Source organism: Pedobacter nototheniae (assembly GCF_004335085.1).
GTDB classification, from domain to species: Bacteria; Bacteroidota; Bacteroidia; order Sphingobacteriales; family Sphingobacteriaceae; genus Pedobacter; species Pedobacter nototheniae.
Map to the genome: position 1 here is coordinate 115,344 of NZ_RQRS01000011.1, position 57,671 is coordinate 173,014.

The 57,671-nt window shown below is 36.7% G+C and carries 51 protein-coding genes (2 of these 51 cut by a window edge); 30 read left to right on the plus strand and 21 right to left on the minus strand.

The features are described 5' to 3' along the window. Positions 1 to 582: the 5' portion of a 3-hydroxybutyryl-CoA dehydrogenase gene (locus tag EHC72_RS11500; protein ID WP_131537842.1), read on the minus strand. 306 nt of this gene lie to the left of the window's left edge; the window shows 582 of its 888 coding nt (coding positions 1–582); its start codon is at positions 580 to 582; its stop codon lies off the left edge, out of view. Between the two features lie 415 nt (positions 583 to 997). On the opposite strand from EHC72_RS11500, the gene EHC72_RS11505 reads away from it, so the two are divergent. The 3 genes from EHC72_RS11505 to EHC72_RS11515 are packed head-to-tail and all read left to right on the plus strand — an operon-like array spanning position 998 to position 6,077. Then, the gene (locus EHC72_RS11505; protein ID WP_131537843.1) at positions 998 to 4,039 is read left to right on the plus strand and encodes a SusC/RagA family TonB-linked outer membrane protein; all 3,042 of its coding nucleotides are present in this window, start codon (positions 998 to 1,000) and stop codon (positions 4,037 to 4,039) included. 11 nt (positions 4,040 to 4,050) lie between these two features. After that, positions 4,051 to 5,556, plus strand: coding sequence for a RagB/SusD family nutrient uptake outer membrane protein (locus tag EHC72_RS11510; RefSeq protein WP_131537844.1), 1,506 nt, complete (start codon positions 4,051 to 4,053; stop codon positions 5,554 to 5,556). Positions 5,557 to 5,564: 8 nt separating this feature from the next. Continuing rightward, on the plus strand, positions 5,565 to 6,077 hold the full coding sequence (locus tag EHC72_RS11515; RefSeq protein ID WP_131537845.1) for a DUF4843 domain-containing protein: 513 nt from the start codon (positions 5,565 to 5,567) through the stop codon (positions 6,075 to 6,077). Positions 6,078 to 6,481: 404 nt separating this feature from the next. Here the strand turns inward: EHC72_RS11515 and pdxH are convergent, their stop codons facing one another. Further along, on the minus strand, positions 6,482 to 7,132 hold the full coding sequence (gene pdxH, locus EHC72_RS11520) for a pyridoxamine 5'-phosphate oxidase (RefSeq protein ID WP_131537846.1): 651 nt from the start codon (positions 7,130 to 7,132) through the stop codon (positions 6,482 to 6,484). Between the two features lie 46 nt (positions 7,133 to 7,178). On the opposite strand from pdxH, the gene EHC72_RS11525 reads away from it, so the two are divergent. Next, positions 7,179 to 7,742, plus strand: coding sequence for a YqgE/AlgH family protein (locus tag EHC72_RS11525; protein ID WP_233166792.1), 564 nt, complete (start codon positions 7,179 to 7,181; stop codon positions 7,740 to 7,742). Between the two features lie 56 nt (positions 7,743 to 7,798). Here the strand turns inward: EHC72_RS11525 and EHC72_RS11530 are convergent, their stop codons facing one another. From EHC72_RS11530 to EHC72_RS11545, 4 genes are all read right to left on the minus strand, one after another. Beyond that, the gene (locus tag EHC72_RS11530) at positions 7,799 to 8,740 is read right to left on the minus strand and encodes a nitrilase family protein (RefSeq protein WP_131537848.1); all 942 of its coding nucleotides are present in this window, start codon (positions 8,738 to 8,740) and stop codon (positions 7,799 to 7,801) included. A 70-nt stretch (positions 8,741 to 8,810) separates the two neighbouring features. Next, positions 8,811 to 9,617 carry a helix-turn-helix domain-containing protein gene (locus EHC72_RS11535; RefSeq protein ID WP_131537849.1) on the minus strand — a complete coding sequence of 269 codons (807 nt, stop codon included), beginning with the start codon at positions 9,615 to 9,617 and terminating at the stop codon, positions 8,811 to 8,813. A gap of 336 nt (positions 9,618 to 9,953) precedes the next feature. Next, the gene (gene purE, locus EHC72_RS11540; RefSeq protein ID WP_131537850.1) at positions 9,954 to 10,460 is read right to left on the minus strand and encodes a 5-(carboxyamino)imidazole ribonucleotide mutase; all 507 of its coding nucleotides are present in this window, start codon (positions 10,458 to 10,460) and stop codon (positions 9,954 to 9,956) included. A gap of 40 nt (positions 10,461 to 10,500) precedes the next feature. Further along, the gene (locus tag EHC72_RS11545) at positions 10,501 to 11,640 is read right to left on the minus strand and encodes a 5-(carboxyamino)imidazole ribonucleotide synthase (RefSeq protein ID WP_131537851.1); all 1,140 of its coding nucleotides are present in this window, start codon (positions 11,638 to 11,640) and stop codon (positions 10,501 to 10,503) included. Positions 11,641 to 11,697: 57 nt separating this feature from the next. On the opposite strand from EHC72_RS11545, the gene EHC72_RS11550 reads away from it, so the two are divergent. Beyond that, the gene (locus EHC72_RS11550; RefSeq protein WP_131537852.1) at positions 11,698 to 12,888 is read left to right on the plus strand and encodes a BaiN/RdsA family NAD(P)/FAD-dependent oxidoreductase; all 1,191 of its coding nucleotides are present in this window, start codon (positions 11,698 to 11,700) and stop codon (positions 12,886 to 12,888) included. 805 nt (positions 12,889 to 13,693) lie between these two features. Here the strand turns inward: EHC72_RS11550 and EHC72_RS11555 are convergent. Next, positions 13,694 to 14,410 (minus strand): hypothetical protein, encoded by a 717-nt coding sequence (locus EHC72_RS11555; RefSeq protein WP_131537853.1) that lies wholly within the window; start codon positions 14,408 to 14,410, stop codon positions 13,694 to 13,696. Between the two features lie 170 nt (positions 14,411 to 14,580). Here EHC72_RS11555 and EHC72_RS11560 point away from each other — a divergent pair, with 170 nt between their 5' ends. Continuing rightward, positions 14,581 to 16,794: a B12-binding domain-containing radical SAM protein gene (locus tag EHC72_RS11560; RefSeq protein WP_131537854.1), complete on the plus strand. Its 2,214-nt coding sequence runs from the start codon at positions 14,581 to 14,583 to the stop codon at positions 16,792 to 16,794. 549 nt (positions 16,795 to 17,343) lie between these two features. Here the strand turns inward: EHC72_RS11560 and EHC72_RS11565 are convergent. Further along, positions 17,344 to 17,607 (minus strand): hypothetical protein, encoded by a 264-nt coding sequence (locus EHC72_RS11565; protein ID WP_131537855.1) that lies wholly within the window; start codon positions 17,605 to 17,607, stop codon positions 17,344 to 17,346. A 573-nt stretch (positions 17,608 to 18,180) separates the two neighbouring features. Next, positions 18,181 to 21,408, minus strand: coding sequence for an amidohydrolase family protein (locus EHC72_RS11570; RefSeq protein WP_131537856.1), 3,228 nt, complete (start codon positions 21,406 to 21,408; stop codon positions 18,181 to 18,183). Between the two features lie 74 nt (positions 21,409 to 21,482). On the opposite strand from EHC72_RS11570, the gene EHC72_RS11575 reads away from it, so the two are divergent. From EHC72_RS11575 to rplT, 9 genes are all read left to right on the plus strand, one after another. Then, complete coding sequence (locus tag EHC72_RS11575; protein WP_131537857.1) at positions 21,483 to 23,375, plus strand: RecQ family ATP-dependent DNA helicase; 1,893 nt, start codon at positions 21,483 to 21,485, stop codon at positions 23,373 to 23,375. 72 nt (positions 23,376 to 23,447) lie between these two features. Continuing rightward, positions 23,448 to 24,755, plus strand: a complete 1,308-nt coding sequence (locus tag EHC72_RS11580; RefSeq protein ID WP_131537858.1) for an MFS transporter — start codon at positions 23,448 to 23,450, stop codon at positions 24,753 to 24,755. Positions 24,756 to 24,781: 26 nt separating this feature from the next. After that, positions 24,782 to 25,519: a (Fe-S)-binding protein gene (locus EHC72_RS11585; protein ID WP_131537859.1), complete on the plus strand. Its 738-nt coding sequence runs from the start codon at positions 24,782 to 24,784 to the stop codon at positions 25,517 to 25,519. Positions 25,520 to 25,720: 201 nt separating this feature from the next. Then, the gene (locus EHC72_RS11590) at positions 25,721 to 26,617 is read left to right on the plus strand and encodes a hypothetical protein (RefSeq protein ID WP_131537860.1); all 897 of its coding nucleotides are present in this window, start codon (positions 25,721 to 25,723) and stop codon (positions 26,615 to 26,617) included. 158 nt (positions 26,618 to 26,775) lie between these two features. Further along, complete coding sequence (locus EHC72_RS11595) at positions 26,776 to 27,864, plus strand: acyltransferase family protein (protein ID WP_131537861.1); 1,089 nt, start codon at positions 26,776 to 26,778, stop codon at positions 27,862 to 27,864. Between the two features lie 604 nt (positions 27,865 to 28,468). Further along, the gene (thrS, locus tag EHC72_RS11600) at positions 28,469 to 30,394 is read left to right on the plus strand and encodes a threonine--tRNA ligase (protein WP_131537862.1); all 1,926 of its coding nucleotides are present in this window, start codon (positions 28,469 to 28,471) and stop codon (positions 30,392 to 30,394) included. 16 nt (positions 30,395 to 30,410) lie between these two features. Beyond that, entirely contained in the window at positions 30,411 to 30,980 is a 570-nt protein-coding gene (gene infC, locus EHC72_RS11605) for a translation initiation factor IF-3 (RefSeq protein ID WP_131537863.1), read from the plus strand. A gap of 29 nt (positions 30,981 to 31,009) precedes the next feature. Next, entirely contained in the window at positions 31,010 to 31,210 is a 201-nt protein-coding gene (gene rpmI / locus EHC72_RS11610) for a 50S ribosomal protein L35 (RefSeq protein ID WP_131537864.1), read from the plus strand. Between the two features lie 74 nt (positions 31,211 to 31,284). Further along, positions 31,285 to 31,629, plus strand: coding sequence for a 50S ribosomal protein L20 (gene rplT, locus EHC72_RS11615; protein WP_123206121.1), 345 nt, complete (start codon positions 31,285 to 31,287; stop codon positions 31,627 to 31,629). 76 nt (positions 31,630 to 31,705) lie between these two features. On the opposite strand, the gene EHC72_RS11620 is transcribed toward rplT, so the two are convergent. The 4 genes from EHC72_RS11620 to EHC72_RS11635 form a co-directional block, all read right to left on the minus strand. Beyond that, entirely contained in the window at positions 31,706 to 32,035 is a 330-nt protein-coding gene (locus tag EHC72_RS11620) for a YegP family protein (RefSeq protein ID WP_131537865.1), read from the minus strand. Between the two features lie 188 nt (positions 32,036 to 32,223). After that, positions 32,224 to 32,958 carry an MIP/aquaporin family protein gene (locus EHC72_RS11625; protein ID WP_131537866.1) on the minus strand — a complete coding sequence of 245 codons (735 nt, stop codon included), beginning with the start codon at positions 32,956 to 32,958 and terminating at the stop codon, positions 32,224 to 32,226. Positions 32,959 to 33,016: 58 nt separating this feature from the next. Continuing rightward, entirely contained in the window at positions 33,017 to 34,507 is a 1,491-nt protein-coding gene (gene glpK, locus EHC72_RS11630; RefSeq protein ID WP_131537867.1) for a glycerol kinase GlpK, read from the minus strand. Between the two features lie 34 nt (positions 34,508 to 34,541). After that, entirely contained in the window at positions 34,542 to 36,107 is a 1,566-nt protein-coding gene (locus EHC72_RS11635; protein ID WP_131537868.1) for a glycerol-3-phosphate dehydrogenase/oxidase, read from the minus strand. A 152-nt stretch (positions 36,108 to 36,259) separates the two neighbouring features. On the opposite strand from EHC72_RS11635, the gene EHC72_RS11640 reads away from it, so the two are divergent. Both EHC72_RS11640 and EHC72_RS11645 read left to right on the plus strand, forming a co-directional pair. Then, on the plus strand, positions 36,260 to 37,024 hold the full coding sequence (locus tag EHC72_RS11640) for a DeoR/GlpR family DNA-binding transcription regulator (protein ID WP_131537869.1): 765 nt from the start codon (positions 36,260 to 36,262) through the stop codon (positions 37,022 to 37,024). A gap of 40 nt (positions 37,025 to 37,064) precedes the next feature. After that, a complete protein-coding gene (locus EHC72_RS11645; protein WP_131537870.1) occupies positions 37,065 to 37,457 on the plus strand; it encodes a response regulator transcription factor in 393 nt (130 codons plus the stop codon). 158 nt (positions 37,458 to 37,615) lie between these two features. Here the strand turns inward: EHC72_RS11645 and EHC72_RS11650 are convergent, their stop codons facing one another. Further along, positions 37,616 to 38,137, minus strand: coding sequence for an RNA polymerase sigma factor (locus EHC72_RS11650; RefSeq protein WP_131537871.1), 522 nt, complete (start codon positions 38,135 to 38,137; stop codon positions 37,616 to 37,618). A gap of 291 nt (positions 38,138 to 38,428) precedes the next feature. Next, positions 38,429 to 39,007, minus strand: a complete 579-nt coding sequence (locus EHC72_RS11655; protein WP_131537872.1) for a YciE/YciF ferroxidase family protein — start codon at positions 39,005 to 39,007, stop codon at positions 38,429 to 38,431. Positions 39,008 to 39,293: 286 nt separating this feature from the next. Between EHC72_RS11655 and EHC72_RS11660 the strand changes: the two genes are divergently transcribed. Together EHC72_RS11660 and EHC72_RS11665 are read left to right on the plus strand one after the other, a co-directional pair. Then, positions 39,294 to 40,142 (plus strand): sialate O-acetylesterase, encoded by an 849-nt coding sequence (locus EHC72_RS11660; RefSeq protein ID WP_131537873.1) that lies wholly within the window; start codon positions 39,294 to 39,296, stop codon positions 40,140 to 40,142. 707 nt (positions 40,143 to 40,849) lie between these two features. Then, complete coding sequence (locus tag EHC72_RS11665) at positions 40,850 to 42,376, plus strand: caspase family protein (RefSeq protein ID WP_131537874.1); 1,527 nt, start codon at positions 40,850 to 40,852, stop codon at positions 42,374 to 42,376. Between the two features lie 36 nt (positions 42,377 to 42,412). Here the strand turns inward: EHC72_RS11665 and EHC72_RS11670 are convergent, their stop codons facing one another. Then, entirely contained in the window at positions 42,413 to 42,826 is a 414-nt protein-coding gene (locus EHC72_RS11670; protein WP_131537875.1) for a hypothetical protein, read from the minus strand. Positions 42,827 to 42,945: 119 nt separating this feature from the next. On the opposite strand from EHC72_RS11670, the gene EHC72_RS11675 reads away from it, so the two are divergent. Next, positions 42,946 to 43,509 carry a hypothetical protein gene (locus tag EHC72_RS11675; protein WP_131537876.1) on the plus strand — a complete coding sequence of 188 codons (564 nt, stop codon included), beginning with the start codon at positions 42,946 to 42,948 and terminating at the stop codon, positions 43,507 to 43,509. Positions 43,510 to 43,548: 39 nt separating this feature from the next. On the opposite strand, the gene EHC72_RS11680 is transcribed toward EHC72_RS11675, so the two are convergent. Further along, positions 43,549 to 44,211 (minus strand): hypothetical protein, encoded by a 663-nt coding sequence (locus tag EHC72_RS11680; protein WP_131537877.1) that lies wholly within the window; start codon positions 44,209 to 44,211, stop codon positions 43,549 to 43,551. Between the two features lie 70 nt (positions 44,212 to 44,281). On the opposite strand from EHC72_RS11680, the gene EHC72_RS11685 reads away from it, so the two are divergent. The 7 genes from EHC72_RS11685 (at position 44,282) to EHC72_RS11715 (ending at position 50,585) form a co-directional block, all read left to right on the plus strand. Further along, positions 44,282 to 44,572, plus strand: coding sequence for a DUF6671 family protein (locus tag EHC72_RS11685; protein WP_131537878.1), 291 nt, complete (start codon positions 44,282 to 44,284; stop codon positions 44,570 to 44,572). Between the two features lie 12 nt (positions 44,573 to 44,584). After that, positions 44,585 to 45,253, plus strand: a complete 669-nt coding sequence (locus EHC72_RS11690; protein ID WP_131537879.1) for an AbiV family abortive infection protein — start codon at positions 44,585 to 44,587, stop codon at positions 45,251 to 45,253. Between the two features lie 134 nt (positions 45,254 to 45,387). Continuing rightward, positions 45,388 to 46,629: an ABC-three component system protein gene (locus EHC72_RS11695; protein ID WP_131537880.1), complete on the plus strand. Its 1,242-nt coding sequence runs from the start codon at positions 45,388 to 45,390 to the stop codon at positions 46,627 to 46,629. Further along, on the plus strand, positions 46,622 to 47,098 hold the full coding sequence (locus EHC72_RS11700; protein WP_131537881.1) for a three component ABC system middle component: 477 nt from the start codon (positions 46,622 to 46,624) through the stop codon (positions 47,096 to 47,098). Before EHC72_RS11695 ends, EHC72_RS11700 begins: the two co-directional genes overlap by 8 nt. Next, entirely contained in the window at positions 47,095 to 49,041 is a 1,947-nt protein-coding gene (locus EHC72_RS11705) for a DUF3732 domain-containing protein (RefSeq protein WP_131537882.1), read from the plus strand. Before EHC72_RS11700 ends, EHC72_RS11705 begins: the two co-directional genes overlap by 4 nt. Before the next feature lie 29 nt (positions 49,042 to 49,070). After that, positions 49,071 to 49,628 (plus strand): hypothetical protein, encoded by a 558-nt coding sequence (locus EHC72_RS11710; RefSeq protein ID WP_131537883.1) that lies wholly within the window; start codon positions 49,071 to 49,073, stop codon positions 49,626 to 49,628. Positions 49,629 to 49,904: 276 nt separating this feature from the next. Then, positions 49,905 to 50,585 (plus strand): hypothetical protein, encoded by a 681-nt coding sequence (locus tag EHC72_RS11715; RefSeq protein ID WP_131537884.1) that lies wholly within the window; start codon positions 49,905 to 49,907, stop codon positions 50,583 to 50,585. Between the two features lie 33 nt (positions 50,586 to 50,618). On the opposite strand, the gene EHC72_RS11720 is transcribed toward EHC72_RS11715, so the two are convergent. Together EHC72_RS11720 and EHC72_RS11725 are read right to left on the minus strand one after the other, a co-directional pair. Further along, complete coding sequence (locus EHC72_RS11720; RefSeq protein WP_131537885.1) at positions 50,619 to 51,380, minus strand: hypothetical protein; 762 nt, start codon at positions 51,378 to 51,380, stop codon at positions 50,619 to 50,621. A gap of 52 nt (positions 51,381 to 51,432) precedes the next feature. Further along, entirely contained in the window at positions 51,433 to 52,149 is a 717-nt protein-coding gene (locus tag EHC72_RS11725; protein WP_131537886.1) for a peptide arginase family protein, read from the minus strand. A gap of 1,063 nt (positions 52,150 to 53,212) precedes the next feature. Here EHC72_RS11725 and EHC72_RS11730 point away from each other — a divergent pair. Next, positions 53,213 to 54,133: a hypothetical protein gene (locus EHC72_RS11730; protein WP_131537887.1), complete on the plus strand. Its 921-nt coding sequence runs from the start codon at positions 53,213 to 53,215 to the stop codon at positions 54,131 to 54,133. Between the two features lie 3 nt (positions 54,134 to 54,136). Further along, complete coding sequence (locus EHC72_RS11735; RefSeq protein ID WP_131537888.1) at positions 54,137 to 55,225, plus strand: hypothetical protein; 1,089 nt, start codon at positions 54,137 to 54,139, stop codon at positions 55,223 to 55,225. Between the two features lie 132 nt (positions 55,226 to 55,357). Here EHC72_RS11735 and EHC72_RS11740 read toward each other — a convergent pair whose 3' ends face one another. Then, positions 55,358 to 55,738, minus strand: a complete 381-nt coding sequence (locus EHC72_RS11740; RefSeq protein WP_131537889.1) for a hypothetical protein — start codon at positions 55,736 to 55,738, stop codon at positions 55,358 to 55,360. A gap of 88 nt (positions 55,739 to 55,826) precedes the next feature. Next, entirely contained in the window at positions 55,827 to 57,218 is a 1,392-nt protein-coding gene (locus EHC72_RS11745) for a hypothetical protein (RefSeq protein WP_131537890.1), read from the minus strand. 231 nt (positions 57,219 to 57,449) lie between these two features. On the opposite strand from EHC72_RS11745, the gene EHC72_RS11750 reads away from it, so the two are divergent. After that, positions 57,450 to 57,671, plus strand: the start of a protein-coding gene (locus EHC72_RS11750) for a restriction endonuclease (RefSeq protein WP_131537891.1). The gene runs 636 nt beyond the window's last position; the window shows 222 of its 858 coding nt (coding positions 1–222); the start codon lies at positions 57,450 to 57,452; the stop codon falls past the right edge of the window.

The window sequence follows — 57,671 nt, forward strand, 5'->3', positions numbered from 1 at the left end:
TGGCATTAAGATACGGTTGGCCACAAAACCTGGATAATCATTTACCTCCACGGGTACTTTTTGTAACTGTACAGAAAGTTCCATAACCGTTTTGGTGGTTTCATCGCTAGTAGCATAACCTCTAATTACCTCAACTAATTTCATTACCGGTACCGGATTCATAAAGTGCATGCCAATTACTTTATCACCTCTGTTGGTTACAGCAGCAATTTGAGTAATGGAAATAGATGAAGTATTGGATGCTAAAATTGCATTTTGTGGTGCATGTGTATCAAGATCCTTAAATATTTTAAGTTTCAGATCAATATTTTCTGTGGCTGCCTCAACAATTAAATCGGCGTTTTTTACACCTTCCTCAATAGATGTAAAAGTGTTTATGTTTTTTAACGTAGCCAATTTTTGGTCTTCGGTTAATGTTCCTTTAGCAACTTGCCTATCTAAATTTTTACTAATCGTTTCAATGGCTTTATTTAAGGCAGGTTGGCTTATGTCAATCAAGTTTACGTTATAATTAAATTGCGCAAATGTATGTGCAATTCCATTTCCCATTGTTCCTGATCCTATTACTGATATATTTTTCATGTATTTGGCTTTTTGCTCGTTTATTATTTGGTTTTATAAGAAAATTAATATTGTTTTTGTTGTTTGTGATGATTTTTGGTTTCCTTTAAAAGATATAGAGTTGTTTTATTCGCTTGTTAAGTAAAATTTTTCAAATTTTTAGTTAAAAAATAGATTTTAACATTGTTAAAGTTGTTTGTCGATACAAAATTCGGTTTCATCGTTACCTAAAAATATAGTTTTTTTTAATCTCTTTTATTAGAGGCTGAATTATTGATCACAACCATTATTCGCAATTATCGGAATTCTGTCTAAGTTTTCCATTTTAAATTCTAATCATTTATAAGGTTTATTCAAAAACAGGGCTTCTCCGGTTCCTTGCGACCTTGGCGTGATTAATTCTTCAAATATATTATTTAACTAAAACTAAAAGTAAATGAAAAGAAAACTACTAAAGAGTTTGTTGTTCTTTATTGTGCTGCTGGTAACCAAAGTTTCGGCACAAGATAGGACTGTTACAGGAGTGGTAAGGGCAAGCGAGGACGGCTTGCCGATACCTGGGGTTAGCATTAGAGTGGCTAACTCAAAAACAGGAACAACAACGGGTGCAGATGGAAAGTATGCCATCAAGGTTGGTGAAAATGCTATTATCCAATTCAGTTCCGTTGGCTATTTGTCAAAATCGGTTAAGGTAACCGGAAGTAATGAGATTAATGTTTCGCTAACATTGGATGCTAAAGCATTAACAGATGTTGTAATTACGGGTTATGGTACACAATCGAAAAAAGAAATTGGTGGTGCGGTATCAAAAATTACAGGTTCACAATTTGAAAACCAGCCAATGGCATCGCCACAAAGTGCATTACAAGGTCGTGTATCTGGCGTTGTGGTGCAGGCAAATAACGGTATACCTGGTGGCGGTATAAATGTTAGAATAAGGGGTGTTGGCTCTTTTAGTGCCAGTACACAGCCGCTTTATGTTGTAGATGGGATTCAATTAAGTGGTGAAACATTTTCTGGCTACACACAAACTAATACGCTTGCAGGTATAAATTCTGATGATATTGAATCTATAGAGGTATTAAAAGATGCAGCTTCTGCTTCAATCTATGGTTCTCAGGCAGCAAATGGTGTAGTTATTATTACCACTAAAAAAGGTAAGGCTGGCAAAACCAAACTTAACTTTAACTACTATAATGGTGTTCAAAATGCAATTAAAAAATTTGATGTTTTAAATACGCAAGATTATTTCCAGTTGAGAACTGAGGCCTATCAAAATGCAAACCCAACGGTAGCGGCAACAACAATTAGAAATACAGTATTAAGTGAAATGGGGCTTGCAACCACTTTAACTAACGATCAGGTTGCTGCTTTACCAAGTTACAATTGGCAGGATGAAGCTTTTAGAACAGGGCATGTTTCAAATTATGAGGTTTCTGCAACAGGGGGTAATGAAAAAACTAAATTCTTTGTTTCTGGAGCTTACAGTAATCAGGATGCAGTTTTAACAAAAGCCGATTTTAAAAGAGGCGTTTTTAAAGTTAATCTCGATCACCAGGTAACAGACAAGCTATCCTTTAACGCAAATATTAATTTAAGTACTTATAAGCAAATTGCTCCGTACAGCATTTCTGGTAGTTATTTAAGTAGCCCGGCATTTTCGGCAGCTTTAATTTTACCAAGTAATCCAATTTACAATGCAGATGGTTCTTACTATGGTTTATATGGATCAGGCCAAACATTTTATGGTACCATTAATTCTAATATTGCTGCTGCAAATGATTATAGTAAAGGAAGCCAGAACACCAATTCATTACTGGGAAGTTTTAGCGCATCTTATAAAATATTGCCTGAGTTAATTTTTAAATCAGCTTATTCCATTGAGTATAGAGATATTAATGGGCAAAACTATCGTGATCCACGTACCAACGACGGTTATAACATTTTAGGAGGGAAGAGTATTTTCAGCGATGAGCGAAATAACATTCAAACTTCCCAAACTTTAAACTTTGATAAAACTTTTAATAACGATCATAAAATATCGGCTTTAGCAGGTTTTGAATATAGATATGATAAAGAATACTATACTTATGCTTACGGTACAGGTTTCCCTACCTATCAATTTACCGATTTAAGTTCTGCGGCAACACCTTCTTCAATTTCTGAAACTTTTACAGGTTTTAAAAAGATTAGTACGTTTGGTCGCGTAGCCTATAGCTATAAAGGCAAGTATAATGTAAGTGCCTCTGTAAGGTATGATGGTTCTTCACGTTTCTCAGAAAATAACAAATTTGGTTTATTTCCTGGGATAACGGCTGCTTGGAACATTTCTGATGAGAATTTCCTTAAAAATGCAAGTTGGATTAGCAACTTAAAATTACGTGCAAGTTATGGACAGGCAGGAAATGATCGTATTGGTGATTTCGCTTCGCAGGGATTATTTACTGGCGGTTATGTTTATAATGGTGCATCTGGTATTGGTACAAGCACTTTAGCAAATACCAACCTTAAATGGGAAAAAGCAACAACTTATGATTTAGGTCTTGATTTTGGCTTATGGAAAAACCGTTTAAGCGGTAGTGTAGGGGTTTTCTTAAAGAGAAGTACCGATTTATTGTTGGATCAACCTTTAATGACAACCACCGGTTACTCTACCATTACAACAAATGTTGGAGCGCTTGAAAATAAAGGATTTGAGCTTGAATTAAATTCTGTGAACATTCAAACCAAAGATGGCTTTAAGTGGACAAGCAATTTTAATTTCACGTACATTAAAAATACCGTTAAAAAACTTTATGGTGGTTACGATATTTTGCCAAGCAATAATGCCCTTAGAGTTGGGTGGGATTTAGGTGCAATTTACACTTACGAATATGCTGGTGTAAACCCAGCAACTGGTCGCCCGTTTTGGTATGATGCAAATGGAAACGTTACATATTCTGTAACTGCTGCTGATAGAAAAAAAATAGGTTCTACACTTCCAAAATATACTGGTGGTTTTACCAACAATTTCTCTTACAAAGGGTTTGATCTTAGCGTAATGTTCCAGTACCAAATGGGGCAAATGGCTTACGATTCTCAGGTGGCTTTCTTATCCGAAGATGGTAGAAGAGCATTTAACACGCTTCAATCTGTTTATGATAACCGTTGGACAACTCCTGGTCAAATTACAAGTATTGCCAGACCGTACAATGGCGGTTCTGAAGCGCAGGGAAGTTCAAGCACAACAGGTTCTTGGTTGTATTACTATACAGATTATATCAGGATGAAAGAAGCACAGATTGGTTATACCTTTTCGCCGAAAATTTTATCAAAAATAAGCATCTCTAACTTAAGGGTATATGCGCAAGGAACAAACTTGGTTACGTTTACTAAGTTTCCAGGTTATGATCCTGAGTTTTATGATTCATCTAACAGTAATGCTGGTGCAATACCGCAATCAAGAAACTTCACATTTGGTATTCAGTTAGGCTTATAATCTTAAATAATATGAAAAATTTTAATATAAAATATACCAGCCTCGTGGTGGTTACTACATTGATTCTTTCAATGACGGTTACTTCTTGCAAAAAGGCTATAGAAATAGATCCGGTTGATTATGTGAACTCGGAAACCGCATTAAGCTCCAAAGCAGGCATTGATGCAGGTATTGTAACGGCTTATGCCTTATTAAAAGGTGAGGTTATGTATGGCAATAGAATGATTGGACTTGGTGAGGCACTTTCTGATAATGGCCGATCAACAAACCGCTCGGGTCGTTATGTAAGCGAAGCGGTAAACAGTAGTGGCTCTCATTATTCTAACTGGACAACTTCTTATTATGGATTAAACTTAATTAATCAGATTTTAGAAGCCATCCCTAATTTAAATGTAACTGGCGTAACAGACGCTACAAAAGCATCGTGGATTGGCGAACTTAAGTTTTTAAGAGCCTTATATCATTTCGATTTAGTTAAAGAATATGCATACATTCCGGGAGCAGTTGTTGCAGCACAGGATCGTGGCGGAGTTCCAATTATCAGCAAATCTACCACTACAGCCGATGCTGCTTTGGCAACAAAATCAAGCAGAAATTCATTAACAGAGGTATACGATTTTATTTATTCGGATTTAACAGATGCGGTTTCTAAATTGAGTGATATTGGTTCGTCACCTTCAAGAGCAAATAAACAAGCGGCACAAGCATTATTTTCAAGGGTAGCCTTGTACCGTAAAGATTGGGCAAATGTAATTGCGTATTCAACTCCGGTAATTACTTCAAGAGGATCAACTTTGCTAACTTCTGCTAATTATGTTACCGGATGGACATCTGCCGTAAATCCTGAATCTCTTTTTGAGGTTACCTTTGCCGCATCAGGTGAAAGTTTGGGTGTTAACGTTTCTTTACAAACCTTATTTACATCGTTAAAAGTTAGAGGCGATAGAACACAAAAAGGTGGCTACGGAGATTTAGTTCCAACTAATGATCTGGTTTCAAAACTTGGTATCACCGTAACTAATAACGGATCTACTACAGCTGCAATTACAGCCAGATCATCCGACGTTCGAAATCAGTTGTTTGAATTGGGTGCAACTGCTTACACCACCGCATATATAGAATGTACCAAGTTTTTGGGCAGGAGTGGAGCAATTAACCTGGATAATGTTCCTGTAATTAGAATTTCTGAAGCATATTTAAACAGGGCCGAAGCCTACTATTTCAGTGGAAACGAGCCGTTAGCGCTTGCTGATGTAAATAAAATTAGAACAAACCGCGGCTTAACCGCAAGTACTGCAACCGGTACAGCCCTTTGGGATGAAATTTTACTACAAAGACGCTTAGAGTTTGCCTTCGAAGGACAACGATTTATGGATTTAAAACGTAACGGACTAGATATTTATAAACCTGTATCTGGCGTTACCGTAGCGTTTACAAATTTTGTTATTCTACCTTCTATCCCTACAAATGATGTGGATGCAAGTTCGGGTAACCTGAAACAGAATTACGGATATTAATTTAACTAATGATGAAAAATATAAAAATTTATTTGATACTTTTTACAGGCTTAATATTAGCATCATGTAATAAGAATAAAGATTATTTATTTACAGATACGCTGGTAGAGTGGGATGCATCCGCCTATAATGCAAATGCATCTGGCCTTACTTACCCAATACTTACCCGCATGCCAGGCTATGGAAGGGCAGCAATAAGTACGGATCCAACCATTACCAGAAGCTCTGGTACAGTTACTTTCAGGGTAAATTTAGTAGGAGCACAACGCAGCACCGATACCAATATTTCTTATGTGGTTAACAGTGCAAGCACGGCAATTGCTGGTACACATTATGTTGCCCCATCAGGAACATTTACTATCCCCGCAAATTCCAGCTTCGGTTATGTAACGATAACAATTTTAAACCCTGGTGCTAGTACTGCAGGTGCTAAAACTTTAATATTGGATTTAACTGGAAATGCCGAAATATCTCCAAGTGCAAATGAAAAAACTTTAGGTTTTAGCATTGCCCAGAATTAAATTTTACTTTTAAATTAAAAACAAAGCCACTTTAAGATTTCCCTTAAAGTGGCTTGTTATTTGTATCGAAATTAATTTTCGTCTCTTTCTGTAAACAGCTGATTGATAGTTAAATGTTAAGAAAAGTTAAAATGATTTAAACACCTTCTGTTTATCGATACATAGCTATTATTTATCGATACAAGCTTTTTTAAACCTACTTTTTTGAGGATTTTTGATCTGTCAACAAACAAAATAGGCAGGTTAATTGCTTATAAAATATTGAAGATTACCGTTCGGTTTTTAACATAAATACTGAACGTTTATATAAAAGTACTTCCTAGTAAATTTAGGTTAGTTAATGATTAGTTAAAAAAATAGAGATCTTGCTGGATAGCGGATCTCTATTTATTTTTAGGAGTATATTAAGGCGCAAGTCTGCTTTTAACCCATTCATTTTTTATCCATTCATAATTAATACGATCGTGCAAACGGTTTGATCTCCCTTGCCAAAATTCTATTCTTGTTGGCTTAACAATATAACCACCCCAGTGTGCTGGCTTTGCTATAGTTTTGCCTTCATTTTTTAAGGTAATTTCAGCTACTTTTTCTTCTAGAAATGCTCTATTCGGAATAATCTGACTTTGTGGAGAAGCTATGGCACCAATTTGACTATCTTTTGGGCGGCTATAAAAATATTGTTCAGAAGCTTCCTTATCCAACTTCTCTACCGTACCTTCTATACGAACCTGCCTTTCCAACTCTGGCCAAAAAAACACCAAACAAGCTTGTGGGTTTCTTTTTAATTCTTTTCCCTTTTGACTCAGGTAATTGGTATAAAAACGGAAGCCATCTTCATCCACACCTTTAAGTAAAACGATGCGGGCATCGGGCTTTCCAGCTTTATCGGCGGTAGCCAAAGTCATTACATTTGGCTCATATATTTTAGCTGAAACAGCGTGATCAAACCAGCTTTTAAACTGAGTAATAGGATTGTTATCTACATCAGATTCATCCAATGTGGCGCTTTTATAATCTTGGCGCAGGTTTTGTAGAAATTCATTAGTAACTTGCATAAAACAAAAATAAGCATCTTTTATGGTGCAACAAATGATTATCATCATGCTAAACAATATAAAACCCAAAACAGGCCGTTTGCTTATTTCTGAACCATTTATGGCTGATCCTAATTTTAAAAGATCTGTAGTTTTATTAACCGAACATGGCAATGAGGGTTCTGTAGGCTATATTTTAAACCAGCCTGGTAATTTATTGTTAAAAGATGTTATTCAGGATTTGTGGCAGGCTGATAACTTAATTTATTTCGGCGGACCGGTTGCTGCGGATACCCTTCACTTTATTCATAGATGTTATGACCAAATGCAAAGTGGAGAGCCCATTGGAGATGGACTTTATTGGGGTGGAAACTTTGAAACCTTAAAAATTCTGATTAATACCAATGCGGTTAACGAAAATGATGTTAAATTTTTTATGGGATATTCTGGTTGGGATGAGGGGCAGCTGAATCGCGAAATTGAACAAAATGCATGGATGGTGAGTGATATCCCAGATCTAAATACAATTTTTTCTAATGATGATGAGAAACTTTGGAGAGATGTTATTGTAAACCTGGGTCCAAAATTTGCGCATATTAGCAATTTTCCTGCCGACCCAAGTTTGAACTAGTTCCAGTTAATAGAGCGTATTTATTACAAACTATTAACTGAAAACTACTCACTATTTTACAGCCATATAACTTTTTGAAGGCTTTTATGGGGCTTGCTTATAATTTCTCCGTATAGCTCTGGTTTTCTTGCTTCTAAGTACCGATGGCCACCCGCTTGAATGAGTTTTTCTTTATTTAATTCGGCAATCGTGAATGAATCTTCAAGTGATCGGCATTCGGCAATAATATCCCCGAAAGGATCAATAATCATGGCGCAACCATTTTTTAACTGGTCATCATCCATCCCAATTGGATTAGAAAATATGGCGTAAATCGCGTTATCGTAAGCACGAGAGGGCAACCATTTCATAAGCCATTCTCTACCCTTTAAACCATCAAATTCTTTCCTTAATTGTATTGCATTTGCTTGCTTATTTTTCCATAATTCAGGATCAACAAAACCTGCGCCTGGCCTGGTAGATGGCGTACACATGGTTACGTGAGGCATAAAAATAATTTGAGCACCCAGAAGTGTAGTTGCTCTAACATTTTCTATCACATTGTTATCATAACAAATCAGGATGCCACATTTCCAACCATGTAAATCAAAAACGGTATAACTTGTGCCCGGCAAAAGATTTGGATTAATAAAAGGGTGGAGTTTCCTATGCTTTGCAATCAATCCATTTTCGTTAACACAGATATGTGCCTTGTACAAATTTTCAGCTTCATCTTTCTCAAATAGTCCTGCTAAAATGGTAATCTGATATTTTTTAGCAATTGTAATTAAAGCTTTTACACTCGGCCCATCAGGAATATGTTCAGCAATATTTAACATTTGCTGCTTACTTAAATTTCTAGCAAAGGTATATCCCGTAATCGAGCATTCGTGAAAGTTAATTACATTAGCACCTGCCTCTGCAGCCTCTTTTGCGAGCTTTTCAATTGTACTAAGGTTATATTTCTTATCATTACTTTTATTCTCAAACTGTGCTGTAGCAATCTTTAAATTTTTCATCTCATTATCTTAATTGTTAATACGAAGATGTACGAAATGAAATTCTAAAACTTGTAGAAAACCGACAATTTTAAAGCATAAGAAAATTAATAGCCAACAAATTATTGTTGTTTTGGTATTGGAGAGGTGTTAAGCCAGTAAATTTTTTAAAAATATTATTTAAATGTGATTGATCGTAATAGCCAAAACTGTAACTAATTGCTGATATATTTGTTTTGGACTTGGCTAGTTTAAGTGATTTAAGAAAATGCTGTAAACGGATAATATCTGCAAACTTTTTAGGGCTTAAACCAATATATTCACGAAACTTTCTCTCTAATTGCCTTTCAGTTACAGGAACTTCTTTCAATATTTCTGATAAACTGTTTGCTCCTTTTTGGGTATAAATTTTTTGAAGTGCAAAGCTCATTACCTTATCGTGGTGTGAATTTTGAGTTAATTGATTTAATAAAAAATCTTCAATCAAATTAATTGCTGCGGTGTTTTGAGTTTGTTCCTGGATTTTTTCTAAAAGTAAACGACCAGGTTGGCCAGTAAGCTCATCAAAGGAAATGGTTTTGTCATTAACTTCAAAAGCAGCAATATTAAATAATTTAAAAAGAGCAAACGGTTGCAAAACCACAATTAACATATCGGTTTCTGCCTTGGCAGATAAGGTATTAAACTGCGTAATTTGCCCGTAAACAAAACATTCTGGCTGCACAATGAAATCGTTACTGGCTTTAGTTTTCTGCGAAAAAGGTGTTTTTCTATGAAACACAATTCCAGGGCTTCCGTCAGAAAAAAACCTAAAGTCAGGATTTGTGCAAACATCATTAGCAAGAATTAGATAGTGGCGTACTATATTTTTTAATGCTATTGATGGTGATATTTGCATAAAATTATTTAGTCAATATTTCTAAATAAGCACCGAAATTTTACTGTTTTCTATGTGCTTGATACAATTCGCTTAAAATAAATAACAGGGGCGATCGCAATAAAAATTATGAGGCCGGTTATTGAAAAAATAATCAAATGCTGCACTGAACTTCCCCGTAAGGAAGTTTTGTAATATAATTCCCAATAACGTTTTAAAGAGCCACTGTTGAAGCAGTAATTTATGACTTTAGATATTCTCGCAAAATCATAAATTAAACCAAAAACTACTATTGCTACGCAGATACCAAATAAGGGAGCGGGCATATAAATTTGTTTTGCAGGTTAATTAAATATTCTATCCTTCCATTTCTGCAGCTGTTTCTTCAACCTTTTTTCTAAGCTCATCTTTATAAGCTTGCATTTTAGTGGTTAAAGATTCATCAGCCGTTGCCAAAATTTGCGCCGCTAATAAACCAGCATTCTTTGCAGCATTTAAAGCCACTGTAGCAACAGGTATACCGTTTGGCATTTGTAATATAGATAAAATACTGTCCCAACCATCAATAGAATTTGATGATTTTACAGGAACGCCAATAACAGGAAGGGTAGTAATGGAGGCAACCATTCCAGGTAAGTGTGCAGCGCCACCGGCACCAGCAATAATTACTTTTAAGCCTCTTCCTTGTGCTTCTTTAGCATAATTAAACATGCGCTCTGGCGTGCGATGGGCAGAAACTACAGTAATTTCATAGTTAATTCCAAATTCTTTTAAAATATCAGCAGCGTCCTGCATAACAGGCAAATCAGATTTGCTTCCCATAATAATTCCTACGCTGAAGTTTTGTGAATTTGTATTACTCATGATGTATATTTTTTTAATTTTTGTTTATTATTTCTATTAATTATGCAATTACCTTTAATGTTTTCTGTACGTATCTGGCCTTTTCAATAGCTTTTTCTCTATCAATATCTACAATGGTAATGTGTCCCATCTTTCTAAAAGGTTTAGTATATTTCTTACCATACAGATGCACAAAAACACCATCGATTGATAATATTTTTTCTAAATTTTCATATTTAGCTACACCTTCATAACCTTTTTCGCCTAATAAATTAATCATTACGGCATTGGTTATACTTGTTGTATCGCCCAAAGGCAAATTGTAAATAGAACGTAAATGTTGTTCAAATTGAGAAACATAGTTACCTTCAATAGTTTGGTGACCGCTATTATGTGGTCTTGGAGCCACTTCATTTACCAATAATTCGCCATCTTTAGTAATAAACATTTCTACCGCTAAAATTCCGGTAATGTTCATGGATGAGGCGATATTTTTAGCAATGTTTTCGGCCTTTTGCTGTAAGCTTTCTGCGTAAGTAGATGGCGAAATTAAAAACTCAACCAAATTAGCCTCCGGGTTAAATTCCATTTCAACCATTGGAAAGGTTTTCATATCTCCCTTTGAATTACGAGCAACAATTACCGCAATTTCCTTTTCAAAATCTACCAGTTTTTCAATAATACATGGAGCATCAAATGCTTTTTCTATATCGCTAGCATTATTTATGCGCATAACACCTTTACCATCATAACCATCTTTTCGCAATTTTAAAATGTATGGAAAGTGGAAATTACTGTTTATTATATCTTCTTTGGTATTAGCCAATTGAAATGCTGAAGTAGGAATATCGTTCTCTTTAAAAAACTGTTTTTGAACGCCCTTATCTTGTATCAAACGGATTACACGCGATTGAGGGAAAACCTGTTTACCTTCTTTCTCCAACTGTTCAAGCGCATCAATATTTACTTTTTCAATTTCAATAGTAATAATATCTGCCTTTTTGCCAAAGTTATATACGGTATCAAAATCAGTGATTGATCCGTTTTCAAAATAATTGCAAATGTGTTTACAAGGAGCATCCGGGTCTGGATCTAAAACTAAAGAAGTTACATTGTAATTTATGGCTTGCTGAATGAGCATACGCCCTAATTGTCCGCCGCCTAGTATACCTAATTTTAATTCGCTGATCTGTTTTGCCATGAGGGGATTGAAAATTATACTAATTTTGCACAAAAGTAACCATAATAAACTTTATTGATGAATGCAGATGCAATAATTATTGGAGCCGGTGCTTGTGGCTTAATGTGTGCCGTACAGGCAGGTTACTTAGGGAAACAAGTTATTTTGCTGGAAAAGAATGAAAAACCTGGCGCTAAAATTTTAATTTCTGGTGGTGGCCGATGTAATTACACCAATTACCTAGCATCGAGCGAGCAATTTATTTCTGCTAATCCTCATTTCTTAAAATCGGCATTTACACAGTGGACGGTTGATGATACCATTGGTTTTTTTGAAACGTATGGCATTCAAGGGAAAGAAAAAACATTAGGACAACTTTTTCCTGATCAAAAAAATGCGAAGGATATTGTTGAAGTTTTTACATCGCTATGCGTTGATTTTGGTCAGGAAATTAGGTGTAATGCTGATGTTAAAAATATTGAAATTTTAACCGATGGATTTAAAGTTACTTATGATAAAAATGGTAAAACAACTGTTTTAAGTGCTCCTAAATTAGTTATTGCAACAGGTGGTTTGCCAATTCCTAAAATGGGTGCTACGGATTTTGCACTGCGGTTTGCCCGCAAAAATAACCTTAACATTATAGAAACGGCTCCTGCTTTGGTTCCGGTAACAATTACTGGAAAAGATGAGGAGTGGTTTGCTCAACTATCGGGTAATTCTGTTTTTTGCGAAGTGAGTAACGACGAAATTGCCTTTGAAGAAAATATTCTGTTCACACACTGGGGGTTAAGCGGACCTGCAATTTTGCAAATATCTTCTTTTTGGCGTAGGGGCGAAACGATAAATTTGAACTTATTGCCACAACATAATATAGTTTCACTTTTAGATGAGGAACGTAAAACCAATGGAAAAACCTTCCTTTCTACATTATTGAATAGATTTTATACGAAGAAATTTACCGATGCTTTGGGTAAATTTTTACCATTAAGTAAACCTGTAGCTGCGCTTACAAATGCCGAAATTGAATTAATAGAACATACAATTCATCACTTTAAGGTTAAGCCTGCCGGAGATAAGGGTTACGATAAGGCCGAAGTAATGCGTGGCGGAATTGATACCAATGAAATTTCTTCTAAAACGATGGAGTGCAAAAAAATACCAGGTTTATATTTTGGTGGAGAATGTATGGATGTAACTGGCTGGTTAGGTGGTTACAATTTTCAGTGGGCGTGGGCAAGTGGTTTTGTAATTGCACAAAATTTATAAAACTTTCTAAGTATTCCCGTCCGTTCGTTTCCAAATAACTTTCTTAGATCATTAATTAAGTATTTTAGAAAGCAATGTCTTTGGTTCTTTTGTAACCTTGTTCCTGCGTTGCACTATATCCCGATAGAAAAAATCGGGGATGCCGTTGCACTCAGGTTTAGGCACAGCAAGCAAACCTTTGTATTTAAACCTGATCTGAGTGAATGCCACGATTCTTTATCGGGCAGTAGCGGGAGCAGGACTGCAACTGCTAAGTATTCCCGTCCGTTCGTTTCCAAACAACTTTTTTAGATCATTAATTAAGTATTTTAGAAAGCAATGTCTGTGGTTCTTTTGAAACCTTGTTCCTGCGTTGCACTATATCCCGATAGAAAAAATCGGGGATGCCGTTGCACTCAGGTTTAGGCACAGCGAGCAAACCTTTGTATTTAAACCTGATCTGAGTGAATGCCACGATTCTTTATCGGGCAGTAGCGGGAGCAGGACTGCAACTGCTAAGTATTCCCGTCCGTTAGTTTCCAAATAACTCTCTTAAATCATTAATAAATATTTTGGAAAGCAAAGTCTGTGGTTCTTTTGAAACCTTGTTCCTGCGTTGCACTATATCCCGATAGAAAAAATCGGGGATGCCGTTGCACTCAGGTTTAGGTACAGCGAGCAAACCTTTGTATTTAAACCTGATCTGAGTGAATGCCACGATTCTTTATCGGGCAGTAGCGGGAGCAGGACTGCAACTGCTAAGTATTACCGTCCGTTCGTTTCCAAATAATTTTCTACGATTTAAAGAATAAAACCTTTTTTAAGCCTACAAATAAACATTAGGCATAATTTCCCAAGCCCAAGGTTTTTTAAAAGTTTTAAAAGTTCTTAATTGACTAAAGAATAAAACCTCACTGGTTCTTCGGTTGGCAATATCTCTGCGGTATATATTTCCATAAGTGGTATAAAGTTCCCGATCGGTAAAGTTGTAAACCCGCTCGGTCATTTCGCCACTATTATTATTGTAGTATAGATTAACCGCGTTGGTTAAAAACCAATCTCTGTTTTGAAATTTAAAGGTATAACCAAGTTCCCAGCGCCATTCACTTCCGCCACTAAACCTTAAATATAATTGACCATCATTAATGTACAGTTGCTGCAAAGGATCGCCGAGTTTGCCACCTTCTTCTGATCTTAAAATAAAATCATTGTTTTGCGTAGATAGCTGGTAACTGCCACTTATTTTATCTTTAAAGAAAATAGCGAGCATACGTGGTTTTTGTGTTTCCTTAATAATATCGGTGCTATTATCTCCATAAACACGGGTTTCATCAACAGCTTTATGATATTCTAAAACCATGGCTAAATCTTCTGTTCCATCATTATTCAAGTCGCCACTAGTTTGATCGATTACCCTCCAATTTGTTGGCGTTAGCTGAGAAATAGTTTCGCCCTGGGCTTTAATTTTAGGAAAAACAAATGCCTTTTGAGCAAAGCTAACTTGTGTAAAAATTAAGAATAAGAGCAAATGAATTACTTTCATGTATGGGAAACGTATTTTTTATTAAACGTTTTGGGTAAGTTTTAATTGTATAATATAGAATAAGTAAAGCCTGTAAGCGTATTAAAAACAACATTTGAATGTTAGCTTATGTTTTTAATAACCCAATTAACCTTTAAAATCGCTTAATTTGCATTTTTAAATATTTCCTTTTGAAAACAGAACTTTTCCTTATTACGCCACCATTTACACAACTGAATACTCCATATCCGGCAACGGCGTATATAAAAGGTTTTTTAAATACTAAAAACATAAGTTCTACACAAGCAGATTTAGGAATTGAAGTAATATTGGCGTTGTTTTCCAAAGCTGGGCTTCAAAATTTATTTGCACATGTTAAACAGAAGCTAGCGGGGAGTTTGCCTACAATTTCTGCTAATTCTAAGCGTATTTTGGCTTTAGAAGATGAATATTTAAAAACAATAAATTCGGTTATTGATTTTCTACAAGGAAAAAATCCAACGTTAGCTTTACAGATCTGTGGCGATGATTTTCTTCCCGAAGCATCTCGGTTTTCTCAGCTAGAAGAACTTGATTGGGCTTTTGGTGCAATGGGTACACAGGATAAAGCAAAACATTTGGCTACACTTTATCTGGAAGATATTTCTGATTTTATTGTTGAGTGTGTGGACGAAAACTTTGGGTTTAGCCGCTATGCCGAGCGTTTAGGTAGAAGTGCTAACTCCTTTGATGAACTTTATAATGCTTTGCAGCAAGAGCTGACTTACATTGATGAAATTTTGGTAGAGATTTTAAAAGAACGCATTGAAACCATTCAACCTAAGTTATTTTTAATTTCTGTTCCTTTTCCTGGTAATTTATACAGTGCTTTTCGATCTGCGCAGTGGGTTAAAAAACATTATCCTGAAATTAAAATTTCTATGGGTGGTGGTTTCCCAAATACTGAGTTACGCTCGCTATCTGATAAACGTGTTTTTGAGTTTTTCGATTACATTACGCTAGATGATGGCGAACTTCCAATCGAGCTCCTAATTCAGAATATCAGTCAATCTATTCCTTTAGAAATGCAAATGTTTAAACGCACTTTCTTACTGGAAAATGGTGTTGTTGCTTATAGAAACGATGCTTTAAGGCAAGATTATAAACAAGCTAACGTTGGCACACCTGATTACTCTGACTTAAAACTCGACCAATATATTTCCGTTATTGAAATTGTAAATCCTATGCACCGCATGTGGAGTGATGGACGATGGAATAAATTAACGATGGCACATGGCTGCTATTGGGGCAAATGCACATTTTGCGATATCTCTTTAGATTATATTAAGGTTTATGAGCCTGTTGCAGCTAAACTGGTTGTGGATAGGATTGAGGAACTGGCTCTAAAAACCGGTCAAAATGGTTTTCACTTTGTGGATGAAGCTGCACCACCTGCATTAATGCGTGAGGTTGCTTTGGAAATTATTAGAAGAAAGCTTGCTGTAACCTGGTGGACAAATATTCGCTTTGAAAAAAGCTTTACACAAGATTTATGCGTACTGTTAAAAGCATCAGGCTGCATTGCCGTTTCTGGTGGGTTGGAAGTAGCTTCTGATCGGTTATTAAAACTGATAGATAAAGGCGTTACCGTAGAACAGGTGGCAAAAGTTACCCGCAATTTTACCGAAGCTGGTATTATGGTACATGCTTACCTGATGTATGGTTACCCAACCCAAACGATCCAAGAAACGGTAGATAGCTTAGAAATGGTGCGCCAACTTTTTGAAATGGGTATTTTACAGTCTGGTTTTTGGCACCAATTTGCCATGACAGCTCATAGTCCGGTAGGTATGTATCCTGAAAAGTTTGGGGTAGTTAAAGAAACTGAAGCAATTGGTACTTTTGCAAATAACGATATTAATTACACCGATAAAACGGGTATTGACCATAATAAATTTAGCTACGGTTTAAAAAAATCGCTCTTTAATTTTATGCATGGTATCTGTTTTGATTACGAATTGCAGGATTGGTTTGATTTTAAAATCCCGAGAACAAAAATTCCTGCTGATTTTATAGAAAAGGCATTAAACGATGATGATGGTTTTAATACTAAGCCAACAGCTAAAATAGTTTGGTTGGGTGGCAAACCTGAAATCGAAAGCTTTACAAAATCAAAAAAGGGAAATTCATGGGAAATAACTGCCTTAACCTTTCAAAATAAAAAAGATAGCTTCACCATTCAAACCAACAAGAATGAGGGCTTTTGGCTGGCTTCCATTCTTGAAAAAGTTTCTATATCGAACGATAAGGTTTACACCTTTTTAGAAGTTAAAACAGACTTTGAAACTAACTTCGAGGATTTCGAATTATTCTGGTATTCTAAACCAATAAATGTTTTAAGAGATGCTGGCTTACTTGTTTTGTAGCTGATTACCAAATGTTTTTTTACAAGGCATTGCATTTCCTTAAACTATTGGGCTAAGGTGCTAAATATATAATTTGAGCTTCCTAGAGCACCCATTGGGGTTATTAACCTATAATTTGGCGTTGTTTAACCACAAATTATAGGTTATAAACCGAAACCTTTTGGTTACTAACCGCTCCGATAGGGGTCAGGATATATGTGTTGGGGTTCTATACTGTTCCGTTTAGGTTCTTTACATATAATTTGGGGTTGCTTTACGTAAAACCTGAGGTTAAGTACCCCAAATTTACGGTTAGGAACCCTTCGGTTGGGGTTTAAAATTACTCCGTTGGGGTTAACAACCGCAACGGAGCACTTCAGCACCTATCCAGACTAGTATTTTATAGGTCGGTACTGGTTTGTGTAGCCTTTGCTTTGATAAAAACTGTTTTAAGTCGTTAGTTATCCTTTCGGTTGGTGTAATCACCAACCACATATAATTACATCATAACACATTACTTAGATTGCATTTAGATGGTACGGTTATCACACCATACCACAGGTATAAGCATTACATTTTCATTTTAAAATGCGTTAAGAAATAGATAATGAAAATCAATAATAATGAGTTAAAAATCAATAATAACCAAGAAATAACTGATTTACGGTCTTTCATTAAGGCCACAAAAGAGCTGATATATGCCATGGCAGCTAAAGCCAAAAATAAATCTACAGTTTGTATGCCAAGTAAATAATATCCACTGTAAGAAAAAACAAGGCCAGCCAACACTAAAAAAACGACCGAAGCTATATTATATAATTTATTGGGTTGCATAAATGAATTTACTGCTATTTGTTACAGGTTTACTCTAACAAGCGTGTGAAAAACTGTAAGTGTTAATTTTAAGAAACTGTTTAAATTTTGCCTAAAAAGATGATCGTCATTCTGAACTTGTTTCAGAATCTATCTTAAAAGACCCTGAACTAAATTCAGGGTGACGGAGTAAAATATTTAGTGAAATTTAAACAGTTTCTAAGCTTTTAAAATTTACCAAGCTAATATTTTTAAACCTTCAATCTGTAGAAAATGTTTGTCTCTTGTACTTAGTTTAAGCTTATGTTGAATATTTGTATCTAATAATACTTTATTTCCAGCCATCCAGATCTATGTTTTCACAACCCTGTTTGATGGCCTCATCCATTAAGTCTATATCTGATTTTGAGATTAATCCCAAAAAATCATGCGCAGATCTTTTTTTGTCTGTTGATACTGATTTTTTTAAAACCTTTACAATATTCAAGTCTTCCAAATCTTTAAGTAATTAGTATGCCTTATTATTATTAATTTGAAGTAGTACAGTTTCCATATCTCAAAATTACTTAATATTAAACTATTGTGCGAAAAATTTTAATCGCAATGCGGTACGGTGAAAGTCCATGTTTCTGCTTCAGTATTTGGAATAACGTAACCATTTCCCTTAGCATTTTCAAACCATAATTTGCCTCTCAATTTTTCTCTTGTTCCAACTTCATTTAGTGTTGCACTATCATAAAGGCGACCGTTAATCATTACATATTTAATTTTTTCAGAGTTACGAATATCATCCAATGGGTTTGCATCCATAATCACTAAATCAGCCAGTTTACCAACTTCTAATGAGCCAATTTCCTTATTCATACCTAAATAGCTTGCGCCATTTATTGTTGCATTTCTAATGGCTTGTAGTGGAGAGAAACCACCTTGCACCATCATCCATAATTCCCAATGTGCACCTAAACCTTGTATTTGCCCATGGGCACCTAAATTAACCTTTGTACCGCCATCGGCAATTTGTTTTGTTGCTTTGGCAATGTCAATATGGTTATAATCGCCATATTCTGATGTTGTTCTACGGCGAGCTCTACCATCTATAATTGAACGTGGAGTATAAGTCATAAGTTTTTCGTTTTCCCAAACATTGGTACGATCATACCAGTAATTTTCGCCCCATTGGCCACCATAGGCAACAATTAGAGTGGGGGTGTAGCCAACTTCGGTATTGTTCCAAAAGTTAATTACATCTTTATAAACTGGTAAAACCGGAATGCTGTGTTCAATTCCAGTATGCCCATCTGCAACCATATTCATGTTTGTAAAAAATGTTGAGCCACCTTCTGGTACCACTTCCATTTTTAATTGTCTGGCAGCTTCTAAAATTTGCTGGCGTTGTTCTCTTCGCGGTTGATTGTATGATTTAACTGAAAACGCACCAACGGCTTTTAATCTACGCAAGTTTGCCAGCGCATCATCTAAACTGTTAATCACTACTTTAAAATCGCCATCTGCACCATATAAAATTGATCCTGTTGAGTAAACCCTCGGGCCAATCATTCTACCTGCTTTAAGCATTTCACTTTGGCTAAAAACCATTTCTGTATTGCTTGATGGATCATGAGAAGTGGTTACGCCAAAAGCCAGGTTTGCCATATAACTCCAATCATTTTGCGGTGTAATTCCATCGGGGCTAGTGCGTAAATGCGCATGCACATCCACAATACCAGGCATAATGGTTTTGCCATTTACATCAATAACCTTGGCATTTGCAGGAACCGTTATCGCATCGCTTTTACCAATAGCTGTAATTTTATTTCCATCAGTTAGTATTGTTCCATTTTCAATTACTTCATCACCCTTCATGGATATAATTCTGGCGCCTTTAAGGGCAACAATTCCTGTAGGTATGTCACTTTTAAGGGTTAAATTAATATCTATTGCTGTTGCAGTGGTTTTTGGTGTATTGCCATCAAAATTAAAGGCATTATTTACATCAATAGTGAAATATTTTGGCCCCATTGTCCAATGTAAACTCCTGCTATCAGTACTCCATTGCATGTAAGTTCCACCATCGGTAGTTACTTTAGTTACTGGAATGGCTTTATTTCCTGCCGAAGCATCTTGAGCGGTTCCAACATTAATCATCGGTGTAATATAAACGTTGAATAACTCATTAAAGGCAAGCCATTTATTATCAGGGCTAATTACAAACTGGTTGGCGTATTGAGAAGTAAAGTGCGTACGTTCATTTGCGCCATTTAAATCAATACTTTTCAATGCTTTTTTACCATCTGCATAGCTTTGGAAATAAATTCTGCTGTCGGTATTATTAAATTGTGGTCTAATTCCGTTTTCCGTTACTAAGGTTTTAGAGCCACCATTTGCAGGCATAATAAAAATCCCGGTTCCACGCCCATAGCTGTAACCTAAAACATCGTTTCCAACACCTTTTCTAAAAACAATTTTATCTCCTTTTGTAGAGTATTGTGGCGAATAGTAAAAACCTTTTTCATCACTTAGGGTAATGGTTTTACCAGTTTTAAGATCTGTTCTTTTTATAGCACCCCTTAATTCATCATTCCAAGTAGTGTAAACCACATATTTTCCATCAGGACTAAAGCTCGGTTCAAACTCAAAATCTATTCCGTTGGTTAATCTTTCTGGCGCACCATTGGGCATTTCCTTTTTATATAGATACCCTGCAGCATTAAATACCAGCATATTCCCATCCGGCGAAGTAACCAGTTGTCTTAACATTTTAGCCGAAAATTCATTTTTGAAAACTTCCTGTTCAAAATGTAAAGCTTGTTGCACCGTTTGCGTACTATTTACCTGAAAGGGAATTTCGTCTGTTTGTAAATTATTAAGATCTGTTTTTCTGATCTTTCCCTTGGCATAAAAAACCAATCCCTTGCTATCTGGCATCCATGCAAAATTTGGATAAACACCAAAAATTGCCCAGGTTTCTTGCTGGTCGTGAGATAAATCTTCGTAAACAGGCCACTCTTCACCCGTTTTCATGTTTTGCACATATAAAACAGATTTTAAACGAACACGCTTTACAAAAGCCATTAAATTCCCATCAGGCGAAATCTGCGGTCGGCATGCACCACCTTGTTCATTTACCAAAGTAGAAAGCTTGCCACTGTTTAAATCCAGCTGCCTAATGGCATAAATAGTTCCGTTTGGGTCTTTACTATATTCAAAGTTTGGCCCTGGGCTTACATCTTCACTAAAAAAGACATATTTTCCATCAGGAGAAACATTTGGCTCTCCAGCATCTTGCTGGTCGTTTTTTCTTTTAGTGAGTTGTATTCCTTCACCACCGTTTATGCTATACATCCACATTTCGCCAGCCCCTAAAGATCGTGATGCCGTAAAATGTTTTCTTGCAACCAAATATTCACTATTAGGCATCCAGGTTGCATTGTTTAAAAGCCTAAAACTTTCTTTGGTTATTTGCTTTTTGCCAGAACCATCACGGTTCATAATCCAAATATTATCGCCACCACTTTTATCACTGGTGTAAGAAATGTACTTTCCATTGGGGCTAAATCTTGGCTGAACGTCCCAGGCAATGCCTCCACTTAATAGTTTTGCACTTCCACCAGTAATTGGCATACTGTAAATATCACCCAATAAATCAAAAACAATTTCTTTTCCATCCGCACTTACATCCAGGTTCATCCAGGTGCCTTCATCTGTATTAATGCTGAAGTTTTTAGTTGTACCCTGATATTTTTCAATGTCCCATTTTTTTTCCTGAGCTTTTGATGTCAGTACAAAAAGTGAAAGCGCTGATAAAAAGAAAAATCGTTTCATTAAATTATTTAGATTAATTGTGCCGCAATTTAGTAATATGTGCCGCTTTTTTATAGTTTTGATACCGCCGATTTATGACAGCAATAGAGATTTTACAAAAGTATTGGGGACATCAGTCTTTCAGGCCCTTGCAACAAGATATTATTACATCTGTTTTGGAAGGGAAGGATAGCTTAGCGCTTTTGCCTACTGGCGGAGGGAAATCCATCTGTTTTCAAGTACCTGCATTAGTGCAAGAGGGTATTTGCATTGTGGTTTCGCCACTGGTTGCGTTAATGAAAGATCAGGTAGAAAATTTAAAGGCAAAAGGGATAGAGGCAATTGCCATTTACGGGGGCATGGGCAAGCGAGAAATTGATATTTTGCTTGATAACTGCATTTATGGGAAAATCAAATTCCTGTATTTATCGCCAGAAAGATTGCTTTCTGATTTGGTTCGGGTAAGAATTTCTTACATGAATGTTAATTTAATTGCAGTTGATGAAGCGCATTGTATTTCGCAATGGGGATATGATTTTAGACCGCCATACCAACAGATTTCTAAACTGAGAGAAATTTTACCAAATGTGCCCATCTTAGCGCTAACGGCTACGGCAACAGAATTTGTTAGGCAGGATATAGTTGAAAAACTAGAGATGAAAGATCCTCAGGTTTTTGTTAAAAGTTTTGCAAGAGATAATCTAAGTTATGTTGTTTTTGGGCAAGAAGATAAGTATAAAAAGCTAATCGATATTTGCAAAAATGTAAAGGGAACAGGGTTGGTTTATGTTCGTAATAGACGAGAAACTGCCGAGGTTTCTAACTTTTTGAATCGGAACCAAATAAAGGCTGATTTTTACCATGCAGGATTAGAAAGAGATGCCCGTTTTAAAAAGCAAGAAGATTGGAAGCTAAATAAAACCCGTATTATGGTTGCTACTAATGCCTTTGGGATGGGAATTGATAAAGCTGACGTTCGCTTTGTGGTGCACCTTGATTTACCCGAAAGCTTGGAAGCTTATTATCAGGAAGCTGGAAGGGCAGGCCGGGATGAAAAAAGAAGTTATGCGGTTTTACTGGCTAATCAAGCAGATGTTTTAGGCTTGGAATCCAGATATATAGATAGTTTTCCATCTACAGATGATATTAGAAAAACCTATCACCACCTCGGTAATTATTTTCAACTGGCTTTTGGAGCAGGTGAGGGTTTAACCTTTCCTTTTGATGTAGCTGACTTTTGTAAAAGGTTTAATCTGAGTGTTTTAAAAACCCTTTCGGCTTTTAAGTTTTTGGAGCACGATGGCTTTGTTACCTTGTCAGAAAGTGTCTTTTTACCTTCCAGATTAATGTTTGTTGTTTCTCATGAAGAAGTTTATCGCTTCCAGATTGAAAACAGAGCTTATGATAATTTAATTAAAACAATACTGCGGTCTTATGGTGGTGCTTTTGATGGTTACGTAAAAGTTAATGAAGCAGAATTAGCTAAAAGGACAGGGTTTTCTTACACAGAAATTGTTTCTTTACTTAATAAATTACAATCTATAGAATTGCTTTCTTATTTGCAGCAAACCGATCAGCCACAGTTACAATATGTGCGTGCTCGGGTAGATATGGATCATTTTGATGTAGACGCTAAATATTTAGAGCTTAGAAAGGAGATTTTACTAAAGCAAATAAATGCTGTTGTTGCCTATGCATCAAGCTCAGTATGCAGAAGTATGCAGTTATTGAGTTATTTCGATGAAAATAATGCGCCAAAATGTGGAGTTTGTGATGTTTGCCTAGCCGAAAAAAAGCTTGAAAATGAAAGACAAATTAACGATCAGTTGGATTTTGAAATTATTTCAACACTGCAACAACAGCCTTTAAGTTTGGATGATTTGGTGTTGAACATGAAAATAGGTAATGAAAATGAACGTTTAGAAGCCATTCGTGAACTATTGGATGCTGGTAAAATTAAATCAGATGGCAAGAAATATTATCTGTAGCTCTTAAAATATCCCCAATAATTTAGTAATAAAACTATATTTTAGCGATTCCAATTCCCTCTTTAAAAACAGATGACAGAAAAAAATAACAAAAAAGTAATCCGTTCATGGGCTTTTTTCGATTGGGCAAATTCTGCCTATAATTTAGTAATCACCTCAACCATTTTTCCAGCCTATTACACCATTATCACAACTACAAAAGAGCATGGAGATCAGGTTAGTTTTTTTGGTAGAACATTTACCAATACTGCTTTAAGCAATTATGCATTATCTTTTGCATACCTGATTATGGCATTGGCATTGCCTGTACTTTCTTCCATTGCAGATAATAGAGGTAACAAAAAGGCATTTATGAAATTTTTTACCTATTTGGGTGGTTTTGCTTGTGCTGGCTTATTCTTTTTTAAACTGAATACTTTAGAAATTGGCATCATTTGTTTTATTTTAGCTGCAATGGGGTATATCGGTGGTGTACTATTTAATAATTCTTACTTGCCAGAAATTGCGACCGAAGATCAGCAGGATAGAGTAAGTGCCCAAGGATTTTCTTATGGTTATGTGGGTTCTGTTCTTTTACAGCTTATTTGCTTTTTATTTGTATTGAAACCTGAATGGTTTGGCATTACAGATGCTTCCTTACCTGCAAGAATTTCTTTCCTTTTGGTAGGTATCTGGTGGATAGCCTTTGCCCAAATCCCTTTTAAAAACCTTCCTTCAGTTAAAAAAGATTATGAAAAGGTTAAGCGTAACCTCATTAAAGATGGTTTTAATGAGTTATCGAAAGTTTGGAATCAAGTAAAAAACATGAAGAAATTAAAAGGCTTCCTATTTGCTTTCTTTTTTTATTCAATGGGTGTACAAACTATTATGCTTGCAGCGGCAGGCTTTGCAGAGAAAACACTAAAACTTGGTACCGCAAAACTAATAGCTGTTATCTTAATTATTCAGCTGGTTGCCATTCCAGGAGCCATGCTTATGTCTTCGCTATCCAAAAAATGGGGTAATACCAACGTACTTATTTGTGTGGTTTTAATATGGATTGGCGCTTGTATTGGCGGTTATTATATTAGTAATGAATATCAGTTTTATGGTTTATCAGCTATTGTGGGTTTAGTAATGGGCGGAATCCAGTCTTTATCAAGATCTACCTATTCAAAATTATTACCAGAAGATACCCCAGATTCTACCTCGTTCTTTAGCTTTTATGATGTGACCGAAAAATTAGCCATCGTAATTGGTCTTTTCAGTTTTGCATACATAGAAGAGGTTACAAACAATATCAGATACTCTATTATAGCTTTGGCATCATTTTTTATCATAGGTTTAATCTTTTTAATGCTTCTAAAAAAAATAGAAGCAAGGCAAGCCCTAAAATTGTAAATTTACCCGCTTAAAGATTTTTGTTGATGAAAGTAGAATTATTTGTTCCCTGTTTTGTAGATCAATTATACCCCGAAACCGCTTTTAATACCTTAAAATTATTAGAAAAATCAGGATGTAAAGTTGAGTATAATTCAAAGCAAACCTGTTGTGGGCAACCTGCATATAATGCCGGTTATTGGGATGAGGCAAAAGAGGTTGGAACAAAATTTTTAAATGATTTTTCTGAAAATACTTACGTTGTTGCCCCATCAGCTTCATGCGTTGGGATGATAAAAGGCGGTTATAACGATTTGTTTACCAATACCATAGTGCATAATAAATGCCGTAGTTTACAATCTAATATATTCGAGCTTTCTGATTTTCTCGTTAACATTGCAAAAAAGGATTATTTTGGTGCCGAATTAGAAGGTAAAGCCGTTTATCATGATTCTTGCAGTGCGCTCCGCGAATGTAAAATTAAGGATGAGCCACGCCAGCTTTTATCTAAAGTGCATGGTTTGGAAATGATCGAAATGAAAGATACCGATATGTGCTGTGGTTTTGGAGGTACCTTTGCCGTTAAATTCGATTCAATTTCATCCGCAATGGCTGAGCAAAAAATTAATCATGCTCTCGATCAAAAAGCCGATTATATTATTTCAACAGATTTATCATGCCTTTTGCATCTTCAAGGTTATATCGATAAAAATAATTTGCCCATTAAAACCATGCATATTGCGGATGTGTTAACCAATGGTTGGCTGGAGAGCACCGAATATTAATTTACCACCCCAATATCCTGTAAAAAAAGCGATACAAATTGCTTCAATAAAAGCTGTAAGTTCCTTCTAGACAAATAATAACATGCTTTAACAAATTTTAACAAGGCAAATGCTTTAAACAGTAATACTTTTGCTTAAACCATTTAAGTTTTTTCCAATCAAACGAGGAAACAAAATCTTTAACAAAACAATAAAATTCTGATGAAAAAAGTAATTCTTGCTCTTTTTAGTGTTCTTTCATTTGTATTTGTAGCAAATGCACAAAAGAAAACTTCTGGAGCTATACAATTTGAAGCTACAATAGATCCTGTAGCAATAGCAGCGGCAAGTGGCATTAAAATTCCTGAACAAATGGCTGCACGTATGCCATCAAGCAGTAAAAGCAATTTCGAACTTCTTTTTAATGCAACAAACGCAAGTTATATGCCTGTTGAAGATAATGAAGATAGTAATGGCGCCGGTGGTGGTGGCGGCGGTATGGGGCGTATGATGATGCGTTTTGGCGGTGCAGGTGGTAACCGTGAATATTATTACACTTTCGCCGATCAAAAACTAACAGAAGTATTTGATCTAAATGATACTACTTATTATATGCCCAGTAAATTAACTTTATCTACTTCTGGGCCAATTGGATCTTTTAGAATGGGTGGTGGAAATCCAAGCGATACCACAAAGGCAAAACCTGTAGCACCACCTAAAATTGAAGTGGTTAAAACCGATGCAACGAAAAAAATCATAGGCTTTGATTGTAAAGAAGTGATTGTAAAATCGACCAGAACTGTTAAAATTTTGGATATGGATAAAGATGTAACCGAAGAAACACACATTTGGTATACAAATGATTTAGGTTTTAACTTTTCGCCAAATCCAAACATGTGGACGGAAGGAACGGTGCTAGCAATCGAAAGTCGTGGTAATAATACTATTGCTAAAAGTATTGAGTATAGAGGAGTTAGCGCAAAAGATGTAACGGCACCTAAAAAAGCCAAACTAATTACTGCAGATGAATACAAAGCTAAAATGGATAACATGATGAAACGTTTTAGAGGTAATGGAAATGGCAGGCCAGGTGGACAGATACGAATGATGGGTAACTAGCCATAAATAATTTTAAAAAGCCTGCTCGGTTACATCCAAGCAGGCTTTTTTTGTTTAAAACCATACAATAAAATCAATGTAAACTGTTTGGTACAAATAGATTTTTGCCACTCATCTCAAAATTGTTATAATTGGCTTAAATTTAAGCCTAACCAAACGTGATTACTAAAGAAACCAATTTAAATTTATTAAAAACTAAAAAGCATTTCGAAATATTAGACGGTTTAAGAGGTATTGCTGCCATAGCTGTTGTTATTTTTCATTTCATGGAAATTGCAATTACCGATTATAGCAAAAACTTTATTGCCCACGGCTATCTCGCTGTCGATTTCTTTTTTTGTTTATCAGGCTTTGTAATTGCTTATGCCTACGATACCAGAGCTGAAGGAATTGGAATTTTACAGTTTTTTAAGCTCAGGCTTATCCGTTTGCACCCATTAGTTATCATTGGATCAATACTTGGATTGTTAACCTTTCTGGTTGATCCCTACAGCGATTTTTATTCTGTTTATGGTTTTGGTAAAACTTTAACCATGTTTTTAGCCTCAGCATTGTTAATCCCTTATCCTGCAATGCCCGAGCGATATTTTAATCTCTTTTGTTTAAATGCACCCAGCTGGTCCTTATTTTGGGAATATATTGCGAATGTTTTTTACATTTTTCTCCTCTATAAAATCAATAAGAAAATACTTCTTGTTTTAACAGTTGTAGCTGCTATATTAATTTGTTATGTAGCCGTACGCTCAACAAATTTAGCGGGTGGCTGGGGTGGTCCTAATTTTTGGGATGGCGGCGTAAGGGTATTTTATTCTTTCCTTGCCGGGATGCTCGTTTACCGCTCAAATTGGATTATCAAAAATAAACTCGGCTTTGTTGGTATTGGTGTTTTATTGCTTCTATCGTTCATTATGCCATATTCCAACAATTGGAACTGGCTGACAGAATCCATTGTTGTTCTTTTTTATTTTCCTTTATTAGTTTCTTTAGGTGCTGGTGCTCAATTAAGCACTCCTTTAAAAAAGGTATGTAAATTATCTGGCGAAATTTCTTACCCGCTTTATATGACTCATTATCCATTTTTGTGGGTATTTTTAACTTATGTAGCCGTTGTTAAACCTAAAATGTCTGTTATGGAAATTGTTATCCCAGTTTCTGTGGCGCTTTTAATTGCTTTAGCGTATTTAATTATGAAGTTTATAGACGAGCCACTCCGAAAATATTTGAAAGATAAGTGGGTTAAAGGGTAATTTTTTAGAGTTTAAAATTACCAATCAGATCTTTTATTTTTTTTGGAAAGCAGATGCTGTAGTTCTTTTTAAGGGATGTTCCCGCTTTTCGCTATATCCCAACAAAAAAGTTGGAGATGCCGCTGCAATCGGGTTTAAAAACAGTGTACACATATCTTTAACTCCAAACTCAGTCTGAAATAGCTATTCAATAAGTTATCCTGAAATTGCTGTTCGATATGTTCCGCAGGGCATGTCGAACATACAAATAATTAGGATTTACAATCCTTTTAAATAATTCAACGCTATTATATAACTTTCGTGTTTAAACCCGATCTGAGTGAATGCCATCGATTTTCTCGGGGCAGCAACGGGAGCGGGACTGATTTTTACTAAACGCCGCTGCCCACTCATTTTCTAATAATTATAAAAAATAATTTCGTTCGGTAAACTTCCCAACTTCTGATTTTGTAAATAAATACACTGATTTTTTTTGCCTATAACCACAAAACCAATAGCCAATAACTTGATATTCTGCTTAGAAATCCATACTTTTGCAACAAATAAAATCACGTAGTAGGTGATTTACTAATTAATTATTTTAAAATTTAAATCATAGTTGTAGATGATTAACATTACTTTACCTGACGGATCAGTACGTCAGTATGAAAAGGGCACATCTGCCCATCAAATTGCATTATCCATTTCAGAAGGATTAGCCCGCAACGTTTTAGCAGCAGAAATTAATGGCGAAGTTTGGGATTCGACAAGACCAATTGAGTCAGATTCATCTGTAAAATTATTAACCTGGAATGATGCAGCCGGAAAATCAACTTTTTGGCATTCATCAGCCCACTTAATGGCCGAAGCTTTAGAAGCGCTTTACCCAGGAACTAAATTTGGTATTGGCCCAGCTATTGAAACTGGTTTTTACTATGATGTAGATTTCGGCGATAGAGAATTTTCTTCGGACGATTTCAAAGCTATTGAAGCTAAAATGATTGAACTTGCTAAGCAAAAGGAAACTTTTGTGCGTGAAAGTGTAAGCAAGGCTGATGCAGTTAAATATTTTACCGAAAAAGGTGATGAATACAAACTTGATCTAATCGACGGGCTTGAGGATGGAAAAATAACTTTCTATACTCAAGGTTCATTTACCGATTTATGTCGCGGTCCGCACATTCCAAATACTGGTTTTGTAAAAGCCGTTAAATTGATGAATGTTGCTGGAGCTTATTGGAGAGGTGATGAAACTAAAAAGCAGTTAACCCGTATTTATGGTGTAACTTTCCCTAAAGCGAGTGAGCTTACCGAATATCTTTTAATGATCGAGGAAGCTAAAAAACGCGATCACCGTAAATTAGGAAAAGAGCTGGAGTTGTTTATGTTCTCAGAAAAAGTGGGCATGGGCTTACCAATGTGGCTACCGAAAGGAACTGCTTTGCGTGAGCGTTTGGTTCAGTTTTTAGCAAAAGCACAAGCAAAACATGGTTATGAGCAAGTTGTTACACCACATATTGGTCATAAAAATTTATATGTAACTTCTGGTCACTACGAGAAATATGGTAAAGATAGTTTTCAGCCGATAAGAACCCCACAAGAAGGTGAGGAGTTTTTATTAAAGCCGATGAACTGCCCGCACCATTGCGAAATGTATAAGTTTAAACCACGTTCTTATAAAGATTTGCCAGTTCGCTTTGCTGAGTTTGGTACAGTTTACCGTTACGAGCAAAGTGGTGAGTTACATGGTTTAACCCGTGTACGTGGCTTTACTCAGGATGATGCACATTTATTTTGCCGTCCTGATCAGGTAAAAGAAGAATTTAAAAAAGTAATTGATCTTGTTCTTTATGTTTTCAAATCTTTAGGTTTTGAAGATTATACAGCACAGGTTTCATTACGTGATCCTGAAAACAAAACAAAATATATCGGTACCGATGAAAATTGGAAACTTGCCGAAGATGCAATTATTGAAGCCGCTGCAGAAAAAGAACTAAATACTGTAATTGAGTATGGTGAAGCCGCCTTCTATGGTCCTAAATTAGATTTTATGGTTAAGGATGCATTAGGAAGAAAATGGCAATTAGGTACTATTCAGGTAGATTATAACCTGCCTGAGCGCTTTGAATTAGAATATACAGGTAGCGATAATCAGAAGCACAGACCAGTAATGATTCACCGTGCGCCATTTGGTTCATTAGAAAGATTTGTTGCAGTTTTGATTGAACATTGCGCCGGAAACTTCCCGTTATGGTTAAGCCCAGAGCAATTTATAATCCTTCCTATTTCAGAAAAGTATGAAGAATATGCAAAAAAAGTTTTAGATGAACTAAATAATTCCGATATTCGCGGGCTGATTGACTTTCGTGATGAAAAGATCGGTCGCAAAATCCGCGATGCGGAGGTTAAAAAAATCCCTTACATGCTCATCATTGGTGAGAAAGAAATGGCTGAAGGTAAAGCTTCGGTACGTAAACATGGAGAGGGAGATTTGGGCGAAATGACCTTGGAAGAGTTCAATAATTTATTAATAAAAGAAATAACAGTTTAATTAAAATAGTACAAATTTGGCATTAGGAAGACCAGGATTTAACAGGGGACCACGTCCACCTTTTAAGAAAAAAGAAGCAGAGCATAACATTAATCAGTTTATTAAATCGCCTGAAGTGCGTTTAGCTGGCGATAATGTTGAACCAGGGATTTATCCTTTGGCAAAAGCTTTGTCACTTGCTGATGAGTTGGAATTGGATTTGGTAGAGATTTCTCCAAATGCAGTACCACCGGTTTGTAGGATTATTGATTACAGCAAGTTTGTTTACGAGCAAAAGAAAAAGCAGAAAGAAATTAAATCTAATGCTAAGCAAACAGTTATTAAAGAAATTCGTTTTGGTCCTAATACCAACGACCACGATTTTCAGTTTAAATTAAAGCACGCAGTAAGCTTTTTGGAGAATGGAGAGAAAGTTAGAGCTTATGTGCATTTTAAAGGTAGAGCAATTGTTTACAAAGAGCAGGGAGAGATTTTATTATTAAAATTTGCCCAAGCTTTGGAAGATGTTGGAAAAGTAGAGTTGTTACCTAAATTAGAAGGTAAACGTATGTTTCTAACAGTTGCGCCTAAAGTAGCAAAAAAATAAAAATAGGTTTATAAATTAAAAAACAGGTTATGCCAAAAATGAAAACCAATTCCAGTGCTAAAAAGCGTTTTTCGCTTACTGGAACAGGTAAAATCAAAAGAAACAACGCATACAAAAGTCACATCTTAACAAAGATGAGTACTAAACGTAAACGTGCACTAGGTCAAGCAAGTCTAGTTTCAGACGCTGATTCAGGAAACGTTAAACGTATGCTTTGCATCGGAAAGTAATTTATTAATTTCACCAGGTATCAGGCTTTAAGTTTCCGTAAAAGGAACGCCGCTTGCCAAAAAACAACAACAACATGCCACGTTCGGTAAACGCAGTAGCTTCGAGAAGAAGAAGAAAGAAAATCCTTAATATGGCCAAAGGCTATTGGGGAGCAAGAAGTAAAGTTTATACTGTTGCTAAAAACACAGTAGAAAAAGGTTTGCAATATGCATACCGTGACCGTAAGGTTAAGAAAAGAGAATTCCGCGGATTATGGATCCAACGTATTAATGCAGGTGCTCGTCAGCACGGTATTTCTTACTCTCAATTAATCGGTAAATTAGCTTCAAAAGAAATCGGTTTAAACCGTAAAGTATTAGCTGATTTAGCAATGAATCATCCTGAGGCTTTCAAAGCTGTAATTGATGCAGTAAAATAGAAATTCTCGCATTAGCGATAGTAATATTGAAAAAGGTTCCGATATATATCGGAACCTTTTTTGTTATCTAAGTTTATTAAGATTGATCGTCTACACTTGCATCTGGCGCATTTTTTTGTACTGATGCAATACCGTTATCCCGTGCCGATGAACTTTCATACATCTCACTAGAACCTATAACTTGTCCGTTTGTAGCTTTCAAGTTAAAATAAAATTTCCCGTTTGTTGATGATTTCTTTTCAAATTTTGAATCGTCCTGTGAATTTTTTCTAACAGATTCTATTCCATTTTCGCAGCTTGATTTTGCAGCATATCCCTCGCTCGTTAAAACTGTTTGTCCATTTCCTGCATTTAGATTAAATTGAAATTCGCCATTTTTCCTCTTGGTGATTACAAATTTTCCCATAGTATTGAATTTAATAGTTAACGTTTATATTTCTATTCATTAGGATAGATTTATAGGGATTTACTCTAAAATAAAACTTTTAAATTTAATTAACAAAATAACATGAAGAATAACAGCTGGTTATGGGAATCCTGTAAATAAAAAAATCCCTGTCTATTTATTTAACAAGGATTTTCTGACTTGTGAATCTATTTAATATTTAGTGTTAAATAAAGTAGTGCAGCTAATGAGCCGCCTATTATTGGTCCAACAATTGGTATCCATGCATAAGCCCAGTCGCTACTTCCTTTACCTTTCATTGGGATTAAGCTATGTACAATTCTCGGTCCTAAATCTCTAACAGGATTAATGGCATAACCTGTTGTTCCTCCAAGGGCCAAGCCAATTACCCAAACTAAAAATGCAACAGGGATAGCGCCAAGTGATCCTAAACCTATTGGGGTTTTATCAGTTCCCATTTCAGCATTTGTAAAATGAAAAATCACAAAAATTAAAACGAAGGTTCCAATGATTTCAGAAAAAAGATTTGACTTTAAGTTTCTAATAGCCGGAGATGTTGCAAAAGGAGCGGACTTTAAACCTTGATCCTCTGTTGCGTCAAAATGATCCTTATAGGTAATCCATACTAAAAAAGAACCAAGCATAGCACCTAACAACTGTGCTAAAATGTAATAGGGAACTTTAACCCACGCAAATTTATGGCTGATGGCTAAAGCTAATGTTACTACAGGGTTTAAATGCGCTCCGCTATATGGAGCGGCAATTACTACACCAACAAAAACTGCTAGTGCCCAAGCTGTTGTAATCACAATCCAGCCGCTATTATTTCCTTTTGTACCTTTTAGTACAACATTTGCTACCACGCCATTTCCTAGTAAAATTAGAAGGGCGGTACCAATAAATTCAGCAAGAAATTCTGACATAATCTATATTTGGTTAAATCTCGGATGTATTGTCCGAGCGGTTTGGTTTTTAAATCAGTTAATCTTCAGCATTTACTCTAGCAGCTTTTACAGCTCTCTTCCAGCCTTTTATCCTTGCCGTATTGTCAATACCTTCAGTTGCAGTAAAGGTTTTATTAATTTTCCATTGCGAACGAATTTCATCAATGTTGCTCCAAAATCCAGTTGCCAAACCTGCAAGATAGGCAGCACCAATGGCAGTTACTTCAGTAACTTCTGGTCTTATTACCTTACAATTTAATAAATCTGCCTGAAATTGCATTAAAAGATTATTTGCTGTTACTCCTCCATCAACTCTAAGTTCAGCAATATTCACCCCTGATACGGCTTCCATTGTTTTTAAAACATCCATTGTTTGGTAAGCAATACTTTCTAAAGCTGCTCGTGCAATGTGCGATTTGTTTGTTCCTCTTGTTAATCCAGTAATTGTTCCACGAGCATGTTGATCCCAATAGGGGGCGCCTAAACCAGCAAATGCGGGTACTACATACACGCCATCAGTATCTTTTACGCGTTCTGCAAGGGTTTCTACATCCGCAGATCTTGAAATAAATCCCATTTCATCTCTAAGCCATTGAACAACTGCGCCGCCAATAAAAATACTACCTTCGAGTGCATAAAATACCTCGTCTTTTATTTTCCATGCAATTGTTGTTAAAAGATTTCCTGCATTCATTTTAGGGTCTTTCCCAACATTCATCAGCATAAAACAACCCGTGCCGTAAGTGTTTTTAACCATGCCCACTTCTGTGCACATTTGACCAAATAATGCAGATTGCTGATCCCCTGCAATACCAGCTATAGGGATTTTTGCTGCCAAAATATTTCCAGTAGTTTCTCCATAAACTTCGCTTGAAGATTTAACCTCTGGTAGCATAGATTCTGGAATATTAAAAAGATCTAACAATTCTTTATCCCAGTTTAGGCTATGGATATTGTAAATCATTGTTCTTGATGCGTTACTTACATCCGTTACATGGATTCTGCCATCTGTCAACTTCCAAATCAACCAACTATCTATAGTGCCAAAAGCAAGTTCTCCAGCCTCTGCTTTTTCTCGTGCTCCTGTTACATTATCTAAAATCCATTTTACTTTCGTGGCAGAAAAATAAGAATCAATAATTAATCCGGTTTTATCTTGAATTTTCTCTGCTAAACCTTGATTTCTTATTTCATCACAGTAATCTGATGTACGACGATCTTGCCAAACTATAGCATTATGAATTGGAACGCCTGTTTTTCTATCCCAAACAACGGTGGTTTCACGCTGATTTGTAATGCCGATAGAATTAATGTCGATTGCAGTGAGGTTGGCTTTAACAATAACCTCAGTGGCTACAGAAAGTTGCGTGGACCAAATTTCTAATGGATCATGCTCAACCCAGCCTGCCTGTGGATATATTTGTTTAAACTCTTTTTGTGCTATGGCAACGATTTCGCCATCATGATTAAAAATAATAGCCCTCGAACTTGTGGTTCCTTGATCGAGCGACAATATATACTTGCCCATAATAATATTGGTTAGGTTAAAGGTTTGGATAATATTAACTCACTTTATATAAATAGCCATCAGCTAAAGTATTGAAAACGGAAATTTGATTTTCAATCCAACTTTCGTCAGCATCTAATTCCTTAGCTAGGAGTGAAGCAACTTTTGGAGCCATTTCTTTCGCTGCTTGAGCATCAATAAATAAAATTCTTAATCTTCTGCTTAGCAAGTCTTCAACGGTTTCGACCATTTCATTTCGTGCAGACCAAATAATTTCAGCTTCAATATACGGGAAGTCTGGGTGAAGTTTCTGTTCCCATTCTGGATTGGAATCTGCCAGGGCTTCAATTTTAGGTCGGTCTGATCCGTAGATATCTAAATGATTTTCTCCATGTGAAGGCGTGCTTCCATGAATTTTTAAGGTTTTAGTTACACATGCTTTCGTTTCTAAGTTTGTGCTTGAAATGGCAAGATCAACAGTTTCTTCGGCCATTCTCCTGTAAGTTGTCCATTTGCCCCCAGTAATTGTTATTAAGCCTTTAGCAGAAACAACCAATTTATGATCGCGACTAATTTCTTTTGTGCTATTGCTTCCGGCATTAGTAGGCGCAGCTAATGGGCGCAAACCTGAAAATACACTTAAAATATCTTTCTCCGTTGGTTGTTGCTTAAAATAAGCAGAAGCCGTATTTAGGATAAATTCAACTTCTTCTTTTAAGGCTCTTGGTTCCAAACTATGCTCATCTAAAGGCGTATCGGTTGTGCCAACTAAAACATGTTTATGCCATGGCACAGCAAATAAAACCCTTCCATCTGAAGTTTTAGGGATCATCAAAGCAGATTCGCTTTTCAAAAAACTCTTGTCTAAAACAATATGCACACCTTGACTAGGGCGTACCATCTTTTTAGATTGAGGATTATTCATTTGCAATATTTCATCAACAAAAACACCAGTTGCATTAATTACTACCTTGCCATTTAGTTTTAAGGTTTTACCAGTAAGCATATCTTCAGTTTCCACGCCGGTTATGTTTCCTTTCGAATCCTTTAACAGATTGGTAACTTTCATGTAGTTTATTAAAGTGGCACCATTTTCAATTGCAGTTTGAGCAATATTTACGGCTAATCTTGCATCATCAAACTTACCGTCAAAATAGCTAATTCCGCCTTTTAATCCTTCGGTTTTAATACCAGGCATTAACGCTGTAATCTCCTTTTTTGATAAATATTTCGACTTGCCAAAACTATATTTTCCTGCAAGCCAATCGTAAATAGTAAGTCCGGTAAGGTATTTTGCTACAGAGAACCAATCGTAACAAGGAATGATAAATTCTTCTTTATTAACTAAATGACCGGCGTTTTGTTGCATTAAGCCACGTTCTTTAAGTGCGTGCCTAACCAAACCTATATCGCCTTGCGCCAAATAACGTACCCCTCCATGAACCAATTTAGTGCTTCGGCTTGATGTGCCTTTGGCAAAATCAGATTGCTCAACCAAAATAGTTTTAAACCCTCTGCTTGCTGCATCAAGCGCAGTTCCCAAACCAGTTGCTCCACCGCCTATAATTATGAAATCCCAATCTATTTGCTCTGGAGAATTGTATTGATGTAGTCTTTTCATTTGCTTTCTATTTTAGTTAAAACGAAACAATACGCAAGTATAAATAATAATAATCGAAATAATGTGGTATTATTGTTAAATAATTTTAAATAAGGGGTAAAGAGTAGCTGCTTTATTTGCTTATTTTGTGTTACTATATAATTTAAAAGCTTATGATGAATTTAGCTGAGCGACATCAATTTATATTAAATCGCTTGCAAAAGGATCAGTATATAAATGTAGTTGATTTGTGCAAGGAACTAAAAGTATCTTCTGTAACGATAAGAAAGGATTTAAAGTTGCTTGAAGACAAGGGTTTACTATTTAGAACGCATGGTGGTGCTACGGTGAATAATCCGTATACGGTGGATCGTTCTGTTAATGAAAAGGAAAAGTTACAATCGGTAGAGAAGAATAAAATTGGTTTGGCAGCTGCTGGGTTGCTTAACGATAACGATTCTATTGTAATTGCATCAGGCACAACTGTATTGTATTTTGCCAAAAATATTGTTCCTGGAAGTAATTTAACGGTGGTTACATCTGCCTTAAATGTGGCGCTTGAGCTTATGCGAGAATCGAGTATTGAGGTAATTCAATTGGGTGGTTTGCTGCGTAAAAGCTCTTCATCTGTGACGGGAATTTATGCTGAACAGATTTTAGGTGATTTTTATTTTAATAAATTTTTTCTTGGGGTAGATGGTATAGATTTAGACTTCGGTTTAACAACTACAAACGCTATGGAAGCGCATTTAAATAGGAAAATGATTGATGTGTCGCAAAAAACAATTGTACTTGCAGACTCGACTAAATTTGGTAAACGCGGTTTCGGTAAAATATGTGGATTGGAAGAAATCGATCATATTATAACGGATAAAGGAATTTCTGAACAAATTGTAAAACATTTAGAAGCTTTAGGTGTTACAGTAACAATTGTATAGAATAAAAACAACCAGCCAACAATTAATTTTAGATTTGAATATGGGAAAAACACGAATACACATATTAGAGGATGATCAGGAAATTAGAAACGTAATTGAAATCCTTTTAAAAGAAGAAGGTTTTGAATTACAGCTTTCATCATCTTTTTCAGAATTGAAAAAAAATATTCAGGATGCAATGCCTGATCTATTTTTATTGGATGTGATGCTTCCAGATGGAAATGGTGCAGAAATATGTGAAGATTTAAAAACAGATATTTTCACAAAACACATCCCTATTATTGTAATGTCTGCTCAAAATGATAGCGAACAAAAAGCTACTGCTGCTTTTGCTGATGATTATATTAGCAAGCCATTTGATATTGACGATATTTTAAAAAGAATTAATGCTTTACTAAAGCGAAGTGAAGAAAAACGTACTACTAAAGCTTAGATTTATGAACCCTGAAAATTTAAACTTCAGGGTTTTCTTTTTAGGAATATTTAGTAGGTTATTTATTTCCTGAAAAATACAAAAATCTATAAAGCTTTAATATTTGAACTAATTACCAATGAAAAAGCCTTTCATATTTGAAAGGCTTTTTCGTGTTTCTAAGCATATTGATTAGCTTTAGAATATGTTTTAAGGTATTTTTTAAGCATTTCCCTTGCTACGTGAATCCTAGTTTTAACAGTGCCTAGTGGAATATCTAATGTTTCTGCAATTTCATGGTATTTATAGCCCTCAAAATATTTAATAAATGGAACGCTGTAAACATCAGGCAACTTATTTAGTGCCTTTTGGATATCATCAATAATTAACTTTCCAACTGATCCATTTTGTTCCGAACTGTACATCAAGTTTGCAGATGAAATTTCTTCATCTTGAGTAACCAAAGCTTTTGATTTAGTGATTTTGCGGTAATTGTTTATGAAAGTATTTTTCATAATTACGAAAAGCCAGCCTTTAATATTCGTTCCCTCTTGAAAATTTTGATAAAAGCGAATGGCTTTAAGCATGGTATCCTGAACAAGATCGTTTGCATCTTCAATATCTTTTGTGAAGTTTAGCGCATGCATCCGAAGCGAAGCCGAATGGTTATTAACCATGTTGTTAAATTCAAATTGAGTCATGTTATTATAGGTTAGGGGTGATGCTTTCCGTAAAACAAAACCTATACCAATCAAAGAATGATTTATAATGTGTAATCAGTGAGCTTATTGTTTAAAGTGCTTTAACTCCATTTTGGGTGGGTTTTTTATAAATAATGATTTAAAACACTATTGTATTTCCCGTATAAATACGGAGCATTTTATTTTGTGTTTTTTTATCTTTAGTTCCGAAACGTATATAAATTGAAAACCAGTTTAAATAAAAAATGCCCTGAATAATATTCAGAGCATTTTATTTAATTTAAATTTCTATTATTCAGATGCTGCTTCCTCATTGATGAAACTTTCTGCAACTTCGGTTAATGCAACGTCCGTTTCTTTTTCATTTTCGAGTGTGCGGCTTAATAAATCAACAACTTCTGTATGCCCCATATTTTCAGCAAAGGTTCTTAAAGTTCCGTAAGTTGCAATTTCGTAATGCTCTACTTTTTGTGCAGCTAAAATTAATCCAGCATCACGCACCATTGTACCTGCTTCAGTATCTTCAATAATGCTATCTGCTTCTTCCAATAGTCCTGCCATGGCATCACATTTTTTAGCTGTAGCTTTTTCTTCAAGTAGTGAAAAAACCTCTTCAAGTGTTTCAATGTGTGTTTGAGTTTCCGTAGTGTGTTTTTCGAATGCCGAAGCAAGCTCAGGACTTGTGGCTGCTTTTTTCATTTTTGGTAAAGCTTTCACCAAATGCTTTTCTGCCCAGTAAATGTCTTTTAACTCATCAATAAAAAATTTATGAAATTCTGAGTTTTCCATTTTACCAGTTTTGTTTTTAGGTTTTGTTACCTTTTTTGTTGTTGAACTTTTTACGCTCGTTGTTTTTGTTGTAGTTGCCATAGTGATGTATTTTAAGATTTGTATGTACAACCAAATGTTTTTTAAAAGGTTTCGAATATTTTTCTTGGAAGCCATTTTGATGTCGATAAATCGGTATAACCCAAAGCGCTACGATTCCCAGATTAAATACGAACCTAATTTTTAATATTTCGTAGGCTTAAATTAATCCTGATAAGTCACTACTTTTGCTACACTGATGGCAATTATGCTAGGTATGGGCTATTCAATCGACCGAATCGAACTGTCATCATTTGATAAACTTATGCTGATTTTTAAATTTTAACCTATGATAAATTCATTTCTGATGGCTGGTCAGTCTAATATGGCTGGCCGCGGATTTCTTAAAGATGTCGGTCAGATATATGACGAGCAGATCAAAATGCTCGTTAACGGTCGTTGGCAAACCATGACGGAACCTATTAATTTTGATAGACCAACTTCGGGTGCTAGCCTGGCTGCCGCTTTTGCTGCTGCTTGGCGGCTTGAGAACAGCGGTCAGATCGGTCTGATCCCTTGTGCTGAAGGTGGCGCAAGTTTGGATGAATGGGCTGTTGGTGGCGTTTTGTTTGAAAATGCCATATTTCAAGCAAAGCTGGCGCAACGAACAAGTACGCTGAGTGGTATTCTCTGGCACCAGGGAGAGAACGACAGCTTCGGAGGGCGGCATACAGAATACTATGAAAGGCTTTCGGTTATCGTGTCTGCATTTCGTACCACTTTGAATACGCCTGATCTGCCTTTTGTGATGGGTGGGCTGGGTAATTATCTGAGCGACGGCAGATATGGCAAATATTTTACCGAATATGAACAAATCAATGCAGCGCTGATTAAGGTATCGATTAATGTACCAAATTGCTATTTTGTAACTGCAAAGGACCTTACCGCTAATCCCGATGGTTTACATTTTGATGCAGTTTCCCTGCGCAAATTCGGTCTGCGTTATTTCGCTGCCTATTCAAATCATTCCAGCTTACTGGAGCCGCTGCCGGATGAGCTAGAAGCATCTCTGCGTTTATCGGAGCGTGAAATGACTAAAACGGAAAAGGCAGCCCTATTGGAGATCAGTTTCGGTCGTGGCGAGCTATCACTGGCTGAATTGGAAAAACAAATGGATATAATAAATGCCTTAAGTTGATCTCCTGTTAATAATTCGGATAGCTAATCGCAATTCACATTAAGATGTTTGAAGGAACAATTGTTGACTATACTTACAAAGTAAAATAAAAAAGGTTGCTCTTTTTAGAGCAACCTTTTGAGGTTTATAAGATTTCCTTATGCGGGGAACCGGAATCTGTAATGCAACATCTACAGGAGCTATTCAGAATAATCAGGGAAATTTATAAGAATAAGAAACGTATTGATGAAAATCAATGTGGTCAAAAAGTATAAATATCTGGTTTTAAACGAGTAACTGATGGTTATTATCTAGTAGAGAATCGTGAGGATTATCTACTAGGTATATATTTTTGGGATTTCCCTTCCGATGATAAATCTTCTACTTTGATTATACCGAAATGAAATCCTTTCTTATTTCCATTGTTATACTGTATCAAGGAACTAGGTGGTAAAACACCGAGCTCTTTTAAAGGCGATGCATGACCGTATTCTTCAATATAATGGGCAACGGAGTCATCGCTCCAGATGCAAGGTAATAGATGAAAACGTTTTTTTACTTCTGCTGGAAGTCCATTGTGGACATTTCACCAAAAGTGATCCTTAGGCAGCTAGTTTTGGCCGGTAGAGTGATACCGACGTGAGTAGTCCCGATTTTGGTTAGTTTGGTTGAAAGGTATCCCAGTTTCGGGATATCTTTTTTGTTTGCAGATTGCTTAAATTTGCGATATGAACGGACTTGCTCTTGTTGTTGGTATTGACGACTATGAAAACACTACCAAGCTGGATAACGCGGTGAAAGATGCGGAAGCGATATCCGATACACTAGAAAAACTTGGCTATGTAACAAAATTACTTAAAGACCCCGGTATCTTTGAGTTCGACCAGGCGGTCACAGATTTCGAAGATCAACTCAGGGGATATGATGTTGGATTGTTCTATTTTGCTGGACATGGGTTTGAAGTAGAGGAAAAAAATCTTCTGTGCGGTAAAGAAATGCATCTCACCTCCGCATTTATGATAAAAAGAGATTCCATAGAGCTGGACAAAGTCCTGAAAGTGATGAAACTCTCTGGAGTCAAAACTAAGATCGTTATATTAGATGCCTGTAGAAAACCGTTTCCAGATGGGACAAGATCAGCAGCAGCCAGAGGGTTTGGACCTGTAAATGCTCCGGAAGGAACCTTACTTGCATTTTCTACCTCACCGGGTCAGGGAGCTAATGATGACAATGGCGAAGGGCATAGCAGGTATACCGCTGCATTCCTAACACATATACAAGATGAGAAGATTCCAATAGAAGTTTTTTTTAAACGGGTCAGGACAACTGTAGCAGCACTTTCCGGTGGAGTACAAATAAGTTGGGAACACACTTCGCTTATTGGCGAGTATAGCTTTAATTCCGGACAAATGAGGCATGCGAATAATATGCCCTATCCTGATGATGCGATTGTCGACTCGGTTTACCGAGCAAATAGTCATGGCACAAACATTAGCGATGTAATTAGGGGTCTTGGAGGGAATTGGGACCATCAAAACGCGGCATTGTCCAATCTCGTATCTGTTCAATTGCAAACAATTGAGGACAAGGAACTTTTTTTGATCGGCCGAGGATTAGTCGGTGCTTTTCAAAATAATGCTCATTCAGCTCAAGGAATTTTCAACAACCTCGGAGTTTCACTTGAGCACCGCTTTGGATCGCGAAAGACCCACGTTGTGAACGGAATGTTGTTCGAGCTTTATTTTGATTCAAAGGGCCTACTGCGCAGAGAACGGCACAGATGCGCCTGTATCGACCTATTATTTACGCTCGAACATCAACAGGCATTCGCTGAATGTTTCAACTTAATTTCTGATCAGCTTAGACCATTTACCAGACATTTTCCTTACATGCCTTCTTCTCAGCCAATGACCCTCCCAGTCGATTTGGAACTGGTTGTTATTCCTGACAGGCCTCTTTGGAGAAAGCTGATATCAATTAGCATAAATGGGCAGGATTATACTTTCAGACGCCGTCCGGGATCGACAATTTCGCCAGTTTTCGATCCTGAAGACGACTTTACCAGGGTTCTAAGTAGTCAGGAATTCCTAAAACAGCTTTCAGTTGATTTATTGGTTCCCCAGAAAAGGATTACTATTAACCCTTCTAATTACGAAAATTTTAGCTTGGTAATACCCTATAATGAAAAACAAAGGGTAATAAAGGATCTTTTTGACTCAGATCCAAGCAGTACGCTCGAACAAGTATTTTTTTAGAGCTATCAGTATAATAAAATTCGCAAGGCATTCCGGTTAAACTGGGATGCCTTTTTTAATACGTATCATTAGCCTTTCTATGGACAATTTCATGTTGAGCCGCATTGACCGAGCAGTTGCCGACAACATCCAGGATATCCAGCGTTTCTTTGGTGTGCAGGCGGGAATAGTGCAGGATTTCATTGTTTTCATATCCAAACGTTTAAAAACCGATTTATTCGGATATACCGCTTCACGATCCAGGATTTCTGCAGGCATATCGGGTGAAAGCGGCAGAAAATAGCCATGATCCATCCTGACTTTGTGTCGGGTAAACTTTTTCCTCCGGTGATCAAGGGATTCGCTTTTCAGACGGTCTTGGATTACACTCTTTAGACCATGCTGGAACGCAACATGATCTTCAGTTCTTCTTATTCCTACAAGTTGAAAGATTCTGTGATCCAGATTCATAATATTGTATATTAAGGAGAAGTTGCTGGAATGTACACTAGATATAAATCCATTTTAAATGTTTGGAAATAAAAGTATTTTAGCAGCGTAAATTGCTATGCCAAATAAGATTTAATGATATGATAAATGCCCCAACAATAACAATTGAGAGAATCCGTGTGAATGGCAAATTGATAACTGCTTCATTATTTCGGCAACTTTATGAGGAAAAGCCATTCAACAACGATTTTGACCTGCTTTATGAAATTAGCGGTAAGGTATTACAGAAAAACGAATTTGTAGTATTCATGACCCCGCAAGGCCCTCGAAAATTTGACATATCAAAATACAAGAACCAATCTAGTGCTGCATCCATTGAGAGCAATCTGTTTTCTTCACTTCATAGTGAATTGATCTCATCAGAATTGGGCAGTATTAGATTTGCCATTCAACAATATTACCGTGGTTTGGCTGATCAATCCGATGAAGATAGTTACGAAGCGGAGCTTATTTATCCACTACTATATGGAACGGCTGGATATAGTAAACTTGAGCGAGAGAATAATTATGACAGCTTACTAAGCCTACTTAGCGGAGATTTTAAGACTGTTGTTTACAGCGAATACCAAAAGTCGCTTGACAAAATAGAAAAGAGAAATCATCTTGTCAAAACTTTTAATGAATGCCCGCAAGTATTTTTATAATCAGCTGAATTATCAATCTGTTAGACTGGTTATAAGTATTTAATTATCTTCTTCATTGCCTTTGCCTGTTTTTGTATTCTTTTTTGACTTCCTTTTAGATTGCTTTTTAAAGTCCTCGTAGTCTTTTTCAATCTGTGGTAATTTCAATTGATAGGCTGCCCAAAAACCTTCAGTTTTGGTTTTGAGTAAGCTTGATAAAATTTCTGTATCGGGATTTTCCTTGGGATCGTCTCTGACTACCAGATAGCCCTGCTGATTAGTTTCAGGAATATGCCCAGGAACAACATAGGTTTTATATTCCTGGATTTCCTCACCAAACAGCACCCAAAAAGTAGAATTAGGCGCCTTCGATGGTTTTCGTTCCCTTTTCTTAACCAGATAGGAATTACTTTTTATGTCATCTTCGTTCCACCTACGCCCCCAGCCGTCAGTGCTAAAGGCAGATTGATTGCGTTTGATAATCAATAATATTTCTTCTCGACTACTTTCTATGTCCTTAACCAGTTCATAATCTTCGAAGTGATCAGCAAACTCTTTAATTAGCTCATATTGCTCATAGTCACTATCAACGCTTATTGAAACGCACTCTTCTAATTCAACGATATATACGGGGTTATCAATCCGATATTTCTTAATGGTATCCAGCAAAAGTTTAATCTGATCTTTATCATTTAAAATCAGTTCGAGGTTAATTTGAAGCATGCGCAAATTTAACGATTGTTATGTTGAAGTGGAATTTAATTAACTTTGGCCATAACCAAGTATAAACAAGATGATACCAAAGAATTTTGTCGAGGAAGTCACCCGGAAAACATCAATTGAATCCATAGTTGAGGATTATATTGACCTTACCCCGATAGGTACTCAGGTCAAAGGAATTTGTCCTTTCTGTAAGAATCCTGGTTTTTCTGTTTCAAAAGATAAGCAGATTTATAAATGTTTTAAATGCGGAAAAGGTGGTGGCGTAATCAGTTTCATACAGGAAATTGAGAAAAAGTCATTTCCTGCCGCAGTGCAATTTTTAGCCGATAAACTTGGCCTAAATGATCCACAGTCAAACTAATTAACCGAGTAAATGAATTCTAAAACGCCCTCCAAAATCTGGACTTCACTAAATGCCAGAGATTACAACAGTATTTATCCAGTGGTACTCGAAAATGCTGATCGCCATTTTTCCTGTGCAGATATACTGGCCAAAAATGACCAGCCACAAAATGCCATCGCCCACCTAATATTGGGCTCGGAAGAATTGATTAAATCCTTCTGGTGCCTGCTGATGAGTCGGAATGTAAATTTGAAGCAACTGCCTTGGTTTACCAAACTTTTCTACAACCATAAAGTAAGGCATGATCTCTTAAAAGATTTTTTTTCGGTATATCTTTTCTTTTTCAATACCACACTCCCAAAAAGGAATAAAGGGGATGGCGTAATGAAGAGTATTCAGATTTTATTGAGCAGAACCATCAACGCATATGGCAACTACAGTTGGTGGAAAAAAGCTGATGAGCTTAAACAACAAACATTTTATGTCGATTATCGGGACGGAATTATTGATCCATCGTCAATAACCCAAACAGACTACAAAACAGCACTAAACTACGTCACTTTTTTCAAAGAGGATATTGGCAAATTAACGCTCAAAATCCACGGCTTATCCGATATTGAACTACAGGCTATGATTGATGAATTTCAAGTATTTGAGATCGATAGACTAAGACAGGAAGCATATAAAAAGCAAAAATAATGTCGAATATTAGAGATAGTCTGCATCAAAGAGAATAAACTAAATAAGCGAGATGAGGCATGAATACCGAAAGTTAATAAATTTTCCTACTTTAGTTTTATTTAAATTAACCATGAATATATGCCATTATATATATGAGTACAGTTAGCCATCAGGCAGTAGGGCCAGCTCTCGGTTACTACTACCAAGCAATTTACGCACTCATCACTCTATTTGATTCTAAAAACCCTGGCGCTTATGTAAGCATTGAAACGTTTGATGATGTATTTCTAAGCGACGGATCAAGGAAAGAATTACATCAGTTAAAGCATTCGATCAGTGATGATTCCACCATTTCCATAAAAAGCGATGAGCTTTGGAGAACCTTAAAAGTCTGGACAGACTATCTGAGTACCAATAACGCCGACGATGGTATTTTTACACTGTCAACAGTCGCAAAATTAGATTCAGCAAGTGAGCTAAGTGTGCTATTAAATGAGCGTGCATCCAGAACAAAACTCGAAACAGCTTTGACCGTCGAAGCAAAACGTGTCGTGGATAAAAGAGCCGATACCGTTGCTGAAAATGTAATTAAACTTTCAAAGGGCGAAAAGGAAGATGAATTGCCATTTGCGAAAAAATATAAAGGCTGTCAGGCATTTCTCGCACTTTCCTCTCAGCAGCGCAAAAGCCTGCTGAAAAATATCAGGATGAAAACAGAATCGTTCACTGTTGCACAGGCAACGGCAGAAGTTTTAAAAAGAATCCGACCTACAACAGACCCTAAAATTCAACAATCGTTAGCAGAGCGTATTTTAGAATGGTGGGATAGACAGGCTGTTCAATCACTCACGGGCGAACGACACCAGTGCATCTACCAATCAGAATTACAGGAATTTATTAGTAGAAAAGGCTCAGAACTATATAATGACGGTTTTTCTGATGACCTGCCGGATATGGAAATCCCTCCAATCACCAGTCCACATCCAATTCAAATGAAGCAATTAGAGCTTGTTGAAGCCAGTAGAACCCAAGTTAACCGATCCTATCAAACTGAAATACGGGCACGTATCCAACGGGAGAAATGGATTGGCGACAACCTTCCAGCAGCAAAGAAGCTTGAAAAATACGATGAATCACTTATTAGGGAATGGTCTTACAAGTTTGAAGAAATAACGGACAAAAAAGATAAATGTACCGACGATCAGATTAAGGAAGAAGGACGATTGCTTCTGGACTGGACACATAACCAGGCACACCAGCAGATTGGCAAAATATCTACTTCTTACGATAATCCCGATCTGATTAGGGGGAGTTACCAAATGTTGTCTTCGGATAAAAAGGTTGGTTGGCACTGTGATTTTCAAACGCTCTTAAATACTGATTCCGATGAATAAAAGCGTAGATGTTTTTGCCGCGACCAATCCGGCTTTTCTATCCCTGATTTTATTAAGCTTCATTGAAGGTTATAATGAAGAAGCTCAAGATGGATTACCCTTTGCACTAGCTATACTGCCAATCCCCATGATTTTATCAGGGGATTTGGATACTACATTTAACGGAACTACTATAAGAACCGGATTCTACGCATGGGTTAAACAAAATCCCGTTGTTGTAGTAAATTTAAGTGACAGAATTAATGATTCAGTTGAATATATCCAACCAGCAATTTCCTATGGTATCGCCAAGAAAATCATAAAATTTGATGAAAAAGGCAAATTGTGGGGCATACCACAAAACACGGGCAACTTTCAAGGATCGGCAACACTGGGCAGGTTTTTTAAAAACTCAAAAAGATTGGGTAATTGGATAGGCCAGATAAAATCAACTAAAACAATATTTAACCATTTGGGACTAGAAGTATGAGTAGATGGAATATAAGCCATTTGGCTTTCTACAGTAAAAATGATCTTTGTCGTACGATAGAGTTCAATATAAATGATGTAACCATTATTACTGGTGCATCAAACACAGGTAAGTCAGCAGTAATAAGTGCCATCGATTATTGCCTGGGGTCTTCAACATGCAACATCCCGGCCTTTGTATCGGCTCGGGTAACCCATATCGCTACGAGATGGTCAGACGGAACTACAGCATTTGTGGTTGCGCGCGAACTGTCTAAAACGGGTAAAGCGTCAGGGAATATGTATTTTGAGTATGGTTCTGAAGCGGAGCTGCCCGAATTGGCAAGTGGACTAAATGGTTCAGGAAATATCGATGAAGTAAAGGGATTAATGGAAAACCTGTTTGGTTTTAAGGAAGTGAACCAAACAGACAATGAGTTCAATATAAACAAGATATCTATTCGGCAAATTACTCCGTATATGTATCTGGATAAAAATATCATCATATCCGACAAAGTTTTGATGTACGGTTTGGACGATGCAAATGCATCTAAACGAATTATTGATTCTTTGCCCTATTTTTTAGGAGCCATAGATTTGGATGAACTCGAAGCAATGAAGCGGCTTAGAGGCTTGAGAAAAGGCGTGGAAAATGAAGAAAAGAAAAAGATGTTATTTGATCAACATCAGGATAACCTCTTAGAAAAATGCAAATCACTTCTGGCCGAGGCGTCCCAGGTTGGTCTTTATCAAATGAGTGATGACATCGATAAGGCATCAAAAGACCAACTCATAAGTAGCCTTCAGAGCTTAACAAATTGGGAATACCGAACAGTTAACTTTGAAAATGAGGATACGGTAAAGGCTTTGCAAGAGGTTAAGGTAAACGATCTCAATTTATTGAATGGACTTCGACGAAAAAGAACGGCAGCGCTACAAATGAATACCACGACATCTGAATATGATGCTGTGATGGATAAGCAGATATCTAAACTAGATCTTGGTAAATTCTTTCAGCATACTGAGGAAAAATGCCCAGTATGTAGCTCAGACTTTACAGCGCCAAATGAACTTTCAAAGCAGATTGAGAATTCAATTGTAGAACTTAAACGCGAAAAAAACGTTGTTAAACAGCACAAGCCTTCGGTAAATAATTTTGTTAAGGACCTGGACAAGCAAATCGAAACTTTACAGGCAAGCATAAACAAAACTGACTCGGATATTCGCAACCTGATTAAAGAATCTGAAATTGCACAAAGACAATTGGTCCTCAACCAGAGCATCACCCGTGTTATTGGCCGGATTTCTTACTTTCTTGATAACCACAGTACAGTCGAGACATTTGATCAGAAAAAACTTAATGAATATAATGACGAGATAGAGCAAATAGCCAGTAAATATGGAAAAAGTCAAAAGGAAGAGCGTATTGCACTCGCCGAAAGGAAAATTTCCAAATATACTACAGCCAACCTCAAGGAACTGCCCAGAGGTATACCAATAGAAAATTGTGATATTGATTTTTTCTCTAAAAATCCAAAGCTAGTGGTAAGTGATTCAGAAACTCAGAAAAAAACACAGTTTGAAAACGTAGGCTCAGATGAAAATTACCTCAGTTTGCACCTTTCATTTGCCTTTGCATTCCAAAAATTTCTGGCAGAAAAAAAATCTACTGTTCCTGGGCTTCTGATCCTAGATCAAATCAGTAGGCCATATTACTCGAACAAGAAAGAAATTGATGCTTCCGAGTTAACCGAAATCACAAGTAATGATGATGACGATAGCACCGCCTTAGAAAAACATTTTGATTTCATTTTTACCCAGGTTGCAAATCAGAATGGACTCCAAGTTATCGTACTAGAACATGCTTATTTAAGCTACCATGATGAATATAAAAGAGCGACCAAATATCAATGGCCAAAGGTTTCAAAAGATAAATTGATACCATCAGATTGGCCCGAGAACTAAATTATATTAATTTACCTATAATCTAAAACATGCGTATTGATGATGCAATTTTTTTTTCGCCGTCACTGAAACTCGAAGAACTCAATTTGAATGATAAGGGGCAGATACTGAAGTATTTTCCCGAGCGTATAAAGGAGTATTACCTAAAACCAGTTGCGGTTTTAGTTGATAACAAAATGGCTTTTGCAGCGGGGGCCTTGGAATGCCTACTAATTGATGCTCTTGCTAGATATTCGAGTGCAGAGCCAGGGGTGGGAAAAAGAATTGCTGATTGGTGCGAATCCAATCTGGGAGTATCTGATAAAACTGCAAAGGCGTTTTATCAGTTTTTTAGGTGCGGTCTATTGCATGAAGGTCACATTAAGCAATTTGGGCAATTTTGCTTTGATGAAAGCTACATACAGGAGCCTTTGATTGAACAACAAAATTTCATTGTTGTCAATCCTAAATATTTATTGCAGTCCATTGAAGAGTTTTTTACGGATTTTATGGAGAACCTAGCAACTGATGCCAATCTGTATAATAACTTTCATCATAAGCTCTCAGAGGATTTTGGGAATGAGGTGGTTGAAGCGAAGAAAGCTTAGTTAGTTGAGGGTAACTATGAATTTCACCTAAAAAGGATCAAGATTTTTACCCAAAAAATGGAAACAGCAAGGATTGAGATATGAGTGGAGTTATGATGCAAGCAGTGGAATACTGGTCACCGCATTAATCTAGTATTCCTGGTAAAAAGATTTGCGATTTGTATATTTATGATTACACCATTTCATGCTTCACTATGTATAATGGAGAAAAGTATAACTTACTCTTAGTAATTTAAAATATCAATAAGGAATATACTATATCAATTCAACTTAATAATGGAAGATAAAATCATTGAACTTGCAATAACCAACGGCGCTTTCGTCTTAATAGTCGGAGTTGCACTCTTTCTAATAAAAAGCCTAATTAAATATATCCTAGATCGTGATCTGGGTAAAGAAATTGAGGTGATAAAGAAAGATCTCGCACAGGAAAATATAGCCTTTACACATGCGCTTGCTCAGGATTTAGAAGCACATAAAGCCAAGCTTGACAGCATTAAGCAGGAGGCTCAGGTCCAGTTTTCACATCTACATCTTGAAAGAGCAGGTGTTATAAGGGACCTGTATGCTCAACTTGTTGAGCTTCATAGTGCGATGGTAGATTATACAAGAACTTTTCATATGATATATAGCGATGCAGAAAAAGAAGAAGCTGCTAGGATAGATAGATTTAATAAGGCTTTTAACGATTTTAAAAACTTCTATCTTCCCAAAAAATTATATTTTTCAAAGGAGTCAACCGCACAATTGGATGAAATTTTAGAAAAATATTGGTCTGAAGCTTATGACTTTGATTCCAACCAATGCTTTCTGAAGATGGAACGTGGATCGAGTGAGGGTTACAAAATAAATTTGGACAGGCTTAATGCTATTTCAGAAAGAGTTGTTAAGGAGTTTCCATCAATCATCTCCAAAATAGAAGATGATTTCAGAAAAACCCTTGGAGTGAAAGACTAGTTCCTTTAGAAAAAGCGAAACGAGAGAGAAAACTTATTCGTCATAATCTTCGGGAAGGTCAATTGAGATGTCAAGGTTTTTTGCTATTCTTTCTGTCACTTGTTTTGAATTTTCCCATCCTCCACAAAAATACTGGCTCATCGCAATTGTAATTACTGCGATGCTGTCTTTTGCCATGCAGATTTTTTCGCACAGTTCGTCGATGTAATCATTATCTAGAAACTGAACATAATTGTCATTTCCTTCTTCCTGAAAAAAATAGTCGATATCTAGATCAATAATCCATTGCTCCTCACTTTTTATAATAGCTGGAAATAGATCCAAAAGCTCGTTTGGTTCAATGAAGCGATTAATTTTAAAGCCAGGAGGGACTTTTTGTCGCGGTTCATTTATACTGAATATGTTTGTATTGAAGAAAGAAGGGAATACGTGGTTCAGATTCGCAATGAAATTATCATAACGAAATAAGGGTTTAACATCGGGACTTCCATCCATTCCAGTCTGAATAGAGCAATACTCGTCAATCGTCATTTCTTTATTGAGCAAAAGAGACCGCATATAGGCTGGAGATTCATTACTGACTAGGTCGTCGTGAGTATCAATATGGAAGAAACCATATTTTTGTTGGCTGTCTAAATGATGAAGCCAGCACCAGGCTGCACCAGAGTGATTGTCCATAAAGTAGACTTTTCCGGATTGATATATAAAACCTAATTCCCAAATACCGTCCGCAACCTTATTTAGATCAGGTCGTCTAATCCAAGTTTGATGTGAATTTTCTTCGTTTATGCTCATGTAGATTGTCTTTCTAGTATCTAAATTGTTGCTAAATTATGCTTCTGTTCTATTAAATTGACAACGGATCGATACTCAAATTAAGATATTTATTTAGGCTATTGTACATTGCAATACTATTTTCCCAGCCTCCGCAGCACTCTGGACTCAACGCTATGGTTACCAATGCAGCTTTATCAATCAATGGCCTAATTTTATCTGCAAAGGTCTTTAATTCATTATCGGTTAGTATTTTTTTATACTTTCCATTTCTTTCGATAAAAAAGACATCTATATCTAGGTTGATTATTTTAGCTTGTGCCTTTCGGTCCTGCTGTTCAAAAAGCTCTTGCAGAGTGAATTCTTTATTCATCCATCTCTTTAGTGAAGTATTTTTTAAATACCTGTATTTTGCTGGTAGTTTAACAGGGGTTACAAACTCGAAATTTTTTAACGTATATGGATTAAAGACATTATATAGTTCGATAAAGTTATTCCACATTAACATCTGATGACCATTTACCTTCAAGGCTACTGCTTTTTCAATTGGCATGGATTTAAACTTCTCATTTTTATAGAGATGAAATGCCTCTTTCACTAAGGCATCACTTAAGTCATTATGCCTATCTATATGCAATAGCGTGTAGTTTTTCATTGGGTCAAGATCTTTGCTCCAGCACCAGAATGCAGCTAAATGGTTATCCATTATATAGATATTCCCTTCCTTGGCAAGATAATTCAAGTCAAAGGTCCGGGAGAATTTCTGCCCTTTATTTAATATGATATTCATTGATCTAGCTTATTTTGGTCAAGGTTAAAAATACAATATATCTGTAACAACTTTCTAATCAACCTCCCGTAAAACCGTTTTTTACCTTCTCAGCTTTGGCCTTTGGCCCAATCAAAACCATTGAGCCATGAACAATTTAGGTAATAAAGCTAGGCCGTGAATTCAACGGCAAACATTATCGGAAGATCAAAAGGGTCGTCACCACGCCGCGCAAAAATATTCGCTCCAAACTCAAGGGATTACTCCTATTAGATCGATATACCTAAATAACTGGGTATTTCGCCAAAAGTGGCCACTCATTCCGCGTTTAAACTGACGTTTAATTCCGCTTCAAACTGACCGCCTATTTCGGGACAAAGTGGCCGTTTTTAGGTTCTAAGCCATATTTTCGTCTTGCTTTTCACTAATCATTTTGATCAAATAAGCCAAATTTAAGCCCCAGGAACTTCCGTTCTACTGCAGGATGGGAGCATGGTTCACCTTTGTTGTTAACCTTCTTTAAATCGCCTTATTTTGAGGCCGAGCTTTGGAGTAGTTGAAAAAGGGTGTTTAAGGTGATGTTTTGATGTAAAAATGAGTCGGGGAGTCAAATGAGAAACGCTTTAGGCGCTATGGATGGTAATCCAGGAGAGTTAGCTATATTCGTTCAAGGGAAAGGAACTTTATGGACTCACTCGGCAGCCTAATTCGCGGCCACTTTGCCCCGAAACAATGGAGCCATTTTCGCCGAAATGAGCACCTAATAAGGCTGTGTTATAATTCTACCAGCTGATTTTTATAAACAGCAAACAAGGCACATTGTTTTATCGTCAGGCTTTATGGCCTTCAGCAAGCAAGTTGAAAAGGATTTACACAGCAAATTTAGCAACAAACGCGTCGGGGACTAAACATCCGGCTAATCGTAGAGGACCTAACAACCTTGAGCTGGTATATGGCCGATCTGTTAAATACAACTAGGTTGATTAACCAGCTTACAGAAGATGACAATGTTCTAGAAAACCTCAAAGCCATATATAAATTTTTACCTGTAATTTAATTATCTTGCACGAAAAATACGCTCTTAATGATTGACAATCTCACCAAATATGCCGGGATAATTCCCATTGTGGCAATTATCGTATATCTTTTGGGATACATCAGCCTTGAAACCTATTTGTATTCCTATGGTATTGATGAAAATATAGGACTGGATTTTTCCGTGCTCAGACATGGAATGCTCCTGTCGGTAATTATCGGGCCAATTGTAGCGCTTTGTTTTGCCGACTTCAAATCCGGAAACTATGATAATGTTGACCCGGGAAAATCAGAGACATTGATCCACAACCTACATGATGCAATGGGCTACACCATTCTTTACACAATTCCATTGGGCTTCGTTTTTTATGGCCGGGATATGGATGCATCCACATGGATCATGATCTCAGTACTTTTTGTCAGCCTTTTGCTCAATAAAATTCCCATGAAGCCTGATGTATCAAAAGCATTAAAAGGCATGTTTCTGCTATGTCCAATGGTTTTGTTTTGCATCCTTACAATTACATTTCCCATTACTGGTAAAGTTGCGCTCTACACATTACAGATGTTGATTTTCTTTGGCTGTTCCTGTCTTAGAATTTACAATAAAGATCATCAAACCTATCAGGCTAGCAAAATTGGGTCCGTGGTACTGGCTGTTGTATCTGGAGCCGCGCTATTTGGCTCTTATCTTGTCACTGATATACCAGCAAGATATGGTGGCGAACTCAGAACACAAACGCGCTACTATTTGAATGCAGATAAATTCAAGGAAATACAGAATGATGAGATCTGTAAAACTGTTGGTTCAGATCGTTCGATTTCGCTAAGGAAGGTTTATCAAACGACCGACAATTTCTATTTTTTAATAGAAAAGAAGTTTGTTTTTTCCCTTCCAGCTGATTATTTCGAGGTCACCCAATCCACGATTCCTCGGGGGTTCATCCAATCTCCAGTAAACGCCAAATAAAACATGTTAAAAAGAGAAGCGCTCCCGCGGTTTGATATTCCCGGATTTGGAGTATGCCTTAAGCCCGATTCTTCAGCTGTAAGTAAAGAAAAAAGCGAGAAATACTTAGAAGACACCGTCGCATTTTTAATTAGCGAGCTGGTAGGTGAAGCTTTCGCACTGGAAACCAATATTGAGCAGGAAGGAAATTTTTCGATCAGAATTTCAAAAATTCCATCACCGGATCTGCCCACCTATTCAATGACTGTGGATGAAGGAGTATTCAGATGGATTTATGATGCGCTTTACGTTGTTTTATCAAACAACAATGTCTTCGCTGGCTTGGGCATGTCCACAGAAGAATTCAAAATACCAACTTTGGAAGTGCCCAATTGGTATTCCCTGGATATTGCAATGGCATGTTTTGAAAAGCAGGTTCTATTTGATGCTGCCCGAATGGATTTACATAATTTCCTATACAACGTTATTTTAAGCTTTATCCTTCGCCACGAAATGCGGCACATTGCAAATGGGCATATCGGATACCTACTAAACAACAAAAGGGATACATTTAATGAAAACACCAACAACGGTCTAAGTGCCTTAGATAGCCAAACCATGGAAATGGACGTAGACTCATGCGTTTTTGCAGGTCTATTGGATGGGTTTTTAGCCAATCCCGATCACAAATCAATGATGCCAGTAGAATTGCAGGATGAGCGTGGCATGCTCATGACCTGTCTTTTTACCATACAATTTCTTTTCTACTGCCTTCCTTCCAGAAAGGTAAGTAATCTTCAGGACGCGCAGAAAAATGGTCATCCCAATGCGTTTTTAAGGTACTTTTTTTGTTTTACCTCAGGTTTGTCACTCTTAAAAGATAAATATCCTAGCTTGACTGATCAGTTCGCAGAACTTGGTAGCACTAACTTCCATACTTTGCTTGGTAATCTTCATGGGATGGGACTTGTTGACCTGGACAAAATAGAAGCCGATCAGCAATGGACTTTATCAGCAGAGGGGATGGCCTACGCCGACAGCATATGGAACAACTGGGACAACTGGATACCTAAATTGCAGTCGTTTTGTTATTTGCGCTTAGCGGGTACCTAAAATAATCATCAAAACATTCTCGTAGAAGTTCGCAACACCGGACGAAGTCGGTAGGAATAAGCGTGGAGCGAAAACATGTCGGATCAACTAAGATAATCATAACTCAAACAATGAGCTTTGCCCACAAAAAACTTACTTTGATTTTTTGCGCTTCAAATATTGATACACCCCAAAGGCAACAACAGTAACTGCAAGCCCAGACCAAAACTTAATCAACCGCCTATGGTACACCCCAGAGCCAATTAGTTTATTGTTTTCAATAATATCACGCTTTTGGTAAGCCATTTCCCTTTCATCAGCCCATTCATTGATTTCTTTTTCAGTCAACTTATCCTCATCAACCCTAGAAAGAAGGCTGTCGATTCTTGCGATCAATTTTTTATTCTCCAATTTGGCAATGTCATATTCAGCCATCCTTACATTTCCCCGGTAAGAGGAAAAAGCATAATAAGCAGTAAAACCTAGAGCAAGTATGAATATGAGATAAAAGCTTTTTCCTTTTTGTGTTTCCATAGTTAAATATAAAATTAGGTCTTTCGTTACAGTGTCTGACTTTGAGGAAATACTTGGCATTTGAATGCAGAAAACCTCAACCACAGACTTAAGCGTTGCTGTCCAAATTTATTTGAAGATAGATGACTTGCTTATGATGGCTGTTTGTACCAAAGGCCAAGGTGATATTTGATGTTCCAACCTTCCATTCACGCAAAATACCCCGATCTCCGGCACTTTCATAGTCATCAATGGCCACGCGTTCTTTTAGATCAGACGGCAGGCCAAACAACCGGATACATTTTGTGAGCAGCAGATCGAACTCCGAATACATCACACCTTTTTCATCATCGCCAGTTCTAAACAAAAGCACCGACAAAGCGCCGAGAGTTTGTTCTAACTGCAAACGATTAAAATAATTGAGCACGCGGTAGGGAAGTTTAATTACCTTTTTGTCCCCAGGTATAGTGCTATGGAGCACAAATCCATTGCTTGCTGAAAACTTAAGTCCCTGTAAAAAGGAGGAAAGATCATCTTCATTAGCCAATAACAAACGCGATTTTAACATCAGTTCTGATGAAGAAATTACCTCGGTTTTTATACCCATCATTTTATAGGCAATAAAGGCTTTAACCAAAACCCCGTTATCATCGGAAACAAAATAATCGGCATTACTGGCAAAATAGGCATGTGCAGCGTCCCGATATATATCAATGTAACTGTTCTTTTTGCGCTTTCCACCTGCACGTTCCTCAGTAACTCCCAGGAATTCCAACTGACTATAAAAATTTACGAAGCGATTAAAAGTGTCACTCTTGTCTGACCCTGTATTGATGATCTCCACCATCTCGGTAAAAGTTTTTCCAAAAGCAGTATCCCGCATGCGCTGATCAAAATCAAATGACCAGGTGTCAAAGCTATAGTCCTCTCTTGAAATATACTCCCGGATAATATTTTGGTATTTTGAAAACTCCTTTTTGCTTGTGAGCAGCTCAGAGACTGAACCCATACCCGCTACCGCTTCTCTTATTGTGGATACGTTACCCAATGCCTCACCAGTTCGTTCTCCAACTAATTTAGCGAAGCTTGGGTCATTTTTTAAGCCCGCCAGCAGCGGACCATCGAAAATTGATTTCATCAACTGTTTGAGCATCGCCAGGTCCGGATCACCAAAAAGCTCCTCCACATAACCGATAGGGTCTTGCAGAACTCGGTTATAGGTTTCATAATCCTTATTTTGATAAGCCTCTGGAGGTGTCGCCAGATAAATGTGAAGCTTCTTATATACATGGTCGAAACTTAGGTAATTCTTTTGCACATACTGCTGCATATGGTTAAGGTCAAACTCCCGGTAGATAGGATCTGAACCCGAAAGGTCATCTAGATGTGCATCTGAAAACAAAAACAAAAAAGCAGGGCGAAGGGAATCAACCACTTGATTCAATGCCGGATCGAAAAGTTTACCACCTTTTTTAATTTTCCTAAAAACGTTACTGTCCAAGTATAAGCGCATTATATCTAGATTTCTAAAACTCAAATACACTCAAAGGTAAATCCAGATGGTACCTGGAACTAAAATCAAAAAAATAATTTATTTTCATTTAGGGAAATATGTACTTGAGCAGACGTTCAAAAAATGTTAAGTTTGATTTTAGAAACGCGGCAATTTGAGAGGTGATCCGATTTCAAGAAAATTACTTTTTCTGAGTTACATCCGAACTTTTTAATTTATATGCTCAATCAAGAAAAATTAGACTGGCAGGGCTACGAGGTTATCACCAAATACATCCACGAAATCTTGGGCAACGAATACGGCGTAAAGGTAATCGGCCATGGCAAAGACTGTAAGGTTAAAGGAAAGTCTGGAGTATTCCATCAGATTGACGTGCTCACCGAGCAGACCAGCGGACCGGAAGCCTACCGTACCGCCATCGAATGCAAATTCTGGAACAAA

Bases quoted from the DNA above. Each gene is read 5' to 3' on its own strand.
- EHC72_RS11725 (WP_131537886.1), bottom strand. From the start codon at position 52,149: ATGAATATCATATTAAATAAAGGGCAGAAATTCTCCCGGACCTTTGAC.
- EHC72_RS11730 (WP_131537887.1), top strand. From the start codon at position 53,213: ATGATTGACAATCTCACCAAATATGCCGGGATAATTCCCATTGTGGCA.
- EHC72_RS11695 (WP_131537880.1), top strand. From the start codon at position 45,388: ATGAGTACAGTTAGCCATCAGGCAGTAGGGCCAGCTCTCGGTTACTAC.
- EHC72_RS11705 (WP_131537882.1), top strand. From the start codon at position 47,095: ATGAGTAGATGGAATATAAGCCATTTGGCTTTCTACAGTAAAAATGAT.
- EHC72_RS11550 (WP_131537852.1), top strand. From the start codon at position 11,698: ATGAATGCAGATGCAATAATTATTGGAGCCGGTGCTTGTGGCTTAATG.
- EHC72_RS11505 (WP_131537843.1), top strand. From the start codon at position 998: ATGAAAAGAAAACTACTAAAGAGTTTGTTGTTCTTTATTGTGCTGCTG.
- EHC72_RS11655 (WP_131537872.1), bottom strand. From the start codon at position 39,007: ATGGCAACTACAACAAAAACAACGAGCGTAAAAAGTTCAACAACAAAA.
- EHC72_RS11635 (WP_131537868.1), bottom strand. From the start codon at position 36,107: ATGAAAAGACTACATCAATACAATTCTCCAGAGCAAATAGATTGGGAT.
- EHC72_RS11700 (WP_131537881.1), top strand. From the start codon at position 46,622: ATGAATAAAAGCGTAGATGTTTTTGCCGCGACCAATCCGGCTTTTCTA.
- EHC72_RS11580 (WP_131537858.1), top strand. From the start codon at position 23,448: ATGACAGAAAAAAATAACAAAAAAGTAATCCGTTCATGGGCTTTTTTC.
- rplT (WP_123206121.1), top strand. From the start codon at position 31,285: ATGCCACGTTCGGTAAACGCAGTAGCTTCGAGAAGAAGAAGAAAGAAA.
- EHC72_RS11690 (WP_131537879.1), top strand. From the start codon at position 44,585: ATGAATTCTAAAACGCCCTCCAAAATCTGGACTTCACTAAATGCCAGA.
- thrS (WP_131537862.1), top strand. From the start codon at position 28,469: ATGATTAACATTACTTTACCTGACGGATCAGTACGTCAGTATGAAAAG.
- EHC72_RS11670 (WP_131537875.1), bottom strand. From the start codon at position 42,826: ATGAATCTGGATCACAGAATCTTTCAACTTGTAGGAATAAGAAGAACT.
- EHC72_RS11625 (WP_131537866.1), bottom strand. From the start codon at position 32,958: ATGTCAGAATTTCTTGCTGAATTTATTGGTACCGCCCTTCTAATTTTA.
- EHC72_RS11575 (WP_131537857.1), top strand. From the start codon at position 21,483: ATGACAGCAATAGAGATTTTACAAAAGTATTGGGGACATCAGTCTTTC.
- EHC72_RS11525 (WP_233166792.1), top strand. From the start codon at position 7,179: ATGCTAAACAATATAAAACCCAAAACAGGCCGTTTGCTTATTTCTGAA.
- EHC72_RS11565 (WP_131537855.1), bottom strand. From the start codon at position 17,607: ATGCAACCCAATAAATTATATAATATAGCTTCGGTCGTTTTTTTAGTG.
- EHC72_RS11720 (WP_131537885.1), bottom strand. From the start codon at position 51,380: ATGAGCATAAACGAAGAAAATTCACATCAAACTTGGATTAGACGACCT.
- glpK (WP_131537867.1), bottom strand. From the start codon at position 34,507: ATGGGCAAGTATATATTGTCGCTCGATCAAGGAACCACAAGTTCGAGG.
- EHC72_RS11675 (WP_131537876.1), top strand. From the start codon at position 42,946: ATGATAAATGCCCCAACAATAACAATTGAGAGAATCCGTGTGAATGGC.
- EHC72_RS11585 (WP_131537859.1), top strand. From the start codon at position 24,782: ATGAAAGTAGAATTATTTGTTCCCTGTTTTGTAGATCAATTATACCCC.
- EHC72_RS11640 (WP_131537869.1), top strand. From the start codon at position 36,260: ATGATGAATTTAGCTGAGCGACATCAATTTATATTAAATCGCTTGCAA.
- pdxH (WP_131537846.1), bottom strand. From the start codon at position 7,132: ATGCAAGTTACTAATGAATTTCTACAAAACCTGCGCCAAGATTATAAA.
- EHC72_RS11735 (WP_131537888.1), top strand. From the start codon at position 54,137: ATGTTAAAAAGAGAAGCGCTCCCGCGGTTTGATATTCCCGGATTTGGA.
- EHC72_RS11545 (WP_131537851.1), bottom strand. From the start codon at position 11,640: ATGGCAAAACAGATCAGCGAATTAAAATTAGGTATACTAGGCGGCGGA.
- EHC72_RS11510 (WP_131537844.1), top strand. From the start codon at position 4,051: ATGAAAAATTTTAATATAAAATATACCAGCCTCGTGGTGGTTACTACA.
- EHC72_RS11650 (WP_131537871.1), bottom strand. From the start codon at position 38,137: ATGACTCAATTTGAATTTAACAACATGGTTAATAACCATTCGGCTTCG.
- EHC72_RS11530 (WP_131537848.1), bottom strand. From the start codon at position 8,740: ATGAAAAATTTAAAGATTGCTACAGCACAGTTTGAGAATAAAAGTAAT.
- rpmI (WP_131537864.1), top strand. From the start codon at position 31,010: ATGCCAAAAATGAAAACCAATTCCAGTGCTAAAAAGCGTTTTTCGCTT.
- EHC72_RS11715 (WP_131537884.1), top strand. From the start codon at position 49,905: ATGGAAGATAAAATCATTGAACTTGCAATAACCAACGGCGCTTTCGTC.
- EHC72_RS11535 (WP_131537849.1), bottom strand. From the start codon at position 9,617: ATGCAAATATCACCATCAATAGCATTAAAAAATATAGTACGCCACTAT.
- EHC72_RS11665 (WP_131537874.1), top strand. From the start codon at position 40,850: ATGAACGGACTTGCTCTTGTTGTTGGTATTGACGACTATGAAAACACT.
- purE (WP_131537850.1), bottom strand. From the start codon at position 10,460: ATGAGTAATACAAATTCACAAAACTTCAGCGTAGGAATTATTATGGGA.
- EHC72_RS11680 (WP_131537877.1), bottom strand. From the start codon at position 44,211: ATGCTTCAAATTAACCTCGAACTGATTTTAAATGATAAAGATCAGATT.
- EHC72_RS11710 (WP_131537883.1), top strand. From the start codon at position 49,071: ATGCGTATTGATGATGCAATTTTTTTTTCGCCGTCACTGAAACTCGAA.
- EHC72_RS11590 (WP_131537860.1), top strand. From the start codon at position 25,721: ATGAAAAAAGTAATTCTTGCTCTTTTTAGTGTTCTTTCATTTGTATTT.
- EHC72_RS11570 (WP_131537856.1), bottom strand. From the start codon at position 21,408: ATGAAACGATTTTTCTTTTTATCAGCGCTTTCACTTTTTGTACTGACA.
- EHC72_RS11645 (WP_131537870.1), top strand. From the start codon at position 37,065: ATGGGAAAAACACGAATACACATATTAGAGGATGATCAGGAAATTAGA.
- EHC72_RS11515 (WP_131537845.1), top strand. From the start codon at position 5,565: ATGATGAAAAATATAAAAATTTATTTGATACTTTTTACAGGCTTAATA.
- EHC72_RS11620 (WP_131537865.1), bottom strand. From the start codon at position 32,035: ATGGGAAAATTTGTAATCACCAAGAGGAAAAATGGCGAATTTCAATTT.
- EHC72_RS11555 (WP_131537853.1), bottom strand. From the start codon at position 14,410: ATGAAAGTAATTCATTTGCTCTTATTCTTAATTTTTACACAAGTTAGC.
- EHC72_RS11685 (WP_131537878.1), top strand. From the start codon at position 44,282: ATGATACCAAAGAATTTTGTCGAGGAAGTCACCCGGAAAACATCAATT.
- EHC72_RS11740 (WP_131537889.1), bottom strand. From the start codon at position 55,738: ATGGAAACACAAAAAGGAAAAAGCTTTTATCTCATATTCATACTTGCT.
- EHC72_RS11660 (WP_131537873.1), top strand. From the start codon at position 39,294: ATGATAAATTCATTTCTGATGGCTGGTCAGTCTAATATGGCTGGCCGC.